The organism is Lichenifustis flavocetrariae (assembly GCF_026130545.1).
GTDB classification, from domain to species: Bacteria; Pseudomonadota; Alphaproteobacteria; order Rhizobiales; family Beijerinckiaceae; genus Lichenihabitans; species Lichenihabitans flavocetrariae.
In genome coordinates this window covers 283058-338921 of the sequence record NZ_JAMOIM010000002.1, presented here as the reverse complement: position 1 = coordinate 338921, position 55864 = coordinate 283058, and the positions used below count along the sequence as shown (strand labels likewise).

62 protein-coding genes and 1 pseudogene (2 of these 63 cut by a window edge) are annotated in these 55864 nt (G+C 62.6%); 31 read left to right on the top strand and 32 right to left on the bottom strand.

From position 1 onward, the window contains the following. Positions 1 to 330, top strand: partial view of a hypothetical protein gene (locus tag M8523_RS05080; RefSeq protein WP_282583739.1) — the 3' portion only. 78 nt of this gene lie to the left of the window's left edge; the window shows 330 of its 408 coding nt (coding positions 79-408); its start codon lies off the left edge, out of view; it ends in the stop codon at positions 328 to 330. A 37-nt stretch (positions 331 to 367) separates the two neighbouring features. Here M8523_RS05080 and M8523_RS05075 read toward each other — a convergent pair whose 3' ends face one another. The 12 genes from M8523_RS05075 to M8523_RS05020 all read right to left on the bottom strand — a co-directional run bounded on the left by M8523_RS05075 (position 368) and on the right by M8523_RS05020 (position 13101). Beyond that, entirely contained in the window at positions 368 to 1585 is a 1218-nt protein-coding gene (locus M8523_RS05075; RefSeq protein WP_282583738.1) for a phosphopentomutase, read from the bottom strand. 163 nt (positions 1586 to 1748) lie between these two features. Beyond that, positions 1749 to 2195 carry a VOC family protein gene (locus M8523_RS05070; RefSeq protein ID WP_282583737.1) on the bottom strand — a complete coding sequence of 149 codons (447 nt, stop codon included), beginning with the start codon at positions 2193 to 2195 and terminating at the stop codon, positions 1749 to 1751. A 28-nt stretch (positions 2196 to 2223) separates the two neighbouring features. Further along, positions 2224 to 3648, bottom strand: coding sequence for an adenylate/guanylate cyclase domain-containing protein (locus tag M8523_RS05065; protein WP_282583736.1), 1425 nt, complete (start codon positions 3646 to 3648; stop codon positions 2224 to 2226). Positions 3649 to 3708: 60 nt separating this feature from the next. Beyond that, positions 3709 to 4095, bottom strand: coding sequence for a VOC family protein (locus tag M8523_RS05060; protein ID WP_282583735.1), 387 nt, complete (start codon positions 4093 to 4095; stop codon positions 3709 to 3711). A 15-nt stretch (positions 4096 to 4110) separates the two neighbouring features. Continuing rightward, positions 4111 to 4329: a hypothetical protein gene (locus M8523_RS05055; RefSeq protein WP_282583734.1), complete on the bottom strand. Its 219-nt coding sequence runs from the start codon at positions 4327 to 4329 to the stop codon at positions 4111 to 4113. A gap of 110 nt (positions 4330 to 4439) precedes the next feature. After that, positions 4440 to 6065 carry an ABC transporter ATP-binding protein gene (locus M8523_RS05050; protein ID WP_282583733.1) on the bottom strand — a complete coding sequence of 542 codons (1626 nt, stop codon included), beginning with the start codon at positions 6063 to 6065 and terminating at the stop codon, positions 4440 to 4442. After that, positions 6062 to 6499, bottom strand: coding sequence for a type II toxin-antitoxin system VapC family toxin (locus M8523_RS05045; protein ID WP_282583831.1), 438 nt, complete (start codon positions 6497 to 6499; stop codon positions 6062 to 6064). Before M8523_RS05045 ends, M8523_RS05050 begins: the two co-directional genes overlap by 4 nt. Before the next feature lie 325 nt (positions 6500 to 6824). Then, positions 6825 to 8009 (bottom strand): ABC transporter permease, encoded by a 1185-nt coding sequence (locus M8523_RS05040; protein WP_282583732.1) that lies wholly within the window; start codon positions 8007 to 8009, stop codon positions 6825 to 6827. Positions 8010 to 8011: 2 nt separating this feature from the next. Next, positions 8012 to 9115: a microcin C ABC transporter permease YejB gene (locus M8523_RS05035; protein ID WP_282583731.1), complete on the bottom strand. Its 1104-nt coding sequence runs from the start codon at positions 9113 to 9115 to the stop codon at positions 8012 to 8014. A 61-nt stretch (positions 9116 to 9176) separates the two neighbouring features. Continuing rightward, complete coding sequence (locus tag M8523_RS05030) at positions 9177 to 10394, bottom strand: glycosyltransferase (protein ID WP_282583730.1); 1218 nt, start codon at positions 10392 to 10394, stop codon at positions 9177 to 9179. Between the two features lie 141 nt (positions 10395 to 10535). Then, positions 10536 to 12425: an extracellular solute-binding protein gene (locus M8523_RS05025; protein WP_282583729.1), complete on the bottom strand. Its 1890-nt coding sequence runs from the start codon at positions 12423 to 12425 to the stop codon at positions 10536 to 10538. 133 nt (positions 12426 to 12558) lie between these two features. After that, positions 12559 to 13101 carry a c-type cytochrome gene (locus tag M8523_RS05020; protein ID WP_345894222.1) on the bottom strand — a complete coding sequence of 181 codons (543 nt, stop codon included), beginning with the start codon at positions 13099 to 13101 and terminating at the stop codon, positions 12559 to 12561. A gap of 170 nt (positions 13102 to 13271) precedes the next feature. Between M8523_RS05020 and M8523_RS05015 the strand changes: the two genes are divergently transcribed. Both M8523_RS05015 and M8523_RS05010 read left to right on the top strand, forming a co-directional pair. Beyond that, positions 13272 to 14009, top strand: a complete 738-nt coding sequence (locus tag M8523_RS05015) for a 3-deoxy-manno-octulosonate cytidylyltransferase (RefSeq protein WP_282583728.1) — start codon at positions 13272 to 13274, stop codon at positions 14007 to 14009. Continuing rightward, entirely contained in the window at positions 14006 to 14860 is an 855-nt protein-coding gene (locus tag M8523_RS05010) for a prephenate dehydratase (protein WP_282583727.1), read from the top strand. Before M8523_RS05015 ends, M8523_RS05010 begins: the two co-directional genes overlap by 4 nt. Before the next feature lie 107 nt (positions 14861 to 14967). Here the strand turns inward: M8523_RS05010 and M8523_RS05005 are convergent, their stop codons facing one another. Further along, positions 14968 to 15504, bottom strand: coding sequence for an SH3 domain-containing protein (locus M8523_RS05005; RefSeq protein WP_428349842.1), 537 nt, complete (start codon positions 15502 to 15504; stop codon positions 14968 to 14970). A gap of 204 nt (positions 15505 to 15708) precedes the next feature. Between M8523_RS05005 and M8523_RS05000 the strand changes: the two genes are divergently transcribed. The 4 genes and pseudogenes from M8523_RS05000 to trhO form a co-directional block, all read left to right on the top strand. Further along, positions 15709 to 16713, top strand: a complete 1005-nt coding sequence (locus M8523_RS05000) for a 2-hydroxyacid dehydrogenase (RefSeq protein WP_282583726.1) — start codon at positions 15709 to 15711, stop codon at positions 16711 to 16713. 160 nt (positions 16714 to 16873) lie between these two features. Continuing rightward, positions 16874 to 17134 (top strand): BQ00720 family protein, encoded by a 261-nt coding sequence (locus M8523_RS04995; protein ID WP_282583725.1) that lies wholly within the window; start codon positions 16874 to 16876, stop codon positions 17132 to 17134. 79 nt (positions 17135 to 17213) lie between these two features. Beyond that, positions 17214 to 18209: an RluA family pseudouridine synthase gene (locus tag M8523_RS04990; RefSeq protein WP_282583724.1), complete on the top strand. Its 996-nt coding sequence runs from the start codon at positions 17214 to 17216 to the stop codon at positions 18207 to 18209. 82 nt (positions 18210 to 18291) lie between these two features. Further along, positions 18292 to 19197, top strand: a pseudogene (trhO, locus tag M8523_RS04985) (oxygen-dependent tRNA uridine(34) hydroxylase TrhO); the annotation flags it as partial. 43 nt (positions 19198 to 19240) lie between these two features. On the opposite strand, the gene M8523_RS04980 reads toward trhO, so the two are convergent. The 3 genes from M8523_RS04980 to M8523_RS04970 are packed head-to-tail and all read right to left on the bottom strand — an operon-like array spanning position 19241 to position 21311. Beyond that, entirely contained in the window at positions 19241 to 19981 is a 741-nt protein-coding gene (locus M8523_RS04980) for a fatty acid desaturase (RefSeq protein WP_282583722.1), read from the bottom strand. After that, positions 19978 to 20475 (bottom strand): sterol desaturase family protein, encoded by a 498-nt coding sequence (locus M8523_RS04975; RefSeq protein WP_282583721.1) that lies wholly within the window; start codon positions 20473 to 20475, stop codon positions 19978 to 19980. The genes M8523_RS04980 and M8523_RS04975 overlap by 4 nt, the downstream gene beginning before the upstream one ends. Continuing rightward, positions 20469 to 21311: a polyprenyl synthetase family protein gene (locus M8523_RS04970; protein ID WP_282583720.1), complete on the bottom strand. Its 843-nt coding sequence runs from the start codon at positions 21309 to 21311 to the stop codon at positions 20469 to 20471. Before M8523_RS04970 ends, M8523_RS04975 begins: the two co-directional genes overlap by 7 nt. A gap of 387 nt (positions 21312 to 21698) precedes the next feature. Between M8523_RS04970 and M8523_RS04965 the strand changes: the two genes are divergently transcribed. Together M8523_RS04965 and M8523_RS04960 are read left to right on the top strand one after the other, a co-directional pair. Continuing rightward, a complete protein-coding gene (locus M8523_RS04965) occupies positions 21699 to 22838 on the top strand; it encodes a glycosyltransferase (protein WP_282583719.1) in 1140 nt (379 codons plus the stop codon). 7 nt (positions 22839 to 22845) lie between these two features. Continuing rightward, entirely contained in the window at positions 22846 to 23853 is a 1008-nt protein-coding gene (locus M8523_RS04960) for a glycosyltransferase family 2 protein (RefSeq protein ID WP_282583718.1), read from the top strand. Between the two features lie 180 nt (positions 23854 to 24033). Here M8523_RS04960 and M8523_RS04955 read toward each other — a convergent pair whose 3' ends face one another. Continuing rightward, positions 24034 to 24765, bottom strand: a complete 732-nt coding sequence (locus tag M8523_RS04955; RefSeq protein WP_282583717.1) for an SDR family NAD(P)-dependent oxidoreductase — start codon at positions 24763 to 24765, stop codon at positions 24034 to 24036. An 82-nt stretch (positions 24766 to 24847) separates the two neighbouring features. Between M8523_RS04955 and M8523_RS04950 the strand changes: the two genes are divergently transcribed. The 3 genes from M8523_RS04950 (at position 24848) to M8523_RS04940 (ending at position 28254) form a co-directional block, all read left to right on the top strand. Beyond that, on the top strand, positions 24848 to 25261 hold the full coding sequence (locus M8523_RS04950; protein ID WP_282583828.1) for a winged helix-turn-helix transcriptional regulator: 414 nt from the start codon (positions 24848 to 24850) through the stop codon (positions 25259 to 25261). 72 nt (positions 25262 to 25333) lie between these two features. Beyond that, on the top strand, positions 25334 to 27199 hold the full coding sequence (locus tag M8523_RS04945; RefSeq protein ID WP_282583716.1) for an aminopeptidase P family protein: 1866 nt from the start codon (positions 25334 to 25336) through the stop codon (positions 27197 to 27199). Positions 27200 to 27270: 71 nt separating this feature from the next. Further along, positions 27271 to 28254: a bile acid:sodium symporter family protein gene (locus tag M8523_RS04940; RefSeq protein WP_282583827.1), complete on the top strand. Its 984-nt coding sequence runs from the start codon at positions 27271 to 27273 to the stop codon at positions 28252 to 28254. A 78-nt stretch (positions 28255 to 28332) separates the two neighbouring features. Here M8523_RS04940 and M8523_RS04935 read toward each other — a convergent pair whose 3' ends face one another. From M8523_RS04935 to flgF, 5 genes are all read right to left on the bottom strand, one after another. Then, positions 28333 to 28755 carry a DUF4174 domain-containing protein gene (locus M8523_RS04935; RefSeq protein WP_282583715.1) on the bottom strand — a complete coding sequence of 141 codons (423 nt, stop codon included), beginning with the start codon at positions 28753 to 28755 and terminating at the stop codon, positions 28333 to 28335. 72 nt (positions 28756 to 28827) lie between these two features. Beyond that, complete coding sequence (locus tag M8523_RS04930; protein WP_282583714.1) at positions 28828 to 29583, bottom strand: response regulator transcription factor; 756 nt, start codon at positions 29581 to 29583, stop codon at positions 28828 to 28830. A 477-nt stretch (positions 29584 to 30060) separates the two neighbouring features. Then, complete coding sequence (locus tag M8523_RS04925) at positions 30061 to 30588, bottom strand: hypothetical protein (protein ID WP_282583713.1); 528 nt, start codon at positions 30586 to 30588, stop codon at positions 30061 to 30063. Positions 30589 to 30596: 8 nt separating this feature from the next. Beyond that, positions 30597 to 31928 carry a flagellar protein export ATPase FliI gene (gene fliI / locus M8523_RS04920; RefSeq protein ID WP_282583712.1) on the bottom strand — a complete coding sequence of 444 codons (1332 nt, stop codon included), beginning with the start codon at positions 31926 to 31928 and terminating at the stop codon, positions 30597 to 30599. Positions 31929 to 31965: 37 nt separating this feature from the next. Continuing rightward, positions 31966 to 32691: a flagellar basal-body rod protein FlgF gene (flgF, locus tag M8523_RS04915; protein ID WP_282583711.1), complete on the bottom strand. Its 726-nt coding sequence runs from the start codon at positions 32689 to 32691 to the stop codon at positions 31966 to 31968. 268 nt (positions 32692 to 32959) lie between these two features. Between flgF and motA the strand changes: the two genes are divergently transcribed. The 7 genes from motA to M8523_RS04880 are packed head-to-tail and all read left to right on the top strand — an operon-like array spanning position 32960 to position 38304. Beyond that, on the top strand, positions 32960 to 33832 hold the full coding sequence (motA, locus tag M8523_RS04910) for a flagellar motor stator protein MotA (protein ID WP_345894221.1): 873 nt from the start codon (positions 32960 to 32962) through the stop codon (positions 33830 to 33832). A gap of 32 nt (positions 33833 to 33864) precedes the next feature. Continuing rightward, the gene (locus M8523_RS04905) at positions 33865 to 34794 is read left to right on the top strand and encodes a FliM/FliN family flagellar motor switch protein (protein WP_282583710.1); all 930 of its coding nucleotides are present in this window, start codon (positions 33865 to 33867) and stop codon (positions 34792 to 34794) included. 27 nt (positions 34795 to 34821) lie between these two features. After that, positions 34822 to 35115, top strand: a complete 294-nt coding sequence (gene fliN / locus M8523_RS04900) for a flagellar motor switch protein FliN (protein ID WP_282583709.1) — start codon at positions 34822 to 34824, stop codon at positions 35113 to 35115. A gap of 48 nt (positions 35116 to 35163) precedes the next feature. Continuing rightward, positions 35164 to 36186, top strand: coding sequence for a FliG C-terminal domain-containing protein (locus M8523_RS04895; protein ID WP_282583825.1), 1023 nt, complete (start codon positions 35164 to 35166; stop codon positions 36184 to 36186). Between the two features lie 30 nt (positions 36187 to 36216). Next, entirely contained in the window at positions 36217 to 37320 is a 1104-nt protein-coding gene (flhB, locus tag M8523_RS04890) for a flagellar biosynthesis protein FlhB (protein WP_282583708.1), read from the top strand. Then, positions 37317 to 37805, top strand: coding sequence for a BspJ family T4SS effector nucleomodulin (locus M8523_RS04885; protein WP_282583707.1), 489 nt, complete (start codon positions 37317 to 37319; stop codon positions 37803 to 37805). Before flhB ends, M8523_RS04885 begins: the two co-directional genes overlap by 4 nt. Before the next feature lie 46 nt (positions 37806 to 37851). Next, positions 37852 to 38304, top strand: coding sequence for a PilZ domain-containing protein (locus tag M8523_RS04880; RefSeq protein ID WP_282583706.1), 453 nt, complete (start codon positions 37852 to 37854; stop codon positions 38302 to 38304). Positions 38305 to 38648: 344 nt separating this feature from the next. On the opposite strand, the gene M8523_RS04875 is transcribed toward M8523_RS04880, so the two are convergent. From M8523_RS04875 to M8523_RS04840, 8 genes are all read right to left on the bottom strand, one after another. Beyond that, positions 38649 to 39161: a hypothetical protein gene (locus M8523_RS04875; protein WP_282583705.1), complete on the bottom strand. Its 513-nt coding sequence runs from the start codon at positions 39159 to 39161 to the stop codon at positions 38649 to 38651. A 70-nt stretch (positions 39162 to 39231) separates the two neighbouring features. Further along, positions 39232 to 39672 carry a hypothetical protein gene (locus M8523_RS04870; protein WP_282583704.1) on the bottom strand — a complete coding sequence of 147 codons (441 nt, stop codon included), beginning with the start codon at positions 39670 to 39672 and terminating at the stop codon, positions 39232 to 39234. Continuing rightward, positions 39669 to 40067: a flagellar protein FlgN gene (locus M8523_RS04865; protein ID WP_282583703.1), complete on the bottom strand. Its 399-nt coding sequence runs from the start codon at positions 40065 to 40067 to the stop codon at positions 39669 to 39671. Before M8523_RS04865 ends, M8523_RS04870 begins: the two co-directional genes overlap by 4 nt. Positions 40068 to 40091: 24 nt before the next feature. Next, positions 40092 to 40613, bottom strand: a complete 522-nt coding sequence (locus M8523_RS04860; protein ID WP_282583702.1) for a rod-binding protein — start codon at positions 40611 to 40613, stop codon at positions 40092 to 40094. Between the two features lie 93 nt (positions 40614 to 40706). After that, complete coding sequence (locus M8523_RS04855; RefSeq protein ID WP_282583701.1) at positions 40707 to 41099, bottom strand: hypothetical protein; 393 nt, start codon at positions 41097 to 41099, stop codon at positions 40707 to 40709. Further along, positions 41096 to 41851 (bottom strand): flagellar biosynthetic protein FliR, encoded by a 756-nt coding sequence (locus tag M8523_RS04850; protein ID WP_282583700.1) that lies wholly within the window; start codon positions 41849 to 41851, stop codon positions 41096 to 41098. Before M8523_RS04850 ends, M8523_RS04855 begins: the two co-directional genes overlap by 4 nt. Then, positions 41848 to 43932: a flagellar biosynthesis protein FlhA gene (flhA, locus tag M8523_RS04845; protein WP_282583699.1), complete on the bottom strand. Its 2085-nt coding sequence runs from the start codon at positions 43930 to 43932 to the stop codon at positions 41848 to 41850. The genes M8523_RS04850 and flhA overlap by 4 nt, the downstream gene beginning before the upstream one ends. Positions 43933 to 44170: 238 nt before the next feature. After that, positions 44171 to 44314: a hypothetical protein gene (locus M8523_RS04840; RefSeq protein WP_282583698.1), complete on the bottom strand. Its 144-nt coding sequence runs from the start codon at positions 44312 to 44314 to the stop codon at positions 44171 to 44173. A gap of 69 nt (positions 44315 to 44383) precedes the next feature. On the opposite strand from M8523_RS04840, the gene ldtR reads away from it, so the two are divergent. From ldtR to M8523_RS04800, 8 genes are all read left to right on the top strand, one after another. Beyond that, positions 44384 to 44896 carry a transcriptional regulator LdtR gene (ldtR, locus tag M8523_RS04835; RefSeq protein ID WP_282583697.1) on the top strand — a complete coding sequence of 171 codons (513 nt, stop codon included), beginning with the start codon at positions 44384 to 44386 and terminating at the stop codon, positions 44894 to 44896. A 135-nt stretch (positions 44897 to 45031) separates the two neighbouring features. After that, the gene (locus M8523_RS04830; RefSeq protein WP_282583696.1) at positions 45032 to 45292 is read left to right on the top strand and encodes a twin-arginine translocase TatA/TatE family subunit; all 261 of its coding nucleotides are present in this window, start codon (positions 45032 to 45034) and stop codon (positions 45290 to 45292) included. A 99-nt stretch (positions 45293 to 45391) separates the two neighbouring features. Then, on the top strand, positions 45392 to 46015 hold the full coding sequence (gene tatB / locus M8523_RS04825) for a Sec-independent protein translocase protein TatB (RefSeq protein WP_282583695.1): 624 nt from the start codon (positions 45392 to 45394) through the stop codon (positions 46013 to 46015). Continuing rightward, a complete protein-coding gene (gene tatC / locus M8523_RS04820) occupies positions 46012 to 46806 on the top strand; it encodes a twin-arginine translocase subunit TatC (protein WP_282583694.1) in 795 nt (264 codons plus the stop codon). The genes tatB and tatC overlap by 4 nt, the downstream gene beginning before the upstream one ends. 25 nt (positions 46807 to 46831) lie before the next feature. Beyond that, entirely contained in the window at positions 46832 to 48115 is a 1284-nt protein-coding gene (gene serS / locus M8523_RS04815) for a serine--tRNA ligase (RefSeq protein WP_282583693.1), read from the top strand. A gap of 31 nt (positions 48116 to 48146) precedes the next feature. Then, positions 48147 to 48911, top strand: coding sequence for a 5'/3'-nucleotidase SurE (gene surE / locus M8523_RS04810; RefSeq protein ID WP_282583692.1), 765 nt, complete (start codon positions 48147 to 48149; stop codon positions 48909 to 48911). Between the two features lie 38 nt (positions 48912 to 48949). Continuing rightward, positions 48950 to 49618, top strand: a complete 669-nt coding sequence (locus tag M8523_RS04805; RefSeq protein ID WP_282583691.1) for a methyltransferase domain-containing protein — start codon at positions 48950 to 48952, stop codon at positions 49616 to 49618. A gap of 300 nt (positions 49619 to 49918) precedes the next feature. Then, positions 49919 to 51235 (top strand): peptidoglycan DD-metalloendopeptidase family protein, encoded by a 1317-nt coding sequence (locus tag M8523_RS04800; protein ID WP_282583690.1) that lies wholly within the window; start codon positions 49919 to 49921, stop codon positions 51233 to 51235. A 913-nt stretch (positions 51236 to 52148) separates the two neighbouring features. On the opposite strand, the gene M8523_RS04795 is transcribed toward M8523_RS04800, so the two are convergent. Both M8523_RS04795 and M8523_RS04790 read right to left on the bottom strand, forming a co-directional pair. After that, on the bottom strand, positions 52149 to 52484 hold the full coding sequence (locus M8523_RS04795; protein WP_282583689.1) for a hypothetical protein: 336 nt from the start codon (positions 52482 to 52484) through the stop codon (positions 52149 to 52151). A 352-nt stretch (positions 52485 to 52836) separates the two neighbouring features. Next, the gene (locus M8523_RS04790) at positions 52837 to 53178 is read right to left on the bottom strand and encodes a hypothetical protein (RefSeq protein WP_282583688.1); all 342 of its coding nucleotides are present in this window, start codon (positions 53176 to 53178) and stop codon (positions 52837 to 52839) included. A 23-nt stretch (positions 53179 to 53201) separates the two neighbouring features. Here M8523_RS04790 and M8523_RS04785 point away from each other — a divergent pair, with 23 nt between their 5' ends. The 4 genes from M8523_RS04785 to M8523_RS04770 all read left to right on the top strand — a co-directional run. Beyond that, on the top strand, positions 53202 to 53774 hold the full coding sequence (locus M8523_RS04785; protein WP_282583687.1) for a response regulator: 573 nt from the start codon (positions 53202 to 53204) through the stop codon (positions 53772 to 53774). Between the two features lie 277 nt (positions 53775 to 54051). After that, a complete protein-coding gene (locus M8523_RS04780; protein WP_282583686.1) occupies positions 54052 to 55059 on the top strand; it encodes an ABC transporter substrate-binding protein in 1008 nt (335 codons plus the stop codon). Positions 55060 to 55068: 9 nt separating this feature from the next. Next, positions 55069 to 55827 carry an ABC transporter permease gene (locus M8523_RS04775; protein WP_282583685.1) on the top strand — a complete coding sequence of 253 codons (759 nt, stop codon included), beginning with the start codon at positions 55069 to 55071 and terminating at the stop codon, positions 55825 to 55827. A gap of 10 nt (positions 55828 to 55837) precedes the next feature. Next, on the top strand, positions 55838 to 55864 hold the start of the coding sequence (locus tag M8523_RS04770) for an ABC transporter ATP-binding protein (RefSeq protein ID WP_282583684.1). 747 nt of this gene lie beyond the right edge of the window; 27 of the gene's 774 nt are visible here — the first part of the coding sequence; the start codon lies at positions 55838 to 55840; the stop codon falls past the right edge of the window.

Here is a 55864-nt window from a genome sequence, read left to right as displayed (position 1 = left end):
GCCGAGGCCCGCAACGGGCAGAACGCCGCTCTCATCATCGGCGCGCTGTTGGGCGCCGCAGCCGGCTCGACGCTGGCCCATTCGGCCGAGTACGACGACAATTACACGGTCGTCGAGCAGGCCCCACGCCCGATCTACCGGCAGCGCTTCGTGGACCCCGGCTATGACGAGGCCGGCTTCGATGAGCCCAGCCGCCCGGTCTATCGCGAGGCGCCGCGCTATCGCGTCGTCCGCGACGGATGGGATCGCGGTGGCTATGACGGCGAGCGCGGTTTTCACCGGCAGCCTTGCCCGGAGCGCGACTGGCGCCGGGCCGGCGACGGCTGGTGAGGTTGTCGATGGCTTGCCGGTCGCCGCGAGCCAAGCGTCAGAACCAGGCCTCTCCGGCAGGCGTCGGCGAGAGGCCGAGGTGGCGCGCGATCGTGGCGCCGACATCGGCCAAGCTCCCGCGCCGTCCGATCCGCATCCCATCGCGCGCAGCGCAGTGCGCGAGGATCGGCACGTGCTCGCGGGTGTGATCGTTGCCGCGAAAGGTCGGATCGTTCCCGTGGTCGGCGACGAGGATCAGGAGATCGTCGGGGCGCAACCGCTCGATGATCTCCGGCACGCGCCGGTCGAAGGCTTCGAGGCAGGCCGCGTAGCCCGCGACATCACGGCGATGGCCGAACTCGGTGTCGAAATCGACCAGATTGGCCACGATCAGCCCGCCGTCGGCGAGGTCCGGCAGGGTTTCGAGCACAAGGTCGAGATTGGCATCGTTGCTGGCGCCCTTCCGTTCCGTGCCTGTGTCGACATGGGCGAAGATGTCGCCGATCTTGCCGATGCTGACGACCGCGCGGCCGGCCTGAGCGGCGCGCGCCAAGAGATGGCCTGACGGTGGCGGCACCGCGAAATCCTTGCGGTTTGCCGTGCGTCGGAAATCCGCATGCGAATGGCCCACGAAGGGGCGCGCGATCACGCGGCCGATATTCAAGGGGTCGCAGAGCCGGCGGGCGATCCGGCAAAGATCGTAGAGCCGGGTCAGCCCAAAACTCTCCTCGTGCGCCGCGATCTGGAACACGGAATCGATCGAGGTGTAGCAGATCGGCTTGCCGGTGCGGAGGTGCTCGTCGCCGAGCTCCTCGATGATGCTGGTGCCGGAGGCGTGGCGGTTGCCCAAGATGCCTGGCAACTTGCCTTCGCTGACGAGCGCGGTGACCAGATCTTGCGGGAAGCAGGGTTCGGACTGCGGGAAATACCCCCAGGCGAACGGGACGGGCGTGCCGGCCAGCTCCCAATGGCCCGAGGGCGTGTCCTTGCCGGCGGAACGCTCGACACCGTAGCCCCAGCCGGTGTCGCGTGGCGCGGCGTGCAGTCCTGGTGGGACCCGTCCGATCGAGGCGAGGCACGCCGAACCGAGCCCCAGCCGATCGAGCCAGGGGAGGACGATCGGACCCGATCGCACTCCCTCCCTGGCCGCGTCGCCTCTCGCGCAAGCCTCGGCGATGTGGCCGAGCGTATCGGCGCCGACATCACCGTAGTCCGCGGCATCCTCCGCCGCGCCGCAGCCGACGGAATCGAGAACGATGAGAATGGCGCGGGGCACGGGATCGATCCTGGTGGAAGGCGTTCTATAGCCGGAGCCGGGCTCGTGTTCGACCCGCGCACGAGCGGCCGGCAAGTTGCTTGCCTTGGGATGTCGACGTTTTCACCCTGTTATTGTCGACCGGCTTTGTCCTCCGCGCTGTGGCGCATCCTTCTTCAGGCCGTCATGGAGCACGCTCCACGACATCTTGGGCGCGGAGGGATTCATCGGACGACGATGACACCGGATCGTGACAGCAGACGCAGAGCTTGTTCCCGTCCGGGTCTCGGAAGTAGGCGCCATAATAATCCGGATGGTACTGCGGCCTGAGCCCAGGGCCCCCTTCATCGGCTGCACCTAAAGCAAGTGCGGCCGCATGACATCGATTGACCGCCCCTCGATCGGGGGCAAGCAGCGCGACCATCTGGCCGTTGCCGGGTTGAGCGGGCCGGCCGTCGAAGGGGACGCCCACCAGGAACAGGGGACGCGGAACACCGGGCTGCATCCAGCCGGCCCATTGCCGCTCCGGGTCTTCAAATTTCAGAGCAAATCCGAGCTCGGCCATAACGGCGGCGTAGAACGCTTTTGCCTGAACGAAATCTGCGATGCCGATGAACACGTGTGACAGCATCGACCGCCCCTCATGAAGATGTTGCGCGTCAGACGTCGCTGGCCGCAAGTTCGAACACCGGTACGCGGTCTCCGATCCCGCGCAGCCCCTGGGTCCAGGGCCTCGAGCCGATGTGTCGGGAGGCCAGGAGATCGGCCGAGGCTGCGTGCAACAGGATCGGCTCCGTCGCGAAGATGCTGTCGCTCGTCGCGAGGTTTTGCACACGTGAAGCGATGTTCACGGTCTGTCCGAAATAATCCTGCCGATCATTGAGGGAGACGGCGAGGCACGGCCCTTCGTGCAGGCCGATCTTGAGCGTCAGATCCTCAGCGCCGCGCTCGGCATTGAGCTGCCGCATGGAATCCTGCATGCGCAGGGCGGCCGAGACGGCTCGATCCGGCGTCGTGAAGGTTGCCATGACGGCGTCGCCGATGGTCTTGACCACAGCGCCCGATTCCGAGGCGACGATCTCGTGCAGAAGGCGAAAATGGGCACGGACAAGATCGTAGGCTACGAGGTCGCCGACACGCTCATAGAGTTCCGTCGACCCTTTCAGGTCCGTGAACAGAAACGTCAGGCTCATGATCTTCAGGCGCTGATCCACGTCGAGCGTGTCGGTGCGATAGATGTCCCGGAACGTCTGGTTGCTCAGCAGGTGCTTGGCGGTCAAGAACGGCCGTCGGCCACCGATCATCTCGTCGAGTTCAGGCCCTGCCCGGTAGACACCGAGGAGCGCCCGCTCCTGCGTTCGATTGTCGAAGGACACGCGGAGCGGGCCTGGCCGGAAGACCGATCGCCCCACATTGGGATGAAGGCTGTCGAACAGGATCGAGAGATCCTGTCGCTCCACCGTTGGCTCACCCTCCACGGCCGCGAGGTGCGCCGTATGCGTGATGGGGTCGAACAGGACGACCGGCGATTCCGGCAGCTGAACGGTCAGGATCATCCGCTCACCGGGTCGTACTTCGAGCGTTTCAAGCATGCAGGATTGGGCCAACGCATCGAAAACGGCCCGTTTCGGAAAGGCTACGCCTGAGCCGAAGAAGACCTGACGATGATAGTCCCAGAAGGTAAGGCCGCCTGGATCGTGAGCACCGATGTGGCGGAGACGCGGGCTCACCGTGAAGCTCACCTCGACCTGATTGTCGAGGTGCAGCTCCTCGGCGGCATCGCAGAAGGCACAGTAATAGTGTGACTCGCGCACCGTTTTCAATGTCGTGGTCGCATTCAGCACCCCGCTGCAATGGGGGCACAGGACGTTCCAGGACATCTCGAAGAGACCAAGGCGCGCGGCATGCAGGAAGGTAGCGATGACGGCATCTTCCGGAAGGCCCGCAGCCGCCGCGACGGAAAGCGGATTGGTGCGGGCAAGCTCTTCGTCAGAGCCGTCGCGAACCAGATCTTGGATGGCGCGAACCGCATCGGCGGAACCTAAATTGCGAAGCGCCGTGAAAAGTGCGTCTGACTCATGCATAGCGGCAGGATAGAACAAAACCGATACAAACGCACGCGGAATGACGAGGATCCGGCAGAATCAGCCTGCTGTATGGCAGACGGCTTCCACATTGTTGCCGTCGGGATCCACAATGAAGGCAGCATAATAATCGGGGTGGTAGTGCGGTCGCAAACCTGGCGCGCCATTGTCTGTTCCCCCGGCCGCGATCGCGGCCCGATGGAAGAGCCGCACGGCCTCGGGTGTCTCGGCCGTGAACGCGACGTGGACGGGACCGCCGGCCGGATGACCATCGCCGAGCCAGAAGAACGGTTTGCCGTTCGCTCCGAAGCCCACATGGGCGCTGCCACCAGTCTGCTCGGCCGTGACATCCATCACGACGCCGATTCCCAGTGGCGCGAGGGCGGCCAGGAAGAACGCTCTTGACCGGGCAAGATCCCTGGCCGGGACGCCCAAATGATCGATCATGCGCACCTCACCTTGCTACTCGCCACCACCCTTGTGGCTGGACCGAAATCGATGGAACAGCGGCAAGAGGACTTTATAGCGCCCCACGTAGTCAAGGCCGCCGACGTGGTGTGAGGCGCGGGCCGCCATAAACAACTCCGTTTGGAGCTCCACCAGGGACTGCCGCTTCGTCTCCCTCGCCGCTTTCGCCGCCGCCGCGAAGGGCCCGAAATGCCAATAAGCGTCGAACGTCATGGCAAAGCGAAAAATACATTCGACGTCAGCGTGCCCGGCAACGTTTCGAGCAGCACCGACGGGTCGACGTCGGGCATGTCAGCCATGGCCTTACCTTCCGGAGCGAAAGCCTATTGCGCGACCGCGGCGCTGGCGACGGCCTCGACCCGAAAGGCGGCAGCGAACAGAGCCTTGGTGTAATCGCTCCTTGGGGCAGCAAAGATTTCGTTTGCCGGCCCCGCCTCGACCACCTTCCCGTGCCGCATCACGATGAGTTCGGCCGCGAGCGCTCGCACGACCTTCAAGTCATGGCTGATGAACAGGTAGGCAAGTCCCCGCTTTGTCTGAAGGTCGCGCAGCAGATCGACGATCTGAGCCTGCACCGACATGTCGAGGGCCGAGGTGGGCTCGTCGAGGACGACGAATTTCGGCTCCAGCGCCATGGCGCGTGCGATGGCAATGCGTTGCCGCTGGCCGCCGGAGAATTCATGCGGATAACGGTCCATCGCAGCGGGGTCGAGGCCCGTATCGGCAAGGGCCCGAGCCACGACCTCGCGTCGCTCCGCGTAGTTGAGGCGCTTGTTCTGAACGCCCAGGCCTTCTTCCACGATGTCGGCGACGGACAGGCGCGGTGAGAGCGAGCCGAACGGGTCCTGGAAGACGATCTGCATGTCGCGCCGGAGAGGCCGCATGGCTTTTGCGTCGAGACCATCGATGCGGCGACCCAGATAGGCGATCGGGCCTTCCGAGCGGATGAGGCGGAGGAGGGCCAGGCCGAGCGTGGTCTTGCCCGAACCCGATTCCCCCACGACACCGACCGTCTCGCCTCGACGCACCGTGACCGAGATGCCGTCGACGGCTTTCACGTGACCCACGGTCTTGCGCAGGAACCCCTTCTTGATCGGAAACCAGACTTTGAGGTCGTCGACGGTCAGCACCGTCTCGGCCGTGAGGTCGACGGGCGGCGGCGCCCCTTTGGGCTCGGCCGCGAGCAGCATCTTCGTATAGGCATGCTGCGGGGCCGCGAAGACCTGGGCGGTCGGTCCTGCCTCGACGATGCGTCCCTTCTGCATCACGGCGACATCGTCGGCGATGCGGCGCACGATGCCGAGGTCATGGGTAATGAACAGGATCGCCATGCCGCGGCGGGCTTGCAGATCCTTCAACAGTTTGAGAATCTGGGCCTGAACCGTGACGTCGAGCGCGGTGGTGGGCTCATCTGCGATCAGCAGGTCGGGTTCGTTGGCGAGCGCCATGGCGATCATCACGCGCTGCCGTTGGCCACCCGAGAGTTGGTGGGGATAGGCGCTGAGACGGCCGGCGGGATCGGGGATGCCGACCTCCTTCAAAAGCGAGATCACGCGCTCGCGGACTTTGGCGTGTCCTCGTGTCCCATGGAGCTCCAGGATTTCGCCCACCTGCTTTTCGATCGGATGAAGCGGATTGAGCGACGTCATGGGTTCCTGGAACACCATGGTGATCGCCTCACCCCGGATTCCCCGCATGGTGCGTTCGTCCGCCTTGAGGAGGTCCTGACCCTTGAACAGGATTTCGCCCGTGGGAAGGGTCGCTCCGGAGGCGAGGAGGCGGGCGATGGAGAGCGCCGTCACGGATTTGCCTGATCCGGACTCGCCGACCAGCGCGAGCGTCTTGCCCTTCGCGAGCGAGAAGGAGATGCGGTCGACAGCAAGGGTGGTGCGGCCGCCTTGGGTGAAGGCGATGGAGAGGTCGCGGACGGCGAGGAGGGGGATGGTCACGGATTGAGGCTGCGAAGAAGGTCGAGCGATGTCGGATCGATTGTCACGAGCGGTATGCCGCCGGGCGTCGCCAATCGGCGATCATTCGTCAGAATGGCAAAACAGCCGGCATGTTGCGCCGTTGCGAGGTGAATGGCGTCGGGCAACTTGATCGACATCCGTCCCGCGCGGATCCGAGCCGCTTCTGAGAGGATCTCAAGTCCAGTTGGAACGGCGTCGAAGACGTTGTGGTCGGAGAAAAGGTGCTTGTAGAGTGAGATCAATTCGGTTTCACCGTCGACGATGAGCTTCAGGAGCAGTTCGGCGAGTGTGATCTCGCTTGTGACGCCACGCAGGTCTCCAGTCTCGATCGCTTTTAAAACCGACCAGACATGTGACTGGGTCGTTCCAACGTGCTCGAAAGCGGCAATGAAGGCGTTCGTGTCAAGGTAGATCGTGCGAGTGATCGACCTGAGTCGATCAATCGATCACGCTCATCCCACTCGTCACGAATGGCGCGCACCTGCGAGACGATCTCCTCCATCGACTTGTATCGAGGTTTCGCCAGATGACGAAAGCGTGAGAACTGACCCCATCCATAGGGCGGTTCTGGTCCTTCACGATCATCCTTGTCAGGCGCCCTGGTCTCCACCGTCAATGTGACCTCATCCTGCCCCGGGAACTCTTTTTGTAGCTCTTCCGGCAGCTTCGATACGGGGTCGCGCTCGCGAACGATCCTGTTCATGGCCTGAACTCCTCGCCTGCCACTCTACACACCTCTCACCGGAAGGTCTTGCGTGGATCGAAGGCATCGCGCACCGCTTCCCCGATGAAGACCAGCAGCGACAGCATGATCGCGATGGTGAAGAAGCCCGTGAGACCCAGCCAGGGCGCCTGCAGGTTCGACTTGCCCTGCAGCAGCATCTCTCCCAGCGAAGGCGAGCCGGGCGGCAGGCCAAAGCCCAAAAAGTCGAGCGAGGTCAGCGTGGTGATCGAACCGTTCAACACAAAGGGCAGGAACGTCAAGGTCGCCACCATGGCATTGGGCAGCAGGTGCCTCCACATGATCTTGGCGTTCGACAGGCCGAGCGCGCGCGCCGCATTGACGTATTCGAAGTTGCGCGCCCGCAGGAACTCGGCCCGCACCACATGGACGAGGTTCACCCAGGAAAACAGCAGGAGGATGCCGAGCAGCACGAAGAAGCTCGGCGTGATGATGGCCGACAGGATGATCAGCAGATAGAGGTGCGGCAGCGACGACCAGATCTCGATCACGCGTTGCGAGATCAGATCCGTCCAGCCGCCGAAATAGCCCTGAATGGCACCGGTCGCGATTCCCACGGCCGACGAGATCCCGGCCAGGATCAGGCCGAACAGGATCGAGATGCGGAACCCGTAGATCAGCCGCGCCACGACATCCCGGCCCTGGTCGTCGGTGCCGAGCCAGTTCCACTCGATGGCGTTGCAGGGCTTCGTCGCTGGCGGCGTTCCGTGGTGTCGCTCGATCGACGCGCGGCACTGGGCGTCGCTCAGCATCCAGGTCGGCGGTGAGGGGGCTGGGACCGGCAGATCAAGGTTGTGGGTATTGTAGGAATAGCGGATCGGCGGCCAGATCATCCAGCCGTTGTCGTTGATTTCCTTGCTGATCACAGGATCGCGATAGTCGGTCGTGGCCAGAAAGCCGCCGAACTTGTCTTCCGGATAATCGTGCGCGAAGGGGAAGAGGATTTCGCCTTTGTAGGAGGCGACGATCGGCCTGTCGTTCGACACGAATTCGGCGAAGAGCGAGACAACAAACAATAACGTGAAGACGACCAAAGACCAATATCCGCGCCGGTTCCGCTTGAAATTGTCCAAGCGCCGACGGTTGATCGGCGAGAGGCCGAGCCAGCCCCGCCGTGGCAGGGGTGGCGCGAGCGGGGACGAGGCCGGTAGCGCCGCGCGTTCGAGGACGGCGTCGGTCACGCTTAGACCTCCCGAGTCTCGAAATCGATGCGTGGATCAATCCACGTATAGGTCAGGTCCGACAGCAGGTTCACGACGAGCCCGAGCAGGGCGAAGATGTAGAGGTTGGCAAAAACCACCGGGTAGTCGCGGTTGAGGATGGATTCGTAGGACAAGAGCCCCAGGCCATCGAGCGAGAAGATGCTTTCGATCAGCAGGGCCCCGGTGAAGAAGGCGCTGATGAAGGCTCCCGGAAAGCCCGCGACCACGATCATCATGGCGTTGCGGAACACATGGCCGTAGAGCACCTGCCGCTCGCTGAGACCCTTCATGCGTGCCGTCTGCACGTATTGTTTCTTGATTTCGTCCAGAAACGAATTCTTGGTGAGAAACGTCGCGGTCGCGAATGCGCCGACCGACATGGCGATCACGGGCAGGGTGATGTGCCACAGGTAATCGGTCACCTTATGCCACGGATCGAGTTCACTCCAATTGTCGGATGTGAGTCCGCGTAGCGGAAAGACCTGCCAGAATGACCCGCCGGCGAACAGAATGATCAGCAGGATTGCGAACAGGAAGCTCGGAATGGCGTAGCCGAGGATCACCACTCCGGACGTCCAGACATCGAAGCGCGAGCCGTCCCGCACCGCCTTGGCGATGCCGAGCGGGATCGAAATCGCGTAGGACAGCACCGTCATCCAGAGGCCGAGCGAGATCGACACGGGCAACTTCTCGCCGATCAGCTTCAGCACGGGCGTGTCACGGAAGTAGCTCTTGCCGAAGTCGAAGACCGCATAGTTGCGGATCATCAGCCAGAAGCGCTCATAGGCCGGCTTGTCGAAACCGAATTGCTTTTCGAGGTCCTTGACGAATTTCGGGTCGAGCCCCTGGGCGCCTCGATATTTGGACGACAGGTCACCGCCTCCACCAGCCTGGCTGATCGCGGCCGAGCCGATGTCCGGGCCGCCCCCTCCGAGCCTGTTGCCGCCATCGAGCCCCTGCAACTGAGCGATGATTCGCTCGACCGGGCCGCCGGGCGCGAATTGGATGATGATGAAAGAGACCAGCATGATGCCGAAGATCGTCGGGATCATCAGCAGGAGGCGGCGGGCGATATAGGCAAGCATCGCGGGCGACTCTAAGGGCAAGCCGCCGCGACGCAAAACGGAATTCGGGAGGGCGCACCGCTTAGCCTGCGCGCGTGCTTTCTCGCTGCGGTTGACCGTTCGTCGGCACCCGTGCCCGTATCGCCGCGATCACGCCCGCGGCCTCGCCGGACTCGTTGAGGACAGCCCGGTAGCGCAGAGCCGCGCGGCTGGCTTCCTGACGACGCGGCTCATCGTCGAGCAGAGCCGTGACATGGGCTTCGTCCATGTCGAACACGGCCTCCTCAAAGCCGGATGGCAATCCGTCGCGCGATTGCCGTGACGCGAAAACCGGGAGGCCCGCCGCAAGGGCGGCGAGAAGCTTCATCTTCGTGCCGGTGCCATCGACTGTCGAGAGAGCGGCTCGGCTACGGCGGTAGACATCCTCGACATGATCGACGAAGCCGAGCAGTTCCACATTGGGGAAGGGCACGGCGGCGCTTCGCACTGCCGCGACCCCGCAGACGCGGCCACAGACGGCGATTCGATATCGCGAGAGCCAGGAGCCATGCGCCGCAAGCAGGTCGCACAGGCCGCGCACGTTCATGATATAGTCCGATCCGACGAAGACGAGATCGTAATCCGGCGTCCGACCGACCGGCGAGCGGAGGGGCACCGGTTTTGCCCAGGTCGGGACATAGACGATCCTCGGGGCGTGGAGCATCATCCGGAAGAAGGAGTATTCCACGGGCGAGATGGCCAGGACGGTTCCCGCTGTTTCCAGCAGTGCCATTTCGCTGCGGAATTTTCGCAGTGCGGGGAGCGACATCGGGCTCCTCTGGTGGATCTTGGACCATTTGACGAAATTGACGTCATGGGTCTCGACGAGGCACTGCGCGGCGTCGATGCCGTTTACCTGGGTGAGTGCCTCTGTATAGCTGAGGATGACGACACCGCTGCGCCGTAAAACCGCGTCGAACAGAGGCGTCGACCCTGGAATCCGCGTGGCGATCAGCCCAGCCGCCTTCTTTGGCGCGAGTGCGATGGCGATGTTCTTGGCACGCGTGACCCAGCGCAACACACCGCCGTAGCGCTCCAGCACCAGCTCGATGCCGGGCCAACGCGCCCTGAAGGCCGCGTCGGTCTCCAGGTTCCAGGGCGCATGTGGATGGTCTGTGTAGCAGTAGAGAATGAGCCGCTCGAACTCGTCCTGTAGACGATCGAGCAGCTCGACCAGCCTCGTATTGCCGCCGTTAGCTACAGGAAGAAATGAGCCGTAGTAGAAAACCGTAACATAATCTTGCGGGTTTGTAATCGTCATCGGTAAGTATATGCAAAATGAGGGTCATATTCGACGCGATCGAAGATGGCCGTGATTTCCACAAGTTGCAATTTTAAAACGTTATTAAAAACAGGATGCGTTTCTATGAGGCTGGTGCCGAACCGATACTCTGACGCGGCACTAGCCGCCCAGCTTTAGGGCCTTGGCCTTGGCTTCATCCACCCACCATGTCGACAGAACGCCTGGGTCATATTTCGGCGGTGTTTGCGGGCGTGCGAACATATCCCAGTAGGCAAGCCAATGGTCTGGGTTGTTCCACATGAGCACTCCATAGAAGCCGGCCCGGAGCACGCGATCGAGGCTGCGGCAGATCGTGGTGAGTTCGGCACGGCTCTGCGCCACGAGGGCCTTCTCGATGAGGGCATCCACCACGGGGTCGGCAATGCCCGTGAGGTTCTGCGAGCCGGGCGTCTTGGCGGCTTCCGAACCATAGGCGACGCGCAGATCCTCGCCGGGCGTGAAACTCGCCCCATAGCGCTGTGTCACGATATCGTAGTCGAAGTCCTGCACCCGCGACTGGTACTGAGCCGCATCGACGACGCGGAACGTTGCGTCGATACCGAGCAGGCGGAGATTCTTGATGAACGGCGCGGTGTGGCGCTCGAGGGAACCGCCGAAATCCAGGAACTCGATCGTGAACGGTTCCCCCGATGGAAGCTTCAGGACGTTGCCGTCGCGCTTGCAACCAGCGCCCGCGAGGAGTTTGAAAGCTTGCCCAAGCAACTTTCTGTCCTGTCCGGAGCCGTCCGATACCGGCGGCATGATGGCCTCGCCGAACACCGTCTCGACCACCTTGCCGCGGAATGGTTCGAGCAACTTCAATTCGTCCGGACCGGGCGTTCCGGTCGCGGCCATGTCGGAATTCTGAAAATAGGACCATGTGCGCTGATACAGCCCGAACATGATGTTCTGGTTGGTCCATTCGAAATCGAACGCATACCGCAGGGCTTCACGGATGCGCGGATCCCGGAACTTCGCGCGCCTCGTGTTGAACCACCAGGCCTGAACGCCGCGCGGTGCCTGATCGGCGATCGTTTCCTTCTTGACGCGGCCGTCCTTCACTGCCGGGAAGTCATAGCCCTGGGCCCAGTTGATCGAGGTGAAGTCCTCCTGGAACGTGATCACGGCCGACTTGAACCCCTCGAAGCCGACCTGCCGCTCACGGAAGTACTCGTATCGGATTACGTCGAAATTGCCTTGCCCGACATTGATCGGCAGGTCTTTGGCCCAATAGTCCTTCACGCGCTGGAAGCTGATGAAACGTCCCTGTTCGAACGGACCGACCTTGTAGACGCTCGATCCCAGAGGGGCTTCGAGCGTCGTCTCGTCGAACGGATGAGTCTCGTAATAGGCTTTCGAGAAGATCGGTTGCCCGGCGATGATGAGCGCGAGATCCCGGCTACGGGACGGGTTCAACTTGACCACCACGGTGCCATCGTCAGCCGCGACAGCCGAATCGAGATGCCGCAACGTCGTGCGAATGACGGGATGCCCCTTTTCTTTGAGGATATTGAGCGAAAAGGCCACATCCGCCGCCGTGAGCTTCGAGCCATCATGGAAGCGCGCCTCGGGGCGCAGCAGGAACGTGTAGGTGAGTTTGTCGGATGACCAGCGCACGGCCCTGGCCACAAGTCCGTAGAGCGCGCTCGGCTCGTCGAGCGAGCCCGTCATCAGGGTGTCCGAGATCAGCCCCATGCCGGCGGCGCCATTGCCCTTGAGAATGTAGATGTTCAGCGTGTCGAACGTTGTGAAATTCTGGTTGCCGCCGGTCGTGCTCGACTGCAAGGCGATCTGCCCGCCTTTGGGGGCATCCGGGTTCACATAGGGCAGATGCTTGAAATCGGGCGGCAGCGCCAATTCGCCGAACACGGAGAGGCCATGGCTTTCCGTTTCGCCTTCGGCTGCGAGACTGGACGATCCGAACAGGCCTGAGAGCGTGCTAGGCCAGGCTGTCGCGGCCACCAATGTGCCGCTTGCCAGCAGCGCGGCGCGGCGCGTGAGGTCAGGCATGGACAGAACTCCGTCGGTGATCCGGACCGGGCAGGGCGCCCGTGGGACGATGCCGTCGGAGATGACGCGTTGGCTGGTCAACAAAAAGGCAGGGCGCTGCCCTGCCTGATGAATTCTCCGAAGAAGCCGGAAATCAGGGCTTCGGCATGGGGACCGGGTTGTCCGACAGCGTGTGGAGATAATCGATGATGTCGGCGCGCTTCTCAGGGCTCTGCTCGCCCGCGAAGCCCATCTTCGTCCCGGCGACGTCGGCTTTCGGATTGGTGATGAACTTGTTGATCTCGTCCATGGTCCAGGTCCCACCCTTCGCCTTCAGGGCGTCCGAATAGGAGAACCCGTCCATCGAGGCCACCTTGCGGCCAACCACGCCATAGAGCGGCGGTCCAACCTTGGGGCCAGCGCCCTTCTCGAAATTATGGCAGGCACCGCAGGCCTTGGCGAGGGCCTGGCCCTTCGCCGGATCGGCCTTGGCCAGCAGGACCGGAAGAGGCTCAGCGGGCGCCTCCGGCGCATTCGTCGCAGTTTCCTGCGCGGGTGCCGAAGGCAACTCATAGCCAGGCTTCGCGGGAATGTGGGGCCCAAACACCATGCCCGAGAAAATGCCGAGCAACATGGTCATCATCAGCGTCGCCAGGACACCGCCCGCGATCTTGTTGAATTCGAATGAATCCATCATCCTGGGTGCCGCTCCCTTACGTCCACCGGCCTTGGCTCTGCCTGGCTCCGTTTGCGCTTGATTACGCACTTTGACCCGTGCTTGGCAACACGTATAAGCCGCATCCCGCGCACCTTTTGTCCCGCGGCCTTCGATCTTCCGCAGGCCGTGGCGTTTTGGTTTCGACCCGGATGCCCAAGCCCATTGTCCTCGTTCCCGCCCGCATGGCATCCACCCGCCTGCCCGACAAACCGCTCGCCATGATTCACGGCGTTCCGATGATCGTCCATGTCTGGCGGCGGGCCATGGAGGCCGATATCGGCCCGGTTGTGGTGGCGGTCGATGATGATCGAGTCGCCTCGGTGATCACCGCGGCCGGCGGTCGCGCCATCATGACCCGATCGGACCATCCGTCGGGCACTGATCGCATCTTCGAGGCCGTGGAGCGCGTCGATCCCGACCGCAGCCATGACGTTGTGGTGAACCTCCAGGGAGATCTGCCCACCGTCGAAGCGGCTGCCGTGCGGGCGGCGTTGGACCCGCTCGCCGACCCTGCCGTCGATCTGGCGACCCTCGCCGCGACCATCCTTCGTCCTGCCGAGCGAACCGATCCCAACATCGTCAAGGTCGTCGGCACCGAGGTCGGGCCGGGACGGCTGCGGGCACTCTACTTCTCCCGTAGTGCTGTACCGTGGGGCGACGGACCGTTGCTGCACCACATCGGCCTTTATGCCTATCGCCGCGACTGCCTGCGGCGCTTTGTAGCCCTGCCGCCGTCCCGGCTCGAATTGCGCGAGCGGCTCGAACAATTGCGCGCGCTTGAAGCCGGCATGCGCATCGACGTGGAATGTGTCTCGGCCGTGCCGTTCGGCGTCGACACGCCGGACGATCTCGAACGCGCGACCGAACTTCTGAGACCTCGACCATGACCAAGACCATCGCCTACCAGGGTGAACCCGGCGCGAATTCCCACATCGCCTGTACGGACGTCTATCCGGACTGGACCCCCATGCCCTGCGCGACCTTCGAAGACGCCTTCGCGGCCGTGACCGGCGGAACGGCCGACCTCGCCATGATCCCGATCGAGAATTCGATCGCGGGCCGCGTGGCCGACATCCACATCCTCATGCCGAATGCGCAACTGCACATCGTGAGCGAGTATTTTCTGCCGATCCGGTTCCAACTCATGGCCGTCCCGGGCACCACGCTCGACCGGCTGAAAAGCGTGCACAGCCACATCCATGCGCTGGGCCAGTGCCGGAAGATCATTCGCCAGCTGGGTCTCACGCCTCAGGTGGCCGGCGACACAGCGGGTTCGGCGCGCGAGGTGGCGCAGTGGGGCGACCCGACCAGGGCCTCGCTCGCACCACGCCTCGCAGCTTCGATCTACGGCCTCGAGATTTTGGCCGAGAACGTCGAAGATGCGGCGCACAACACCACGCGCTTCGTGGTCCTTTCGCGCGACCCCGTGTCGCCGCCGCCCCACAACGGCCCGGTGGTCACCACCTTCGTGTTTCGTGTGCGCAACGTTCCGGCGGCGCTTTACAAGGCGCTGGGCGGATTCGCGACGAATGCGGTCAATATGACGAAGCTTGAAAGCTACATGGTGGAAGGTGAGTTCACCGCGACTCAGTTTCTGGCCGATGTCGATGGCCATCCGGAGGAGCCGGCGCTTGCCCGTGCCCTCGAAGAGCTCGCGTTCTTTTCACGCGAAGTGCGCATTCTCGGTGTCTATCCGGCGAACCCGTTTCGCCTGGAAACTGCCGCTTCGGTCGATTGAACGGGTCTGATCTGAGAATCCGTCGACCCTGCGATCGGGCTATCAAGGCGCCTTGATGACGGAGCCGGTTGCACCGGCGGAATGTCGGCACGGCCTTGTGGTGGTGCCTAATCGATATGCTCGTCGGGATAGACGCCCCAGAGGTTGGTCTGCAGCATGTAGCCGTCGAAATTGTCACCAAACACCCGGCACCACGAGCCGTCGCAGCGCTTCACATTGACCAGGACCCCCGCCTGCAGGTTGGCGGCAAGGCCGGCTCCATCGGCGGCGGACGAGCGCAGCGGCAGTAGCGCTTCCTTTTTCCAAGGGGCCACAAGCGCGGTCCGACGACCGGACAGAAGCGAATGGAGGACCCAGCCCTCCGTTCCTTCCGAATCACGGATCTTGCGCCAGGTTTCGAACTCGGCGGTGATTTCCACCGGCAAGCCGGCCCGCTGGTAGATCCACAGCGTCCGATGCTCCTTGGAAGGGCCTTCCCGCAGGTTGACGTGATCGGATTTCAGACTGACGTAGCGCGGCACCGGGAGACCGGATGCAGTCCCGACCTGCTGGGCCCGCGCCGGCAAAGCGGTTCCAAACAGGCAACCGACCAGCAACGCCGCGCGCGCCAGGACCTGACGACGGTGCGGGCGGCTTGCCATCATGCGGCTTTGTCGATGGTGCGTCATCGGATCCCATGCAAAATTGGGAAGCCTGTCGGCCGAAGGCCGTCGGGCGGGTTACGGATTTAGATGCTTGTGAGATGGTTAAAGCTCGCTTAGCGCTGAGAGCCGGGGCAGCTTTATGGCGGAACTTCGTGAGCGTCGCGCGGTCTTGTATCGGGCAGGCCTGCGGTCGGGGGTTGGGCAATGGAGGCGAACGTAAAGGCAGGGCCGCGGGTGTTCGTGACGCGAAAGCTGCACGACCAAACGGAAGCGCGGATGCGCGAGCTCTTCGATGTTCGGTTTAACGATACCGATGCGCCGATGAGTCCGCCGGCCTTACGTGAGGCCATGCAGGACATCGACGTCATGGTACCCACGGTGACGGATCGTCTGCCAGCGGCGCTGATCGCGGAAGCCGGACCCCGCCTGAAGCTGATCGCGCAATTCGGCACCGGGATCGACAATATCGACGTTGGTGCGGCGCTCGACCGTGGCATCACGGTGACGAACACACCCGGCGTACTGACCGACGACACGGCCGACATGACGATGGGGCTCATCCTGTCTGTGGCGCGCCGGATCGTCGAAGGGGCCAGTCTCGTCCCGGCAGGCACGTGGTCCGGGTGGTCGCCGACCTTCATGCTGGGCCATCGGATCACCGGCAAACGGTTGGGGATCGTCGGCATGGGCCGCATCGGGCAAGCCCTGGCTCAACGCGCCAGGGCATTCGGGCTCTCGATCCACTATCACAACCGCAATCGCGTGCCGGCCGCTGTCGAAGCGAAGCTCGAGGCGACCTATTGGGATTCGCTCGACCAGATGTTGGCCCGCATGGATATCGTATCCATCAACTGCCCCCATACGCCGGCGACCTATCATCTTCTCTCAGCGCGGCGCCTGAAACTCCTCCGCCCGGACGCCATCGTGATCAACACCGCGCGTGGCGAGGTGATCGACGAGGCGGCCCTGACCCGTATGTTGGAGGCCGGCGAGCTCGCCGGGGCGGGACTCGACGTCTTCGAGCAGGAGCCGGCCGTCTCGCCAAAGCTGGTCCGCCTCGCCAAGGCCGGGCGTGTAACACTGCTGCCCCATATGGGTTCCGCCACGATCGAAGGACGGATCGAAATGGGTGAGAGAGTGATCGTCAACATCCGGTCCTTTGTGGATGGCCATCGTCCGCCGGACCGCATTCTTCGCAGCATGGTCTGAGACGTGTCCGATCCTCCACACCAGCCGGGCAAATCGCCGCTCTTGAATCGATAGGCTTCGGCAACCAAATCTAGAAACGAACGATAAGACATCCCGTGCGAGACTGCATGTGCGCAAGGGGAGTGCGGGGCCTTCGGGACCGCCATGTAAGGAGTTGACCATGAACATCCAAGACACCCATCAGGCGCCGCTGTCTCCGGACGATTTTGCCCATCTGGGGCAGGGTGCGATCGCCTACGTGAAGGCGATCAAATCGGACGACGTTTCGAGGCTTTTCCCGCAGGTCTCGAATATCCAGCCCGGCCTGGACCTCTTTCTGCTGCTTGGGGCTGACGGCGTGCCGATCATGCTGACGGATTCAAAGGATGCGGCCGTGGCCAACGCCTGGGAACACCAGCTGCAAACCGTGAGCCTCCACTGAGATTGCCTTTCCTTCACGCGGTTTCGAAGGCTCGGTCACGTCTGAGCCTTCGGCCGATCGAACCAGTCGTAGGGCCGGTGTGAGCACCGGCCTTTTTCACGTCTCGATCGACCAAGGTCGGGAAGGACAGCGGCTCGACCGCATTCTTGCCGATGCCGCCGAGGCGGCCGGCTTGAACCTATCGCGAACGCGGTTGCAACGGCTGATCGCTGATGGGCACGTGCGGGTCGGTGACGTCGTGGCCCGCTCCGGTAGCGAGAAGCCGCCGCTCGGCACCATCTTGTCCTTGAATGTCCCCGAACCCACTCCCGCCCTTCCGCAGGCGCAGGTGATCCCTTTCGACGTCGTGTTCGAGGACGGGCACCTCTTGGTGCTCGACAAACCGGCGGGTCTCGTCGTGCACCCTTCTGCCGGCCACGCGGACGGAACTCTCGTGAACGCCCTCATCGCCCATTGCGGCGACACCCTGTCGGGGATCGGAGGGGTCAAGCGGCCGGGAATTGTGCATCGCCTCGACAAGGATACGTCGGGGCTCTTGGTCGTGGCGAAGAGCGATGCGGCGCATGCGGGACTGGCGGCTCTCTTCGCCGACCATGGCCGATCGGGCTCTCTGGTGCGCGAATATCAGGCTTTCATCTGGGGTGTGCCCGACCGGACCAATGGCATGATCGACTTGCCGCTTGGGCGCGATCCGCACAACCGTCTCAAGGTTGCGGTTGTGCCGGAAGATCGGGGTCGTCACGCTGTCACGCATTGGCGGCGCGAGGCGCGCTTCGGGGATCTGGCTTGCCGAATTCAGTGCCGTCTCGAAACCGGCCGGACGCATCAAATCCGTGTCCATTTCGCTGCGATCGGCCATCCGCTCGTCGGCGACGCGGTCTACGGCGCTGGCTTTCGGACCAAGGCGGAGCGGCTCTGTTCCCCGGGTCGGGACACCGTCCTGGCATTCCGGCGCCAGGCCCTCCATGCCTCGACCCTGGGTTTCACGCATCCGGTGACCGAGGAAGAATTGATGTTCCGTTCGGACATGCCGACGGATCTCGAAGCCCTCGCGACTGCCTTTCGAGGCGCCTGAAGGTTAGCACGCGCCGTCAAGAGAGAGTTTGCGGAAGCGTTCGACAGGCTGTAAGCGCGATCTGTTCACATTAGCTTGCCCCATGCCAACCTTTGCCGTCTCGACTTTCTACCGTTTCATACCGCTGCCTGAATGCGCCGCCCTGAGGGCGCCGCTGCAGCACATCTGCGACCGCCACGGCATCAAAGGGATTCTGCTTTTGGCCCCTGAGGGCCTCAATGCGACGCTCGCGGGTGTGCCAGAGAGGCTTGAAACCGCAGTCGAGGAGATTCGCCGGCACGTGGGTTGTCCCGAGTTCAACGTGCGAACCTCCTTCTGTGACGCGCTGCCCTTCCTCCGCATGAAAGTGCGTCTGAAGGCGGAGATCGTGACCCTGGGTGTGCCGGGGACCGATCCGAATGCCCGGACCGGAACGCTCGTCGAAGCCGAAGACTGGAATGTCCTGCTCCGCGATCCTGCGATCCCGGTCATCGATGTTCGCAATGGATTCGAGCATGCGATCGGCACGTTCGCGGGCGCCATCGATCCCGGGACCGCATCGTTCGGCGACTTCCCGACCTTCGTCGAGGAGGCACTCGACCCCAAGCGTCACATGGCCGTCGCCATGTTCTGCACGGGCGGCATTCGGTGCGAGAAGGCCAGCGCCTACTTGCTCGATCAGGGATTCGAAACCGTCTACCAGCTGAAAGGCGGCATCCTGTCCTACCTCGAACGTGTCGCGCTCCAGGAGAGCCTTTGGCAGGGTGACTGCTTCGTGTTCGACGGTCGGGTCGCGGTCGGGGCCGGCCTGAAAACGGCCGACGTCGCGCTCTGCTATGGTTGCCGCTGGCCCCTGACGCCGGCCGATCGTGCCTCGCCTCACTATGTCGAAGGCGTGAGTTGTGCTCGCTGCGCCGATCTGCGCTCACCCGAACAGCAGGCTGGCGCAAGAGAGCGGCATCGACAGGTCGGCTTGGCGGACAGGCGCGGCCTGCGCCACCTCGGCACCGTTGCGCAGCCGACACCTAACCTCGAACGGCCGGCGCCGACGCTCACCGAAGTGGGGTGTGAGGCAATTGCCACCAGGGGACATGCGGCGCCGCATGGTGCTCGTGGTGGTGGCCGAAATGAAAGCAGGTGAGGAGTGAGAGCAGCCAAGGATAGCCGCTGCTTCGCGCATTGTGGCCGTCCACGAACCCGTCCTCCTCACGTCGGTGTGGCAGATAGGTTCCAAAATAGAAGAGCTGCACCGAGGAGAGAATTGCCGGCACAGCCCATAGGAGAAGGATGTTGGCGAGATTGGCGCCGAACAAGCCCCAATACAACCAAGTGACGACATTGATCGTCAGGAACGGCTGCCAACCGAAGTACCGGCGAAAGAACGCGACATACCATCCCCAGAAATGCTCGGGGTCTTCCGCGTTGTAGTCGGGATCGAGTGCTGTTCCAGGGTGTCGGTGGTGATCGAAATGCTTGGTGATCAATCGATCGTAGGAGAAGCCAGCATAGAGGATCAGACAGAGACGACCGATCGTCCGGTTGACCAAAGGATGGAAGGGGACAAGCGACCCATGCATCGCATCATGGGCGACGATGAAAAGCCCCACGCTCAGCCAGCATTGCAGCGCCATCACGAAGGGCGCCGCGATGATCCCGGCGGGCGTCCAGCGATGAAAGAACACGGCATAGACGTGACCACAAAGCCAAGCCGACACGATCGCGGCCGCAAGCGTCAGGCCGATCGCGCTTTGGCCGATGCGACCGCGAGATCGCGTTTGCGCTTGGGTCGTCATTCCGCCGCCTCGCCGCGGAGGCCCGCGGGATTGAGTTCGGTCAGCCTGCGCTTCAGACGTCGAACCGGCGGCGCATACAGGAAGCCGAAGCTCACGCAATGGTCCCGTCCGTCGACGGCATGGTGCAGCTTATGGGCCTGCACGAGGCGCTTCAAATAGCGGTTCCGGGGCCTGTGGCGAAAGGGCCAGCGCTGATGGACAAGCCCGTCGTGCACCACGAAATAGGCCAGTCCATAAGCCGTGATACCAAGCGCGATCCAGTAGAACGTGGGCCAGCGAGGTGCCAGCAACACGAAGCCCGCGACTGCCACCACGCCAAATGCCACGGCATAGAGATCGTTGACCTCGAACCATCCCTCATGGGGCTCGTGGTGGGAGCGATGCCATGCCCATCCCATGCCGTGCATGAGGTATTTGTGCGCGGCCCAAGCGACAACTTCCATGGTCAGGAAGGCCGCCAATGCGACACCGCCGCTGAAGAGCGCGCTCAGCACGCGGCCTCCGGCGACAGCGACGCGCTCTCGAAAATGGAGCGCAGGAACCCTGCAAGCGGGCCCGCCGGATGAAGGCCGTTGAGAGCGCCGTCCATATGGCCCCTCAGTCGACGGCGAGCGGCCTCCTGACCCAGGATTGCCAGGAACGTCGCCTTGCCATGATCCTCAGGCCGGCCGGGAGACGAAAACGTACTGCTATCCACGAAGTCGTCAATCAGCTGAAAGGCCTGGCCGAGTTCAGTCGCGCAACCGCGTAAGATTGAAGCCATATCGTCGTTCATCCGCCGGATCACGGCCGCCATCTCGACGGCGGCGACAAACAGCGTGCCGGTTTTCAGATGCGTGGTGCGCGCGATGGCGTTTTCCCGACGTTCGACGGGGCGCAGATCGGAATATTGTCCCCCCGCCAGCCCTTGCAGTCCGACCGCTCGGGTCAGGATGGTGATCAGCGCACAGCGCGTCGACGCATCGACCGTCTCCATGCCGGCGATCGTCGCATAGGCTTGATTGAGCAGCGCGATCGCGCTCAGCATCGCCACATCCTCGCCGAAGCGCACATGGGTGGCAGCCTGTCCCCGCCGCTCCGGCGCGTCATCCATCGCCGGCATATCGTCAAGAATGAGAGAGGCGGCATGCACCATCTCCAGCGCGCAGCCGGCATCGAGCGCTGAGAGATCCCGCGGTCCGACTTCCCAGGCGGCCATGATGGTCAGCATAGGCCTGATCCGCTTGCCCGGCGCGAGAAGACTGTAGCGGAGCGCCGAGCCGAGACTGTCCGGTTCGTGGGAACCTGGCAGCAGCTCCGCCAGCCTGTCGTCGATTGTTGCCCTGAGCACCCGCGGCTCGGATCGTGAGGTTCGTTCGCCTGAAGGGTGCACGCCGGCTATCATGGTTGACATTGTGGGCATCCCGGCATCCTGCGTCCAGCCGAATTGCACACGCGTCCCGCGACCCTTTTGCCCACTCGCGGATTCGCGCGCTTACCCTGTCCCAAAACGAGGCGAATGGCCGCGTGTATCACCCGGCATGACACATAATCTGCAAGCAAAGAGACCGCGGCGTCCGCCGTATTTCATCGGTATCGCGGCTTTCTCGCCTGCAATTTTACCAAACCACAAGACTTCTGGGCGCGCCTAGCAGAGGCGGTACGGCCGTTGCTCCACCGCAGCTCAACGGAGAACCGAACCACGGCTCTTTGGACCGCGTGAGATGCTTCGACCAAGATGACCAAGAGTTTGCGGCTTGTCCTCTACATTCATGCCCTGGCCGGCGGTGGCGCCGAGCGCGTGTGGAGCGTCCTCGCATCCAGCCTCGCGAAGAGGGGCCATGAGGTCATCCTGGCTGTCGACTACGAGGCGGAGGAGAATCGAACCTACCTGCAGCCGAACGTCCGGCTCGTGGTTCTCGGCGGTTCGCATGCGCAGACGATTGGGCGTCTCGCGCGGCTTCTCGCGACCGAGAAGCCCGATGTGGCTCTGTCCGCCTTGTCGGCTTCGAATGTGAAGCTGACGCTCGCCGCGCTTTTGGCTGGGTGCCTGGGCCGGACGGTGCTGACCTATCATGGCTATGCCGGGAGCGAACCGCAGCGTCTCAGCCAGCTTGGCTTCGGATTGGCCGCTCTTCTCACGCGGTTGACCGCACGAACCATCTGCGTGTCGGACGGACTGTTGCGCTATCTTCGCGACAGCTGCTGGGCGTCGCCCTCCCGCAGCCTGCGGATCTACAATCCTGTTCTGGCAGAAGGCGCCGAACGACCGGTGGACCACACAGCGCTCCGCTCCCGAGCGCCCGTGGTGCTGGCGGCGGGTCGGTTCGCGGATTACAAGAATTTCGCCGGCCTTCTCCGCGCTTTCGCGGCCATGAACGACGCTGAAGCGCGGCTCGTGCTGATCGGCGACGGCCCGGAGCGCCGCAACCTTCTCGTGGAGGTCGATCGGCTTGGCTTGCGGGGCCGCGTCGAGATGCCGGGCTATGTGACTCAGCCCTGGCGCTATTTCGAGCAGGCGAAGTGCTTCGTCCTGCCGTCCCGCAGCGAGTCGTTCGGTCTCGTTCTGGTTGAAGCCATGGCGCATGGCCTTCCCGTGGTTGCGACCGATTGCGACGGGCCGCGCGAAATCCTCTCGCACGGGACCTATGGAACCCTGGTTCCGCACGACGATCCGGCGGCCCTGGCGGCCGCGATCTCCAGGGCTCTTGAAGAGCCGGGCGATCCGGCGTCCCGCATCGCCCGCGCGCGACACTTCGATGTCGATGTCGCCGCCTCGCAATATGAAGCGCTTTTCCGATCTGTGGTGGCCGGCGCCTCAAAGTCTCCCTCTCTGGCGCGCCTCACGGCGGCGCTCTTCCCCCCGACCCCCCGGTGAATTGGCCATGGCGGCGCCGCTGACCATCTCGATCATCATCACGAACTATAATTATGCGGCCTATCTGGGCCAGTGTCTGGATTCGATCGTGACGCAGACCTACGCCCAGGTCGAATGCATCGTGGTGGACGATGGGTCGACGGATGCCAGCCGGGACATCATCGCCCGCTACCCGACCGTCAAGTCCGTGTTCCAGGTCAATGCGGGCCAAGCCGCCGCGACGCGAACCGGTTTCGCACTCGCGACAGGCGACGTGGTCGTGTTCCTCGACGCCGACGATTTCCTGCTGCCGGACGCCTGTGCCGAGATTGCGCGCGTCTGGACGCCGGACCTCGTCGCCTTCCACTACCGCTTGCAGATCTTTCGCAACGGTGAATTCGAGCATCGCTACTGGCCCGACGACGTCTTCTGCCAGGAGGGGCAGCAGCTCGAAAGCCTGTTTGAACGCGGCTACGTGCCGGCCGCGCCCAATTCGGGCAATGCCTACGCGCGATCCTATGTCGAGACCGTCTTCCGCGAGGCCACGAGCCTCGGCTATCACTCGATCGACGCGTGCCTCGCTTATTCGGCCCCGGTCGTCGGTCGAACGCGCCATTCGGAACGGGCGCTTGGGGCCTATCGGGTGCACGACAGCAATCTGACCATCTACAATGCCCGCAAGCCCGTGAGCCGGGCCCGGATGCACCTCTATTATTCCTATCATGCCCAGGCGACCGCCCGAAAACTCGCGGCGGCGCGCGACATGGTTCTGCCGCGATGGGCTTACCTTGACGGCGCCTATGAGCTGAAACTCTACCTCACGCTGCGTGGCAGTGCGATCACGTCGCTCGGTCTTCCCGAGGCGCCGGCCCTGGCCTGCGCCACCCGCGCGGCTCGCACGTTCCTGAGTATGCCCCGGCTTTCGCTCAAGCGGCGGCTCGCCAACGTCGCCATCGTGTTCGGGTTGGTGGCCGCCCCCCCATGGGTGCGGCGCAAGATCGGGGAGAGGTTCTACAATCTCGACTTTGCGCTTTGAGGGGGATGTCGACCGTTGATTGTGGCGCCTTTAGGCGCAGCTTAAATAGGCCTGATTGAAGTCCTGCGCCTTGGAGGAGAGTTCGGCGCGCGACTGCGGCTCAGGCTTGTCGGCGGCCTACCGCTGCCGGACAGATGCGCGGCGGCGGAGACGCATCGAACTCAGCCCGGCGCGGTGGGTTCAAACTTGACGCATGCCGCCGTCGACGCACAACTCGGCTCCGGCAATGAAACTCGCCTCGTCGCTGAGCAGGAAGAATGTGGCCGCTGCCACCTCGGCCGGGCGCGCCATGCGGCCAAGCGGGATCGGCGCGATGAGCGCGGCGCGTCCTTCGTCGGACACCCTCGCCATCATGTCCGTGTCGGTCGGGCCGGGAGCTACGACGTTCACGCGAATGCCGCGCGGCGCCAATTCCACGGTCCATGTACGCGCATACGAGCGCAGCGCCGCCTTTGTGGCCGCATAGGTTCCGTAGGGGGAGATGCCGGCCGCATCTGCGATCGAACCAACCAGCACGACCGAACCGCCACTGCCCATCGCGCTCAACGCCGCCTGCAACGCGAAGACGGGGCCTCGGACGTTGACTGTGAAATGGCGGTCGAAATGCTCGGGCCTCTCGTCGATCAGGGTCGCGGGTTCCGACATGCCGGCATTGAGGACCAGGGCGTCAATCCGGGCTTGCCCCTCCCGCACCGTCGCAACGACACGCTCCATATCCTCCGGTACGCTTGCGTCTGCGACTAGGCCCCGTGCGCCTCGGCCGATGCTCGCCGCCGCCTTTTCGACCTCGTCGGCGCGACGTCCGGTCAGGAAGACCTTCGCGCCTTCCGCAGCCAGCCGGTCCGCGATTGCAAGGCCGATGCCCTTCGCTCCGCCCACGACCAACGCCACCTTGTTCGTCATTCCTGCCATCGTCATATCCCTTCTTGAACGATGACTTGGAAGATATACCCACTATATCTGCTATCAAGAACGCACCGTGAGTAGCCTAGATATGGCGGACGATACCGACCCCGAACTCCTATCCCAGCAGGCCCTCTCAGATATGGCGCGCCTGCGCCCCGTGCTGGATAAGATCGCCGACAAGTGGACCATCATGATCTTGACGGTGCTTTGTCCGAAGCCGTCGCGCTTCAACGCGATCAAGAGGCGGCTCGACGGCATCACCCACAAGGCGCTGGCGGACGCGCTGAAGCGACTGGAACGCAACGGCTTGGTCACGCGAACCGTTCTCCCGACAGCGCCGATCGGTGTGGAATATGCGATCACACCATTAGGCCATTCGCTGCGCCAGCCCTTCGAGGCTCTTTGCGCCTGGGCGTTCGCCTATGGCGACGCCATTGAAAAAGCGAGCGCCGCTCATGATCGTGCGAGTTCACGCGGAGTTGCCCATCCCCCGAATGCGTAGCTTTCCGAGCCAACAACACCGCCCGGCTCAACGTGCGTTGCAGGCAGGCGGGGCGCGCAGTAGTGTCGCTGCATGTTCGAAAGTGTGTTTCAAACCTTCACGGAAGTCGCGGACCCCTCGTTGGGACCGGCCCGCCTCGCCACGCTGCGTCAAGAACTCGAACGGCGAGGCCTCGACGGCTTCCTGGTGCCGCGAGCCGACGAGCACCAGAATGAATATGTGCCGAAAGGCGCCGAGCGCCTCGCGTGGCTGACTGGCTTCACCGGGTCGGCCGGGGTCGTGATCGTCCTCGCCAGGCAGGCCGCCATCTTCGTCGACGGCCGCTACACGGTCCAGGTGCGCGAGCAGGTCGACACGAGCGCCTTCACGCCCGAGTCGCTGATCGACACACCGCCCGAACGCTGGCTGGAAGAGAACCTGAAGGCTGGCCAGAAGCTCGGTTACGATCCCTGGCTGCATACGCCCGGTCAGGTCGACAGAATGGCGCAGGCCTGCAAGGCAGCCGAGGCTGAACTCGTGGCGGTCGACGACAATCCGATCGACGCCATATGGCCCGACCGGCCGGCCGCGCCGCTCGGCGCCGTGTCGCTGCACCGCAAGCGATTGGCCGGCCAGAAGACCGAGGCCAAACTCGCCGCCATCCGCAAAGCCCTGAAAGGCTGCCACGGCCTCGTGGTCACAGACCCGCATGCAATCGCTTGGCTGTTCAACATCCGCGGCTCGGACGTGCCCCATACGCCGCTACCGCTCGGCTACGCGATCGTGCCGCGCGAAGGGCGCCCCACGCTCTACCTCGATGGGCGCAAGCTTTCGAACAGCGTGCGGAACAAGCTCGAAGACGTGGTCACGATCGAAGAGCCCGGCCAACTCGCCAAGGATCTCGCGACCTTTGGTACGCATGGCGCGACCCTGCGGTTCGATGCTGCGACCGCTCCCGCGAAGCTGAAGATGGTGCTCACCGAGGCCGGCGGGAAGCCCGACGTCGGTCTCGATCCGATCGCCTTGCTGAAGGCGGCCAAGAACGAGACCGAGCGCGAGGGCTCGCGCGCCGCGCATCTGCGGGACGCGGTCGCCATGGTGCGGTTCCTGCACTGGTTCGACAAGATGGCGCCGACCGGCAAGCTGACCGAGATCTCGACCGTCGAAGCGCTCGAATCGTTCCGGCGCGAGACTCTGGCCCTCAAGGACGTGTCGTTTCCGACGATCGCGGGCTTCGGCCGCCATGCGGCGATTCCGCACTATCGCGTGACGACCGAATCGAACCTGGCGATCGGCAAGGGCATCTTCCTCATCGACAGCGGCGCGCAATACGAGGACGGCACGACCGACATCACCCGGACGGTCGTGGTGGGCCGGCCGACAGCCGAGATGAAGGACCGTTTCACGCGCGTTCTGAAGGGCCATATCGCCATCGCCCGCGCCGTGTTCCCGGTGGGTGTGTCAGGCGCACAACTCGACAGTTTCGCGCGCCAGTTCCTCTGGGCGGCCGGGCTTGATTTCGACCATGGCACCGGCCATGGCATTGGCTCCTACCTCTCGGTGCACGAGGGGCCGCAACGGATCGCCAAGACCGGGACCACGCCGCTCGTGGAAGGCATGATCCTTTCGAACGAGCCGGGGTACTACAAGGCGGGCGCCTGGGGCATCCGGATCGAAAATCTGCTCATCGTCGAAAAGCGCGAGATCAAAGGCGCTGAGCGCCCGATGCTCGGTTTCGAAACCGTGTCCTTCGCACCGATCGACCTCAACCTTGTCGAGCCCGCCTTGATGACGGCTGAGGAGATCGCCTGGCTTGACAGCTACCATGCCGTGGTACGCCGAATCGTGTCGCCGCTCGTCGAACCTATCGTGCGGCGTTGGCTGGCCCAGGCGACCCGCAAGCTTGTGCCACCGCCTCCCGCCGGTAACCCGAAAGACTCGATGCCGGCACCAGCTTAGGCGTAATCGACAGGCCGTCGCGCGCCGCTTTTCATTCCATGAGCAGCATGACAAAAACTCGTTTTCACCGGATGCGCCTGATGCTTCCGGACAGCTTTACGCTGCTGCTGGTCGGCACCGTCGGCCTCGCCACGATCCTTCCCGCCCGGGGTGAGGCCGCCGTTGGCGTCGGCCTCTTCACGAACGTCATGATCGCGCTCTTGTTTTTCATGTACGGGACGCGCCTGTCCCGGGAGGCGATCCTCGGCGGCATCCGCAACTGGCGCCTGCACCTCCTGGTTCTCAGCATCACCTTCGGGTTGTTCCCCCTTCTGGGTCTTGCGGTGGTGCAGGCCCTGGGATCACATCTCGACCCGATCCTCGGCACGGGCCTCATGTTTCTCGCCGTGCTTCCATCGACGGTGCAGTCCTCGATCGCCTTCACGTCGATCGCGGGTGGCAATGTCGCCGCAGCCATCTGCAGCGCTTCGCTGTCGAATGTGATCGGGGTGGTGGCGACGCCGGCTCTGGTGGCCCTGCTGCTGCATTTGAAGGGGGGTGTTTCGCTCGATGCCATGGGCCAGATCTTCCTGCAGATCCTTTTGCCTTTTGTCGTCGGCCACCTCCTGCGCCGCTGGACCAGCGCCTTCGTCACCCGCCATCGCCACCTTTTCGCACCGCTCGATCGGGGTTCGATCCTTCTCGTGGTCTATTCGGCGTTCAGCGAGGCTGTAAAAAACGGCATTTGGACGAAGCTCTCCGTCGATGATTTTCTTTTTATCGTGGCGGTCGATCTCGCCATTCTCGCGGTCATCATGGTGGCGGCGACCCTGCTCGGGCGGTTGTTCCGCTTCGACCGGGCGGACGAGATCGCCATTCTGTTCTGCGGCTCCAAGAAAAGCCTTGCGAGCGGCGTGCCCATGGCGAGCGTCCTGCTGCCGGCGGCTTCCGTCGGCATCGCCATCCTGCCGCTGATGATCTTCCATCAGGTGCAGTTGATTGCCTGTGCGTTTATCGCCCGGCGTATCGCTGCGCGGCAGGTGGCTGTGGAGTCTGGAACCCCCGCGGAAGCCTGACCGTTTTCAGGTCCGCTCGAATTGTCTGAGGAGGTGACGGAGAATGTCCCTCGAAGGCTTTAGACAATTTGGCGCCGGTTAGGATCTTCCACCGCGCATCTCCTCTTGCCGCATCGGCATGGTGTCGATCAGCGGGAAGAGCGTGTCGGCGTCAAGAGGCACGTCGGAGGTCAGCTTGTTGCCTCCGTCCTTGCCGACCAGAATGGCATGGAACGCAAGGCCGTCGATATCGAAACGGCGACGGAGTTCGGCCGCTCTCGGCGTGTCGCCGACGACCTCGACGAGCCGGAGGTCGCGTTCGCGAGCCCCCGCTCCCATGGTGCGAAAGATTTGGCGCTGCCGCATAAGCTTCGGATCGCCCGGCTGCACGGCCATGACCAGAAGCACACGTTGCTTCCATCTCGATGCCGAGAGGGGATCCCCATCTGACGCGCTGGCCGATACCGGGAGCGCCAGGAGCGACGCGGCCATGAAACCGCAAACGCCAAGCAATCTCGTCATGTCAATCCTGTCGCTCTGACCTCGTATCTCAACGCGGCCGGGCCGACACGGTTCAACCGGGAAGGATGAGCGTCACGCCGCCGTGGCCGCAAGTGCACGCACGAGGATCGGCGCCGGGAGGGCCATGGGTTGCGTCGGGGCAAGTTCGACGGCCGGGCTGCGTTCCTCGAGGCAGTAGCCGAGATAGCGCTTCGACTCGATGAGATCGTAACCCAGACGCTCCCGCAGTTTCTTGCGGAGCTTGCTGATGTGGCTCTCGACCACATTCTCTTCGACCTCTTCGTCGAAGATGCCGTAGATGGCGTTGAAGATTTGCGTCTTGGTTACGCGGCGGCCGCGGTTCTTGACGAGGTATTCGAGGATGCGCCGCTCGCGGCGCGGAAGGGACAGGGCCTCGCCCCGAATTTCCGGGTCGCGGCCGTCGAAGAACACGCGGATGTCGCCGAACTGCACGTCGTCTTTCTTGGCCTGGGCGCGACGGCGAATGGCGTCGATCCGAGCCATCAATTCGCGGACATGGATCGGTTTCCGAACGACGTCATCGAACCCGGCATTGAAGAGATCGAGGGTCTGTTCGAGCGAATGGGTCTCGTTGATGGCGATGATGGGTGCGCTCGATCGCTCCCGGATATGGCGTGGAAAGGCTTGACGGTCGCTGCAGGCGCCGATCAGAAAGGCTTCGATAGCGGCCAGATCCGTTTCGGACACACTTGCGATCCAGTCGCGGAAGTCGGTCGGGCTCAACCCGGTGCTGGACACGCCTTCATTGCGAAATCCGCCCACATATCCGACGGACACGATTTCTCGATCGTCGATGAGAACCAACATGAAATCTGCCTTGACAACTGCCGAAGACCTTAGAGATCCGAGGTCTGCTGCACATGAATCATGGCAATGATTAAACGATGTTATGCTTAATAAAGCATTGCCTGAGCGGGGACCTCAACGTGCCGATCCGAAACGGAGGGGTAACGTCAGCCTCGCATATACTGGCCATAGGCGACGAGCCTTGTTTTCCGAACGATGCTGTTGAGGGGTCAGTCGCCGATTTTTATCAAGCATCTAGGGCTTGGGGCCGCGCCCGAGAAGTGCGTCAGGAGTCCGCCCATCCGCCTTGACGGAGGCGCTGTGCTCGCCTGCCGGCGTCACTGTTTTTTTAACACGAAGGCGATGCGGCCGAGTTTTGCTTAACCAGAACCGCGCGTGACCAGCAGCGAAGCCGCACTTCAGATCGTCCCGAGGCAGGACATCCCGGCGGCATCACGTTTGACGTCTTTGAATGGCGTGAGACCGAGGTGCCGGATCTTAACGCCGCTGCAGGATCGTGCCGACCGATGTCGTCACTGTCCAGGAATTGCCCGTGCGGCTTATCGCAAGGACTTCGCCGGCACCTTCGAGGACGGTGCCGGTGCGAACCACCTGCAACGTGCCATGCGCCTCGACCAGAGCGGTTCCGTCGAAGGCGTCTCGGACCGCATAGTCGGACAGGATCGTCGCAGGTGACCTCGCCTCCATATTGGGGCGACGTCCCAATTCGCCCGCTGGATCCAGGATCGTGCCAGTCGGCGTGAAGTCGACACCGGCGGGATTTCTGGTGAGCGGGCCATGGGACGGAGCGCCAGCCATGGACAGTCGTGGATGGTCGGGCGCGGCCGTCGAGTCGATGGCCGGCATCGGGCTGGACGATGTCCCGTCGCCGGGGCCGATCACAAGCATGTAACCGGCGAATGAGGCGGAGACGACAGCCGCCGAGACGCCGAGACTGCTCAGAACCGTATCGAGGCGGTTCTGCTGAAAATGTTCTTCGAGGACGGCGTTCGAGTTCGACAGCATAAGCGGGCTCATTTGGCTTTCTGCAGCATGGTGGCGAGGTCGCGAAAAGCGTCGTCGCTGAGGCCGGAGGCGGGCGACTGGACGAGCGCGGCGTAGATGCGCGGTACCAGTGCCACGGCCTGATCCAGTTCCGCATCGCTGCCGGCCTGATAGCCGCCCATCGCGCGGAGATCGCGCGTGTCTTCGAAGCGCCCGATCATTTCTCTGAGACGGATCACGAGGGTCGTCTGTTCCGGGCTCCATACCTGATGGGCGAGGCGAGACAGCGACGCGAGGACATCGATCGCAGGATACCGGCCCTGGATCGCGATCTTGCGGTCGAGAACGATATGGCCATCGAGCGTGCCGCGAATCGTGTCCGCAACCGGATCATTGTGGTCGTCGCCGTCGACCAGGACCGAGAAGATACCCGTGATCGTGCCGCTTCCCTCAAGGCCGGGACCGGCCCGTTCGAGCAATTGCGGGAGCTCGCTGAAGACGCTTGGAGCATAGCCTCGGGCCACCGCCGGTTCGCCGGCCGCAAGCGCCACGTCGCGGGCCGCATGCGCGTAGCGTGTCACCGAATCGACGATCAGCAGCACCGACTCGCCCCGGTCTCGGAAATTTTCCGCCACCGCCATCGCGGTCTTCGGGGCCATGCGACGCATCATCGGGCTTTCGTCGCCCGTGGCCACGACCGTGACGGCTCGGGCGCGGTTCGCCCCCAATGATTCCTCGACGAACTCGCGAACCTCACGGCCGCGCTCGCCCACGAGAGCGATCACGACGCTGTCGAAGCCCGCCGCGCCAGCGAACATTGCCAACAGGGTCGATTTGCCGACACCGGAGCCGGCGAAGATGCCGATGCGCTGCCCGGCACAGATCGGGCAGAAGATGTCCATCGCCCGGATGCCGGTCTTGATCCGGCTTTTCACCCGGGCGCGGTGCAGGGCATTCGGGGGCTCCGCTATGGTGCTTGTGGGCGCTCCAGTGCCAGGCAACAAAGGGCCGCCATCGTCGATCGGCTCGCCGAGTGCGTTGATGACCCGGCCTTTCCAACTTGGGTCGGGCCGGAACGTGAACAGGCCGCGTCGGCTGACCGGCATGCCGAGCCTGGCCGTGAGGCTGTTGCCGAATGGCTTGACGGTCGCGAGGGCGCGATCGATTCGAACGATCTCTCCCAGTTGCCCTCCCCCGTCTGCATTCAGGGCGACAGTGTCGCCGAGGCGGAGGAAGGGCGACAGCCCGCTCACCCTGTAGGAACCCGGGGCCACATCGACGACCTCGCCGGTGATTTCGAGAAGCGGGATCGAACTTTCTGCGTCTCGCACCGCTTGGCCCAAACGAACCAAAGCGTTCATCTGCGAGACCCTTTCCGGGTCTTTGAGCCGCTCGCGGTCATGTGTTTGAACCGAGCGTCTTTATGGCCTCTTGGAGCGAGGAATCGCTCTCCTGGTTCATGCTCGTAACACTGTCGAGCGAATGCTGGATCTGGATCAGCTTGGAGAGTTCCAGCACGGGATTGACGTTCGAGCCTTCGATGAAGCCCTGCGCCATGCCGGCATCGGTGAAGTCGAGAATGGGGGTCGCGGCCTTGTCGGGAATGACGGCTGAGTTCGGCGCGCGGGTCAGCTTGGTATTCGGATCGATGCTGAACAGGCCGATGGCGCCGATCTGACGACCCTGCTGAGTCAGCATGCCGTCCTGCGCGATCACCGGCGGCCCGGCACTCGGATCGACGATCATCGAGGAGCCACCGGCATCGAGTATGGGATAATTGTTGATCGTCGTGATTTCGCCGCCGGCCCCGATCTTGAGCCGGCCATCATGCGTATAGGCGACACCCGACGGCGTCTTGATACCGAACCATGCGTCGCCTTGCACCGCGACGTCGAGCGGATTGTCGGTCTTCGTCAATTCACCGGACATTCGGGAGATGTAGGTCTGGCCCTCCGTGGAGAATGCCACCGGGGTCTCACCCGTGTTCGACATCACGGTTTCGAAGGTCACGCCGTCGGCGCGATAGCCGGCCGTGTTCATGTTCGCGACGTTGCTGGCGACGGTCTGCAGGCGTCTTTCGATCGCGAGTTGCCCGGACATGCCGACGTAGAAGTTGGATTGCACGAGGTGAGGCTCCCGCCTGAAGCGGTTGTTGCGCGGAGATTCGGGGACCTCAGACCCTCCGCTGCGCACGCCGCCGAAGCGGGGTCGCGGATGCAGCAAGGATCTGCGCCATTCATCCGACAATCGCGCTTCGGCCTTGCCTCAACCTGACCTTGAACGATCTGGCTCTCGCGGTCCTCGAACCAGCTTCACGCAAGGCTATCCTGTTGGATTACTGCGGCGGCACGATGTCTGGAAGCAAGACCGCAGCACGAGCGGAGCGACAGCTTTGAATTTCGGTATCGGTATGATCATCGCGATCGGCTGCGTGCTGGGCGGCTTTCTGGCTGGCGGCGGTCACCTCGGCGTGCTCTGGCAGCCCTACGAATTGATTGTGATCTGCGGGTCGGCCCTCGGTACGTTCGTGGTGGCCAACCCGATGAACACCATCAAGGACACCGGCAAGGCCACCGTGGAGGCCATCAAGGGTTCATCTCCCAAAGCGCGCGATTACCTCGATATTCTGGGGATCCTCTATACGCTGATGCGCGAGTTGCGCGGCAACGCCCGCAACGAGCTCGAAGGCCATATCGACAACCCCAAGGAATCCGAGCTCTTCAAGAAGTATCCCAAGGTGTTGGCCGACAAAGAGATGACGACCTTCATCTGCGACTATTGCCGTCTCATCATGATCGGAAATGCCCGCACCCATGAGATCGAGGCCCTGATGGAGGAGGAAATCCACACCATCATGCGCGACAAGCTGAAGCCCTCCCATGCGATGCAATCGGTCGCCGACAGCTTGCCGGCCCTCGGCATCGTGGCGGCGGTGCTCGGCGTCATCCACGCCATGGGCTCCCTCGATCAACCGCCTGAAGTGCTCGGCGAACTCATCGGCGCCGCTCTCGTGGGAACCATGGCGGGCATCTTCCTGTCCTACGGGATATCGGCGCCGCTCGCCCACTCGATCAAGGTCACACGTGAAAAGCGCGTCCGCCTCTACACCATCATCAAGCAGTCGCTGATCGCCTTCATGAACGGCGCCGTGCCGCTGGTGGCGCTCGAACATGGCCGAAAGACCATCTCGGCCTATGCCCGACCAACCATCGACGCGGTCGAGAATGAGACGATGGGCGGCGGTGAAGCCGCGAAGGCAGCCTGACCATGGCTGATACCGGGTCGGCGGAACCACACATGCCGTCCTCCGCATCATCGCGCTGGTTCGAGAAGTCCGGAGGCTCGGCCGCCGACAAGATCCCGGCCTTTCGGGACGCCATGGCCGATGTCGCAAAGGCCTGGCAGGACCGCTTCGCGGCACTCGCTTCCGTCGAGGGGGAGATCGCCGTCGAGGACGTCACGGTGTGCAAAGTCGACGAAATCCTGGATCGGCGCGGCACGGGCTCCGTTCTGGCCGTGCTGCAGGCGCCAGGATGGAACACGCGGATCGGGATCAACTTCGACCGCATCTTCGTCACGACGATGGTGGAGGCCTGGTTCGGCGGCGGCGGCGAGGACGTTGCGGACAGCGCCGACCTGCCTTTGTCCCCGGTCGACTTGCAGATCGTCGATGTCGTCATTCGTCAGCTGTCCGACTCGCTCACAGCCGGCTTTGCCAAGCGCCTGCCATCCAGCTTCCGGAGCGAGGGCATGCAGGCGAAGTTCGATCCGAGCTTCCTCGGTAAGCCCGTCAGTACGGTCGTCGTCGGCACGCTTGCGCTTGCAACGCTCGGCGGCCGGGTGCATGTCGACGTTCTGGTGCCGCTCGCGGCGATGTTGGTGTTCGCCGAGGAACTCGCCGAACCCGAAGACGACGAACGGGTCTACGGTGATCCTCGCTGGACCCAGCGATTGGAGACCGAGGTCAGTCGCGCCTCGATGTATCTGACCGCCTATCTCGATCTTCACCCGATGACGCTTGGGTTCATTGCCGCGCTGCAGGAGGGACAGTTGATAGAGCTGCCCAAGGGCGCCGGTCAGCGGATCAGGCTGCAATGCGGCGACGACGACCTGTTTCTCTGCGACCTTGGCCAGTCCGAGGGTTTCTACACGCTGCGGGTCGATGAAGTGCTGGGCGTCGTCGAACCTGTCCCCGAACCCGAACCCGTTCCGGAGCTCGAATTATGATCCACAAGACATTCCCGGGAGGTGGCGATGATCGCGTCTGAAGCCGCCGCCGGAACGCCAAATCTCGACGCCATCCTGAAAATCCCCGTGTCGGTGCAGATCGTCCTCGGCGGAACCACCATGCCGCTGTCGAATCTGATGAAACTTGGCCGCGGTGCGGTTGTGCCTCTCGACCATAAGGTCGGTGAGGCAGTCGATATCGTGGTGAACGGACGCATTATCGCCCGAGGTGAAATGGTCGTGATCGCGGAAGACAGCACGCGCCTTGGCGTGTCGCTGACCGAGGTGGTCGGACAGGATATGCCGGCGCGTCGGGACTGATCGCCGACTGCTTCGAGTATTGAACACCATGGAGCGACTGCCTTGACCATGACAATGTCGACTCCCAGCGCCCTGGGCCGTCGCGACTTGAGCGGGCCCGAAAAGGTGGCCGCGCTTCTTCTCGGAATGGGCAAGCCGTTGGCTACCCGGCTCCTCAAGCATTTCGACCCCACTGAGCTCAAGATGGTGACGCGCGCCGCCGCGACGCTTGGAGCCGTCTCGATCGAAACCCTCGAGGATCTCGTTGAGGAACTGGCCGGGGAATTTACGAAGGAGCTCGACCTGCAAGGCACGGCCAGCGAGATCGAGCATCTTCTGGGCACGGTCCTGCCGTCCGATCAGGTCGCCGAGATCATGGCCGACGTCCTCGGCAATTCCAACTCTTCGATCTGGGTTCGCCTATCCGGCCTGCCAGAGAAAGATATGGCCGCCTATGTCACAAAGGAGCATCCGCAGACGGGCGCCCTCATCCTCTCACGTCTCACGCCGGAGGCCGCCGCCAAAACCCTGGCTGTCCTTCCGCGCGACCTGCGCAACACATTGACACGCCGCATGCTGACCCAGCGCGCAGTGAACGAGCCGACGATCCGCATTCTCGAAAACAAGCTGCGTGACGATCTCCTGATCAACGTGTCGCGTGACAAGGAGGGCAGCACACAGACCCGCGTGGCCGATATCCTGAACCGGATGGATCCTGAACAGGCTGAGGATATGCTGACCTCGATCGCCGAAACCAAGCCCGCCGACGCCGCGGTCATCCGCTCCAAGATGTTCTCCTTTGGCGATCTCGTGGCTCTGTCGGCCAAGGCACGCAGTGTGCTGCTCGAAAAGGTTCCGGCCGAGCAGATCACCATGGCGCTCAGGGAAGCCGACGAAGCCCTCAAGGAAGCGGTTCTGTCCGCGATGGGCGCGCGTTCCCGGCGCCTCGTCGAGAACGAACTCAAGACCGGCAGCGCGCCGCCTAAGGAAATCGCGGCGGCCCGCAAGGTCATCTGTGCGACCGTCCTCGACCTCATCGCGCTCGGCGAGATCGAGCCGCCGGATCTGTCCGCTGCCGATGGTCAGGGTTGATCTTCACCGCGTTGCTGAAGGCTGTCCGCAATGAGCGATCAATCCAACGAGCAGGACGACAAGACAGAAGAGCCGACAGAGAAGAAGCTTCGCGACGCGGCCGAACGTGGTGATCTCCCTCACTCGCGTGAGGCGCCGCTTTTCGCGGGCCTCCTGGCTTGTCTCGTCGTCTCTTCGCTCATGATCCGCTCCAGTGCGTCGCGGATCGCGGACGCGCTCGCCCATCTGATGGATAGCCCGGCGCAATGGAAGATCAACAATGGGGCCGATGCCGCTGAACTGATTGGCCTTGTCGGGCTTCCGGTCGCCGGGTTCCTGATTCCGATTTTTGTCGTCTTCATCGTGGCCGGCCTGGCCATGTCTTTCGCTCAATCCATGCCGAGTGTGGTGCTCGACCGCATCCAGCCGAAATTGTCCAAGATCTCCCTCGCGGCCGGGCTCGGGCGCATGTTCAGCTCGCACGGCCTCATCGAATCCGGCAAGGGCATCGCGAAACTAATCATCATCGGGTTCGTGGTCTACCTGCTGCTGCGGTCGGAAGTGCATTCTGTGGTCGACGCGCTCTACATGGAGCCAGCCGCGGTGCCGGATCTCCTGTTGAGCATCGTGTCGCGCCTATTGGCCGGGGTCGCGACCGCCTTCGTGGTGATCGCTGTCCTCGACTTCTTATGGACGAAGGCCAGTTGGCGGAAACGCCAGCGGATGAGTCGCCGCGACATCAAGGACGAGATGAAGCAGGCCGAGGGCGACCCCATCGTCAAATCGAAGCGGCGCTCACTCCAGCTCGATCGTTCGCGGCGCCGGATGATGGCCGATGTGCCCCGCGCGACCGTCGTGATCGCCAACCCGACGCACTATTCGATCGCGTTGCGCTATGTGCGGTCGGAGGGGGGCGCCCCGATCGTCGTTGCCAAGGGCAAGGACCTCATCGCGCTGAAAATTCGTGAAATTGCAACGGAATGCGGGATTACCATCATTGAAAACAAGCCTCTCGCAAGGTCTATGTATGACCATGTCGAGGTCTCACAGGCCATCCCACCGCAATTCTACAAGGCGGTGGCAGAAATCATCCATTACATTCAGTCTCGTTCTGGCGGACGCTCCTCTCCAAGACTTCAGGCGATAATGCGTTGACATTCCTAGTTGAAAACGATCACGATGCCTATGCCCGCATCCTTGTGGACGGGTTGCAGGACGTCTTACAGGAACTTCATGCGATCGATCTGCTCGATCTCGTGAGCTTCATTCGATTCAGCCAATACACGGCAATCGAAGACCTTCTGCAATCTTCGACCGAGCTGTTCTTCAAGGAAGGGACGCTGACCTTTGCCTGGAATGCGTCGGTCGAGATGGATTGGGGCGACGTACCCACCGTCACGCTCGCGATGGAATTCAGTCATCTGACCGTCTCGGTCTTCTTCGATCTGTCGCTGAGAGCCATGGATCAGGTCGTCCGGGTTGAAGGGATCCTCTTTGATCCCGATTGCCGCGACCCCCTCGAAAAGCTGAAGCGACTGTCACGAGCTGTTTCGGATGCTCACCTGCCGCGACAGCGCGTCCGCCCGAGCCTAGGACTGTATCTGCCGAAGGGACCGGGCAACTCGGACCCGCGCGCGTGAGGCGGCCTCCACTGCTTTCGACGGCGCTCCGGCCGCTGGTCCGCGCGTGACTGTCCGTCAACCGCCCCGAGGCGGCTCGCCGTCCGTCATCAATGCAATCCGGGTCGACGGCAAAGCGGCCGCCGACCCGGATGGATTCACCTATACGATCCTGATCGATCCCAAACCCGTCCGCGAACCCGACGACCGCCGCGACGCTCCCCGCCGTCGCACGCGTCTCCGGTCGGGCAAGGTGGTGGATTCGACGGGGACCTTCGTCACCGAATGCGTGGTCCACGACCTCTCATCCACCGGTGTGCGTTTGCGGTTGCCGCCGGACGTGGCCCTGCCGGCCGCATTTCAGGTCTACGATGACCAGTCCGGCCTGTTGCAGAATGCCGAGGTTTCCTGGCGCCGCGACGGCGAGGCCGGCGTGCGATTCACCTTGACGGAGGAGACGCCGCGCAGCCGGATCATCGCCGCCGACATGCGGCGAAGGTTTTATAAGATGCCGCGGTAGGGCCGCTTTAGATCGAGCCTGGGCGCAAGCGACCAGCGAATTTAAAGAGATCCCTGTTCATGAAGTCGCTGCCCGTGAGCGCATGAGGATCGGCGATCATCCTGTTTACCTTCACCTATCTCGCCTTCTTGGGGCCTTGAAACGGGTAAGGTCTTCGATTTTCCTTCTGCTACCGAAGATCGATATCTGCATTAACAAAAAACTGCAGGACGATGTGTAATCGCCTTCTCTGTGAAACCGTCAGTCCGACCGCTGCGTCCGGATCTCGCTCATGAAGCGGGCTTAGCCGTGACAGATCTGAGATGTGGCGAAGTCGCTTTCCAAGCTCCCCTCGAAGACTTGATCTACCGGATAAAGTCCTTCGCCTCACTCAGATTGGCGAAGATCCGGGTGCCGAACATGGTTTCCACTTCGACGGACCCGTCCGACAGGATCACGTAATTCTTGTCGCGAGACGCGGCCGGTTTGCTGCGTTCGGGCGTGACCACTTTGGGGGTGATCGTGATCGTGTGAGCGGCTCGGGCTGTCGTGGGCGTTGGCTCCAGTTCGGGTTCGAGGGGCTCGGGTTCGAGCGTCGTCGACTCCTTGGAACGGGGCGCGCTGGAGCGCTGCAGTACCGCATCGAAAAAACGCGTGAAAGCACCGAACCCCGACCGCAACGTGCCGACGATGGCAAGGCCGAAGCCGCTCAGGATCATCGTCTGCGCGATGGTGAGGATGTCGCCCCGCAGCGCCAATATGGCGACCAGATTGCCGTCTTTGAGGGTCGTGTCGCTGACCACCATGTCGGCGATCAGCAAGGCCCAGCCGATGAGAGCCAAGCCAAAGCCCGCCCACGTCAATCGATTGATCTTCACCGTAAGGCCCCCCCGGGATCTACGCCTCGACGCGTAATCATCAGTTTATCAGCAGCCTCTTGACGCGTCGTTAATTGTTCTGAACGTCCTTCGGCGTGTAGTTGAACGATTCGATCAGAACCTCCTTGATCAGCGGTGCGCCGAGGTGAGCATTCGTCTCATCCGCTAGCTTTTTCGTGAAGGCGTGGAGGTCCATGCGATCGAGATGATTGAAGTCGGTCGTCTTATCCATGTAGACGTCGTTGAAAGCCGCATCCATGAGATAGGCTTCCGGCGGCACGGCGAGAGATTTCAAAACCACGGCATCGATCACATAGGTGAACTGCATGCCGACATAGCCTTGCAGCGCCCCATCGGCGATGATCGGAACATTCATGTTGCGCGTCTTCTCATGCGCAAGCGCCGTTTCGGCATGGGCTTCCGCGTGGGGGCTGGCCGCCATCATGGCCGCGCCGTAAGTTGCCCCGAGAGCGACGATCGTGAGCCAGAGGCCGATCAGAAAGATCTTCACGGCCGGCCGGTCATGAACGAGTAGGTGCCGTCCGACTCGGCTTCACGCATGCTGCTTGCGATAATGTCGGATATTTCCCGGACGGCCCGCAATTGGACATCGATGGCCTGCCGGTTGTATTCGAGCTTGACCGAGAGCGTGCCGAGACGGCTCCGTGCGCCTTCACGTTCTTCCGATGTGGCCAAGCGAGGCAGAAAGCGGCTGAGTTCCAGTAGGCTCTGCCGCTTGCGCTGACAGATCTCGTTCATGTCACACGGACGGTTCTTCTTGAGGGCATCGGTTTCCGTGTCCAGCACGGCTTCAAGGCGTTCGGCGACAGCCTCGAAGGCAGCGAAGCTGAAGATCGATGTCGGCAGACGGGCGCCGGCCTCGGCAGGGGCGGGGAGGGCGGTCATCGGAGGAAAGCCTTTCCTGATAGATTAGGACGTTGTTTTCAGCCGCGGCGTGATTGCCGCAAGAGCATTGTTGACCGTCAGTCCGGCAGGAGCAGCGCCGGCATGCTGCGGATGCAGGAGATTTTCCTTGGCCTCGATCGCGTGGGCGATGCCGAGGCGACCTGTCTTCGCGACCTGGGTCGCCAATTGCTCGGCCAGCATGGAGCGGTAGGCGTCGGCCGAAAAAGCGTCGCCGAACAATTCGGAATCCTTTGGCAGGATCGACTGCAAGAAATTCTGAAGCACCACGGCCTCGAATTTCTGGTAGGGCGACGACCGCTTCGTTTCGATTTGGTGGCCTCGACCATAGTCCAACGGATGCGCGGCAGGGCTCGTCTGCGGCGGCGCGATCGGTGCCGAACGCGATTGAAGCACGGCCGTGAAGTCGATGTCGCCCGTTGTCCCTGCCGCGAGGCTCGCGAGCTTGGCGGCCGCGGCCTGGACCCGCGAAGGGTCCGCGGCCTGGGCCACGTCGAGGACAATGTCTGAGGGAGGTGCAATTGACACGGCGGGCAGCATCCGGGCGGCGGAGGCCGATCCCGGTCGACCCCTTGACCAGCATGCACGCGCAAGCTTTCGGCAGGCTGGTGGACCGGTGCCTCAGTCGCGCGGCGCACCACGGGCCATGAGGCCCTCCACCAGTTGTTCGAGCAGTCGCCGCTCCTCGGCGGCGCGCTCCTCCGTCGCCAGTGTCTCGGTCACGCGCTCGGAGAGCCTGTGCCGCCGTTCGGCCGCCTGCACCGCATCGATCTGACGAGAGCGGTCCTGCTCGCTGGCCGCCTCCCGTTGCGCCAGACGGCGCGCCTGCTTGATCGCGATAGTGCCCAGGGGACCGGCGAGATTAGCGCCTTCCACGAAGCTGTCGAGGTCGCGTCGCGCCGCTTCGATCGCGGCCTTGCGCCGCTCGGTCGCGGCCAATTCCCATTCGGCAAGCCGCTTGGCTTGAGCCTGGACAGCCATGATGCGCCGCATCGCCTTCAATCGGTCACTCATCCGGACACCAGGAAGCGGCTGAAGGCATCGGTGAACAGACGCAGAAGGGGGCTCGACGTCAAGTAGAGGAGGATGAGCCCCACCATCAGCACGATTGGAGACGCCAGAAAGAAGATCTGCACCGCGGGCACGAGGCGATTGGCGAGGCCGATGGCAAAGTTGAGGGCCAGTGACAGGATCAGGAAGGGACTGCCGAGCCGCAAAGCCAGGTTGAAAGCCAACGCCGCCTTATTGCCGAGTTGGACCATCGCGAATTGAGTCGAAAACCCCTCGCTGACCGGCAGACTTCCATAGCTCGACGTAATCGCCCGAAGCACCTCCAAGTGCTGATCGGTGACAAAAATCAGCAGAGTGGCCGACAGGCTGATGAGGGTCGAGATGGCCGGCATCGGTTCGTCTTCATTGATCGGGGCGCCCAGGTTCGAGGTGATCCCGATCCACATGGCGACCGCCATGCCGATCGTATCCAGCGCGATGAAGAAAAAGCGTCCCATCAGGCCGATCGTGATGCCGATGAGCAGTTCCGATCCCATGGTCTTGAGAAGACTTAACGGGGCCGCGCCGGCGACGGACGGACGCAGTTCGTCGAAGCTGAGCGGCGCGAGCGTCAAGGCCAGCGACACGGCGACGAACAGGCGGACTTGCACGGGGATGCGGGCGGATGAATATCCTGGCATCAGCAGCAGGCAGGCCCCGACCCGGCAGAAGATCACAAAGGCGACGAGAACCACATCGGAGGCTGGCCCCGTCACGAAATGCTTCCCAGTGCCTTCATCTCGACGCCGCGTGCGATCTCCAAATGCGACAGGACCGGGAGCGTCGCGAACATGCGCTCCACGATCATCCGGACATAGGTGCGTACTTCCGGTGCGGCGATCAGCACAAAGCTGTGGCCTTGATCCATCCGGTCCCGGATCGCGTTCGAGGCTTCGGCGCCGAATTGCTCCACCATGCGAGGATCGAGTTCGAATTCGACGATGTCTCCCTTCCCGTCCCGCTTGAGGCTTTGGTGGAAGGCGAGGTCCCAGCGGTTGCCGAGGCGCAGCACCTTGAGGGAGCCGTTGTCGGACAGGTCGCCGCAGATCTGTTGGGCGATGCGCATGCGCACATGCTCGACGACCTGCTCGGAGCGCCGTGCATGGGGAACGATCTCGGCGATGGCTTCGAGGATGAGATGCAGGTTGCGGATCGAGACGCGCTCGGCCAGCAGCAGCTTCAACACAGCCTGCAGGCCCGAATAGGAGATCTGCGAGGGGCAGATGTCGTCGACGAGCTTCTTGTATTCGGGTTCGAGCCGATCGATGAGCGCCCGCATGTCTTTGTAGGAGAGCAATTGGCTGAGGTTGTTGCGGATCACTTCGCTGACATGCGTGAGCACGACTGACAATGTGTCCACGGCCTGCAGGTTCTGCCGCCGGAGTTCGCCCGCGAAGGCCTCCGCCACCCACACGGCCTTCATGCCGAAGGCGGGTTCGCGCGCCTCGGTGCACGGAACGTCCGGCTTGTTGCGGTCGCCAGTGATCACCAGAACCTCGCCGATGCGCATCTCGTAGGACGTCACCACCGTGCCGTGGATCCTGATCTGATAGGCCTTCGGCGGGACATCGAGGCTCTCCGACACCTTGATGTCGGGCACGACGAAGCCGTATTGGCGGGCGAACTTGCGCCGCATCTTGACGACACGGCCGCCCAACTCGTCGCGCGAGACAAGCATCCGGGCCGCCAGCTGCTTGCCGAGGCAAAGCTCGATCTCGGCGGTCTTCAGAATGTCTTTGACCGAATCCTTGGCCTCGACGCTGGCCGTACGGGCCAGTTCGGCCGCTTTCGCGGCTTCGACCGCCTTCAGGGCGCTCAGCCGCTTGGGGATCGTGTAAGCGACGAACAGCATCGTGCCGCCGAGCAGTGCGAAGGGGAAGAAAGGCAGTCCTGGAACGAAAGCGAGCAGAAGCAGAAGTAGCGCCGCCACGAACAGGGCGCGCGGGAAGTTGCTCAGCTGGTCGAGCACGGCCTTGTCGGCCGAGCCGCGTGTGCCGCCCTTGGAAACGAGCAGCGCCGCGCCAAGCGAGACGATCAGGGCGGGGATCTGCGAAACGAGACCGTCGCCGACCGATAGCTTGGCGAACACATCGGCGGCTTTGCTCAGTTCGAGCCCGTGCCGGGTCACGCCGATAATGATGCCGCCGAACACGTTGACGGCCAGGATGATGAGGCCCGCGACGGCATCGCCGCGCACGAATTTGGAGGCACCGTCCATCGAGCCGAAGAACGAACTTTCCTCTTCGAGTTCCCGGCGGCGTCGCTGCGCTTCCTTGTCGTTGATCAAGCCGGACGAGAGATCCGCGTCGATGGCCATCTGCTTGCCCGGGATGGCGTCCAGGGTGAAGCGGGCGCCGACCTCGGCGATACGGGTCGCGCCCTTGGTGATGACGACGAAGTTGATGGTCAGCAGGATCGCGAAGACGATCAAGCCGATCACGAAATCTCCGCTCATCACCAGCCGCGAGAAGCCGCCGATGATGTAGCCGGCGGCGGTCTCACCCTCCGCGCCATGCGCCAGGATCACGCGCGTCGTCGCGATGTTCAGCGCCAGCCGCAGCAGGGTTGCCACGAGGAGCACCGTGGGGAAGGCTGAAAAGTCGAGCGGCTTCTCGATCCACAGGGCCACCATGAGAATGAGGACGGACAGGGCGATCGAGAAGGCGAGCCCGAGATCGATCAAAAATGCCGGGATGGGCAGGAAGAAGATCGACAGAATGATGATGATGCCAAGCGCAAAGCCGATGTCGCGCGAGCTTTGGCGCTCCTTCCGGGCCGGCTTCGGGATGGCGGTCATTGACGGGTCCGTTCCATTTCGGACGCCGGTCAAGCGACGCCCGATTCGGACCCGACTGTCGCGCCTGAAGCTTGCGTCAGCGTGATCCAGCCTGGAGCCGTCCAATCCAGAAGGCGCGGTCCATTTCTCCAGCCGGCAAAGACGTGACAACAGGGATGGCCGGCATTTGAAATGAGCTGATGCTCTTCAGAAACCAACGCAACGAACAAATGGGAAAAAAGGTCGCGGAGACTGAAACTCACAAGTATTTGATCAGTGGAGCAGCGGTTAGGCTTACGCGTGCCGCAATGCGCCAGCGATAGTCCGGCATCACTTTATTCACCATTGCCGCGAGACGATTGGTAAAGCGGATTTTCATTCTGTTTTTTAGAATGCCGTTCATGGGAGGACGTTAGCGTGCAGCCATGGTCAGGCGTCGCATGAAGCAGGCGCTCAGAATCGAAGGCACGACATGAACACCGCAGCCAAGATCGCTCCCGCACCTACCCGCAGTGGCCGCCTTGCCGATGTACGCCCCGCCTATCTTGAATCGTTGACCCTCGTCGAACGTCTCCATCGCCGGCTTCTTGATGTGATCAAGGACGAGTTCGACCGCAAAAGCCGAAGCGACATCAATTCGGTTCAGGCGCTCCTCCTCTACAATATCGGCGACAAGGAACTTACCGCAGGCGAATTGCGGACCCGGGGCTACTACCTGGGTTCCAACGTGTCCTACAACGTCAAGAAGCTCGTCGAGATGGGCTTCCTGCATCATGCCCGCTCACGCGTCGACCGGCGCTCGGTCCGCATCAGCCTGACCGAAAAAGGCAAGGAGGTTCACGAGATCGTGGCAGCTCTCTATGAGAAGCATGTCATGACCGTGGAGCAGATCGGCGGCATCTCGGCCGAAGAATTCGCCCAGCTCAACATCTGCCTCGCCCGTCTGGAGCGCTTCTGGACCGACCAGATTAAGTATCGGCTCTAAAGCCCTGCCGGTCACACAGGCAAAACCATCCCCGATCGGCGCGGCGACCTTGTTTTCGTCGAGGTTGCCGCATAGGGTCCGCCTTATCACGGCGTCGAGAGCAGGCGCCAAGCCCGGCGGGATGGAGTATCGGTCATGGGCGGCATGAGCATGTGGCACTGGATCATCGTGGGCGGCATTCTGCTGCTTCTGTTCGGTGGCAAGGGCAAGGTCTCCGACCTCATGGGAGATTTCGCCAAGGGGATTAAGTCGTTCAAGAAGGGCATGGCCGACGATGACGTAGCGGAAACACCGCGTCCGCCCGTTGAGACTGCTCGCCCGGCCGATCCGCTTCGGACAATCGATCATCGCGGAGCACCGGTCGACGCATCGGCCGATCCACGCCGGGTGGGTTAGCCTTCTCGAAAGACGGTTCCCGCGAAGCCGGTTCGGCACGATGATGCCGAAGCCGGCTTTTATTGGTCTTTTTGACGCTTTGCCGTCGCGCCGGATTCCATGTTCGATATCGACACTGGCAAGATTCTGATCGTCGCCGCGCTGGCGTTGATCGTCATTGGACCGAAAGATCTCCCGCGTGTCCTGCGCCAAGTGGGGCAGACCGTCGGCAAGCTGCGGCGCATGGCCTCGGAGTTCCAGGGCCAGTTCATGGACGCGATCAAGGACGCCGAGATCGAGGATATCCGCAAGGAGCTCAAGGACCTCGAGACGAAGGCGGACCTGAAATACAACTTTGACCCTGTCCACGACATTCGCACGGAGGTCACGGGGGCGCTGAACGCCGTTTCATCCGAAGCAACAGTCGCCTCGCCAGCGGCTGGGTTCAGCCTCCCCGATATTCCTCAGACTGACGACATCGCCGCTGTGAGCCTTGCCGAGGGCGTAGCTCCTGTTGTCGAGTCGGGAGAGACGGCGACAATTGAAGCCCCTCACGAGACCACGCACGTTCGAACCCTGGACGCGGATCCGGTCAAACGGAAGCTGTTCGTTAAGCCGCATCACAGCCGCTTTTCCCGGTTGAACAGCGACCGCACGGCTCAACTGATCGGCCAGGCCATTTCGGTGCGTCAACGAACTGTTCGCGCGCGCAAAACCACCTCGCACGATGTGCTCAGCTCATGACGTCAACTCAGGCCGACATCGACTCCATCGAGGCCAGCAAGGCGCCGCTCCTTGAGCATTTGGTCGAACTGCGGTCGCGACTGATCAAAGCGATGATCGCCTTCCTGGTGGCTTTCGTCGTCTGTTTTTATTTTTCGCGTCATATCTACAATATTCTGATCTATCCCTTTGTGGATGTGGTCGGCGCCGCCAACGCCAAATTGATCGCCACGCATTTCCTGGAGCAGTTCTTTACAAACATGAAGCTGTCGATGTTCGGAGCGGTTGTCATCGCCTTCCCGATCATCGCCACCCAGATCTACATGTTCGTGGCGCCGGGTCTTTACCGGCACGAAAAGAAGGCCTTCGTGCCTTATCTCGTTGCGACTCCCGTGTTTTTCGTCATGGGCGGTCTTCTCGTCTATTTCGTCGTCCTGCCCATGCTCATCCGCTTTTCCGTGTCGATGCAGCAGGTGAATGTTCCCGGTGAAGCCACGATCGAGTTGCTTCCGAAAGTCAGTGAATATCTGGCTTTGATCCAGACCCTCATTCTCGCCTTTGGCATCGCTTTCCAGCTGCCGGTCATTCTGACGTTACTGGGCCAAATCGGCGTGATTGACGCGGCCTTCCTGCGAGCGAAGCGCCGCTTCGCCATCGTGATCGTAGCTGTGATTGCGGCGGTTCTCACGCCGCCGGACGCCATTTCGATGCTGGCGCTTGCGCTGCCCATGCTGCTTCTCTACGAAGGCGCCGTCGTGGCGGTCGCCATGATCGAAAAAAGACGCGCGCGTCAGGCAGCTTCGTCCGCCTGAGCGCAACCGCAAAGGCTCGTTTTCGATGTATGATATCCGGTGGATCCGCGAGCAAGCCGCGGCGTTCGACGCCGGCCGAGCTTCGCGCGGACTGCCGCCGCTCAGCGACGTGCTGATCGCGCTCGACGATCGTCGAAAGAGCGCCATTGCCAAGCTTCAAATGGCGCAGGAGCGGCGCAATGCGGCCGCCAAGGCCATCGGCCAAGCCATGGGTCGGAAGGATTTCGAGGAGGCTGAGCGGCTGAAAGCCGAGGTGGCTGACCTCAAGGCGTCGGTCCCGCTGCTGGAAGCTGAGGAACGCGAGAGCGTCGCGGCCCTCCAGACCGCCTTGTCGGAGATACCAAATACGCCGTCGCCGGACGTGCCGGTGGGTGCGGACGAGCATGCGAATGTGGAACTCCGCCGCATCGGAACGCCGCGGGAGTTCGCCAGCTTTGCGCCGCAGGAGCATTTCACGATCGGTGAGGCGCTCGGCCTCATGGATTTCGAATCCGCCGCCAAGCTTTCGGGAGCCCGATTCGTTGTGCTCAAGGGGGCACTCGCACGCCTGGAGCGGGCCATTGGGCAGTTCATGCTCGACCTGCAGGTCGACAAGCACGGATATCTCGAGGTCAATCCGCCCTTGATGGTGCGCGATGCCGCAGTGTTCGGCACGAACCAACTGCCGAAATTCAAGGACGACCTTTTCCGTGCCGGCGATGAGTTCTGGCTCATCCCGACCGCAGAGGTGCCGCTCACAAACCTGGTGCGCGAATCCGTCGTCGAAGAGAAGGACCTGCCGCTGCGATACACGGCGCTGACCCCCTGTTTCCGGGCGGAGGCAGGATCAGCGGGCCGCGACACGCGCGGCATGATCCGGCAGCATCAATTCTCCAAGGTGGAGATGGTCTCGATCACGACCCCCGAGACATCCGCCGGCGAGCACGAGCGCATGACGGGCTGCGCCGAAGCCGTTCTCCAACAGTTCGGGCTTCCTTACCGCGTGATGCTGCTGTGTACCGGCGACATCGGATTTGGCGCGCAGAAGACCTTCGACCTTGAAGTCTGGCTTCCGGGGCAGGGTCGCTATCGCGAAATCTCGTCCTGTTCGGTCTGCGGCGATTTCCAGGCTCGCCGCATGGACGCGAAATATCGCCCGACCGAGGGGAAGACGGCCCGGTTTGTTCACACACTGAACGGATCGGGGCTCGCGGTCGGTCGCACTCTCGTGGCTGTGCTGGAGAACTACCAGAATCAGGACGGTTCTGTCACAATTCCCGAGATCCTCCGGCCCTACATGGGTGGACAGGACACCATCAGGCGCCCCTGAACCGTTCAGGCTCCCCCCGGCAAAGGTGACCATGCGCATTCTCATCACCAACGACGACGGCATCCACGCTGAAGGACTCGCGGTTCTCGATCGGATCGCTCGCACATTGACCGACGACGTGGTGATCGTGGCCCCCGAAACCGATCAGTCGGGTGTTGCTCACTCGTTGTCCCTCAGCGATCCCTTGCGTCTCCGGCAGATCGGCGCCCACCACTTTGCCGTGAAGGGGACACCGACCGATTGTGTGATCATGGGCGTGCGTTCGATCATGGTCGATCGTCCTCCGGACCTGATCCTATCCGGCGTCAACCGAGGCCAGAATGCAGCCGAGGATGTGACCTATTCGGGCACGATCGCGGCTGCCATGGAGGGGACCCTCCTCGGCGTGCCGTCGATCGCGCTGAGCCAGGCCTATGGACCTGAGTCCGGCCGCAAGAACATTCACTGGGCCTGTGCCGAAACCCATGCGACCGAGGTGATCCGGAAGATCCTGGGCCGCGGCATCCCGCGTGACATCCTGATCAACGTCAATTTTCCCGATTGTCCACCAGAGGACGTGAAGGGGCTGCGTGTCACCTGCCAGGGCAAGCGCGACGCGGGACTGATGCGAATCGACGAGCGTGAGGACGGGCGCGGCAATCCCTATTTCTGGGTGTCTTTTGCAAGGGGCAAATACACGCCGGCCGACGGCACCGACCTTCATGCGTTGTCCCAGGGAAACATTTCCGTAACACCGTTGCGGCTCGATCTGACCGACGAGGCAACGCGCCGGGATTTCGCTGAGGCCTTCGCCTGATCGACCAGTCGGCGGACCAGGAAGGGGCCGCGACGCCCTTGTCGTCGGAGGGGCATCCCTCAGAGGCCCGCGCGGCTTTTCTGCTGCGTTTGCGCGAGAGCGGCATCCGTGACCTTGGCGTTTTGCGTGCCATGGAAGCTGTGCCGCGCTCTCAATTTGTCTTTCCCCAGCACGCGGACTTGGCAAACCGGGAGATCGACTTGCCCACCGAGTGCGGCCAGACGGTGCCGTCGCCCTTGTTCCTGGCCCGCTTGCTGATCGGGAGCCGTCTTTCACTGGACATGCGGGTTCTTTTGATCGGGCTCGCTTCCGGCTATGCGGCGGCCCTCCTCGGTCAGCTTGTTCGGGACGTCGTGGCCGTTGACCGGCATCGCACACAAGTTGCCGCGGCAGCAGAACGCTTTGCGGCGTTCGGTCTCAACAACGTCGAGACCGTCTGGTCGGATGTCCTTTCTTTGCCCCTTCGCGAGCCTTTCGATCGCGTGCTGATTCTGGCACGTCTCGATGTCCTCCCGGCCGCCATTTGGAAGCAGGTCCGCACCGGCGGCGCCATCATCCATGGCCGCGCGGCGGCCGATGGCCGCGACGGACCCGGCACGCAAGTGCTCGTGCGTGTGGAACAGCAGGTCGACGGCATCGGCAAGCAGGCGGTCATCTGTCCGTCTCGCCTCCCCGCTTGGCGGGGCGGCGTTGCTGGCACGCTCTGAACGACGGCCCTCTCACCGCGGATCTGCAAGGCTTACCACACGGCCTTGAGGGAAATGGTTAAGAACTTGCTGCTACCGCAACCCCGCGCGCCAGTGTTGGACGAATGTTTACGTTTCCCGCGGTGCTTCACGAGAGTTGAAGAAAACGATTCATCTTAAACCGTCCCTTAACCGGCCTCCTGTTTAGTTCAGTCCATGCAAGAGGTTCTGTCGGGTGCCGTCAAGATGAGTAAGCTTTTGTTGATCGGTCAACACCGTTTCGCACTGCAAGTCTGCGTTGCCGGAGCTATGGCCGCTCTCATGAGCGGCTGCTCTTCGGACGTGACGCGCTTCGGCGATCCTTTCGGAAATCCATTTTCGACGGCCTCCGCCGATCAGCCCAAGGCGCGGCGTCACGTGGCCTCCAGCGACGTGATCCCCGCTGGGCGGACGCCGCCGGTGTCCAGTGCGGCGCTTGCGCCACGTGCGGTCTCGGTGGCTTCACTTGCGCCTTCACGCCCAGCTCTGGCATCGTCGGCTCGCGAGCCGGTCTCGACCGAGACCACCGGCTCTATCGATCGCGGCCCCACCCATGTTGCCTCAGGTGCCTCCTTCGGCGGCTGGTCCTCCGCGGGCGGTACGCCGATCCAGGTCGCCGACGGCGAAACAGCCGAGATTCTGGCCAAGCGCTATGGCGTGCCGGAGAACGCCTTCCTTCAGGTGAATGGATTGCACAGCGCGGCCGAAGTGCGGCCAGGGTCGAGGGTCACGATTCCGATCTATTCCGCCTCCGGTCAAAGCACCGCTTCGCCTCGTGTGGCGGAAGCCGTGCCGAGGGCAGAACCAGAGCCCGTTCATACGCCCCGTGCCTCGCAAACGAAGACGGCTTCGCTTGTCCACCAGGTGAAAAAGCCAGTCGCATTGGCGGCCAAGCCTGCCAAGGTCGTCAGCACGAAACGGGTGGCCGAACAGGCGAGGATCCACACCGAAAAGACACCTGTGGCGACGGCTTCGATGAAGCCGCAGACCCTCGGAAAGCTGCCGGCGTCCACTGTTGCCACCACCAAGTCGACTGGCTCCAAACTGCCTGCAACCAATGTGGTGGCCAAAAGCCAGATAGTGCCTGCCGCTCAGACCGCGGCTGTCAAACCCTCGAAGACGGCGGCGGCTCCTATGCCTGCTGCGACCACGGTCGTGGCGCAAGCCCCGGCTCTGGCGCCATCGGCTCCCGCTCAAGCTCCAGCTTCCGCCGTGGCCGACAACAATCCGGAGTTCCGCTGGCCTGCCCGCGGTCGCATCATCCAAGGATTCAAGGGTGGAACGGGCGGCAACGACGGCATCAATATCGCGGTTCCGGAAGGAACAGCCGTGAAAGCCGCGGAGGGGGGCGTCGTGGCCTATGCGGGGAGCGAGCTCAAGGGGTACGGCAATCTCGTCCTGATCCGTCACCCCAACGGCTTCGTTTCGGCTTATGCCAACAACGGCGAAATCGACGTCAAACGTGGTGAAACCGTCAAGCGCGGACAGATGATCGCGAAGTCCGGCCAGTCCGGCAACGTGTCGTCACCCCAGTTGCACTTCGAATTGCGCAAGGGATCGACGCCTGTTGATCCGACGCAATATCTCGCCGGCCTGTAGGGAACTTCTTCGGAACTTATCGCCAAGCTGCGGAGAACCGGGAAGGCGATCATCCCCCGGCGAAGAATCGCTCGATCGATCCGCGAGACACGTTTCGATCGAGTGCAGGCGGCGGGTCCAAAGAAAGGCCCGCCGCCTTTCTGTGCAATCACAGGTTGCAAGCAACGGGCCGAAATGGAAGGATGTCCCAACTGGGGTTGGGTCATGCGCTATTCCTGTTCGGTGTGTGGAATGAATCATTCAAGGCCGTGCGACGCCGGCCTTGCCTGCGGGATCATGCAGGGCATCCCCATGACACCAAAATCGCGGTCGTTCCGGCCCTCAGGTCTGCTTCGCGGGATGCTGCAATATCTCCGCCGAAAACCTTCGCACCGGCTCAGACCAAATAGCCATGCGGGACGCCTTCAGGGCCCCCGGTCGTAGATCGCAGCATCCTGGCCAGCGCTGACGCCGAGGTCAGACCCATATCCCCCAATCCCGTCAAACCCGTAGGGAAACTGCTGTCCGCTTGATACGTAAGGTACGGGGTTGAAGCTGTGGATATCTCCGTACCGAATTGGGCCGTCTACGAGTATGTTGTCAGCACTATCCTGGTCGTCCGGCAGCTCCTCCGGACGGCGATTGACTGTCAGACCACGGTACACGATCCGAGGTGAGTCCGAGGCGCGGCGCTCATACGAAGTCTCGCTCGGGCGGCCTGTATGATGCGTTGCACCGCGTATCCTATGCGCGGGCGCTGGCTCCTGAGCTTTGGCGCCCGTCGCCAATGCGGAGAAAGTGAAAAGCGCGACCGCGACGAAGCGGACATTCGATAGACGAGCCCGGACCGACATGATGCCCCTCGTGGAATAGTGACTGGGTAACGTTCGTCGCCCCATCCGGTTCGATATTCAACATCCAGATGGCATTGCGCTTACGAGTTCAATCCGGGTCCGAGGCTGACGAGTGCCACCGCCACGATCGCCAGGACGATGCCGACGCCCTGGGGCAGATTGACCCGTTCGCCGTAGAACAAAAGCGCGACCAAGTTGACGGCGACCAGTTGCAACACCGCCGACACGCTGAACGCTGTGGCCATGCCGAGGAGCCGGATGAGCCGCATCATCAAGATGTTGCCGCCGGAGTAGAGCAGGAGAGTGAAAATCGCTTTGGCGAGGCTCGGGGCCACAGCCCAGGCTTTGGCCATGCTGGCAGCAGCGATAAACGTGATGGTCGCGGCCCCCAGTTGGATCAAGGCAACGCCGCTCATTTACGTTTGCTTCCCCGTACAATTACGTCGGACCTGGTCCATCTTCGCCCGAAAGCGCCCGAGACCATCAAGAAGTCAAGCGCATCAGAAGCGAACGCGGTCTCGTCCACACGCCGAAGCGGCCACGCTTCGAGTCAGCTATGCAAAAAACGCAATTGATATTTCGTAGCTGAAGCTCGATAAGGAGGTCGTAGCGCTTCGGCGCTGCATGCCCTTCTTGGGCGTTTCCTCCCTAGACTTGGGCCGCCTTCGGGCGGCCTTTTTTTTGCGGCTTAGCAAACTGTCCGCAACGGTTGTTCTCGGTCATTCAGCCCGCTTTGCCTCGGAATGCCAGGGTCCGCAGCGGCGATGTCTATCTGTTCGCGATCCGCTCCTTGACCGCGGTCACGACGCGATTTCCGGCATTCGTCAATTGTGGCTGGAAGATCAGCAAGCCAGCCAGGACGATGAGCCACAGGAGCCCGAACGTCACAAAAAATGATCTCGATGGCGCGCGTGCATATTGATGCGTGAGGACAACCAAGTTGTCCCGGATCTCACAATAATCTTTGCGCACGGTGATAAGGTCGCGCTTGATCATGTCGAGATCTCGCCGAGTCAAGACGCCATCGTTGGCGAGGACCGGTAAAGCAGCCTTGACTGGCTCGACCTGTTCTTGCGTGTCCGGGTCCGCCACGATCTTCAGGTCACTCATCACATCTTCCTTTAGGGAAATAGATGGTCAAAGCCGAACGATACGTCGCTTCCTTCAATGCTGACAAGCGGCGATTAGGCAGAATCATCCAATGCAGTGAACGCGCCGCCAAGACGACGAGCGTTGCACCATCCGTTGGGAAGTGGAACGATTCCATAATCCCGCCCGTTGCCCCTATTAAGTCGCTAGAGAGGCAAGTTATGAAACGACGCATTGTCATGGTCGTAGAAGACGAACCGATGAACCGGCTGATGGCTGTCGACGCATTCGAACGCGCCGGGTTCGACGTCATGGATTTTGGACGGACAGATGAGGTCCTGTCCTGCGCTGAGCGCATGCCGGACGAGATCGCTGCCTTGTTCACAGATATCAATGTTCCGGGTGACGATGACGGGATGGATCTGGCGCGGCGCTTTGCGGACCGTTGGCCAGAGACGCCGGTTCTTGTGACATCTGGGTGTTTCGGAGAGGATGCGCCGGCCGATCTACCCTCCTCGGCTGGCTTTATTCCCAAACCCTGGACTGTGAAAGCGCTCATGGCCCGTCTGCAAGACGATGTGGTGCAGCGGCAATCCGATGGCGCGAAGAAATCGTAAATGCCGCTCGCGGAATGATCCAGGCGATATGGAACCTGCTTGCTGTCGGGAAGGCACCCTTCCCGGCATTCTGTTCAAGTCGTTGTGTTTTGAGATCGAATCCGCCGCCTGAAACGGTGAGTTCGTCCCGGCTTCTACTCGGAACCTCGGCGTTTCTCTGGGCGGCATCCGACTGCCTTTGCAATCGGGTCGACCTATCACGACCCTTTTGGCCCTTCTGGTGGCTGGCCATCAAGCCATGCTAGGGACGGTCACGATCTCAAAAGATGGCTCCTTGATGTTCCGCCTGATGATTGGCTTGCTGGCTTGCCTTTACGCAGCCATTGCGCCTGCGACTGCCGAGACTGTTCCGGTTCGGATCGGTTACATCCCGGTACTTGGAACCGCCCAGGTGTTCGTCGCCAACCGGGAGGGCTGGTTGAAGGACGCAGGGCTGGACGTCCGTTTCATCCCCTTCGACTCCGGCCCCAACATGATCCAAGGTTTGGCGTCGGGAAAGCTGGAGATTTACGTCGCAGGCGTCGCGCCGCTCGCTGTCGCGCGGTCCAAAGGGGTGGACGTCAAGGTCGTGGCCGCGACGGCCATTGAGGAAATGACAACGGTAGCGGGGCCTCGCTTGGCGGCGTTCTTCAAGCCCGGTGTGTCGCCGGCCGATGCCTTCAAGGCCTTCGCGCAGGCGAACGGTCGCCCAGCCTCAATGGCGACACAGCCTCCAGGGTCGGTGCCGCATACCACGCTCAATCACTGGCTGTTCGAAACCAGCAAAGTGGCCACGAGCGACGTTCGGATCATCACGATGGGGATCGACGCCACGCAACAGGCGGTGCTGGCTGGAGCGGTCGATGGCGCGACATTGCGCGAACCCGCCGTGACGATCGTCCGCGAGCGCGATCCTCACATCAAGATCGTGGCTCTGGGTGGCGACATGTTCCCGAGCCAGCCCGGTACCGTGATCGCCATCCAGGGCGCCTTCCTCAAAGCCCATCCGGTGGAGGTCGAGAAACTCGTTGCGGCGATCATCCGCGCCAATGACCAGATCCAGGCCGATCCTGCCAGCGTGGTCCCTGCCATCGAGGCGTCACTCGGCAAGGGGCTTGTGTCGAACGACCTGATCTTGGCGGCGCTTCGATCTCCGGCGTCGAAGTTCACCGTCGATCCCGATCTGATCGTCGCGTCCACGAAGGCCATGCAGGCCTACCAGGTCAAGCTCGGCACCTTGGATAAGGAATACCCGCTCGATGATCTGTTCGACGACAGCTTCTACAAGCGGGCCATGTCGAAGTAGGACTGCCGCATGCCCCGGAACAGGGCAGCGCCCTTTATCCTCGGAGCTGGCGGCCTCGCGGCATTCCTGGCGGTTTGGCAGGTCGCGCCAAGCGTCGGTCTCGTCTCGTCCACCTTGCTGCCGAAGCCCAGCGACATTCCCGCCGCCTTTGCGGCCGAGGTGCGAAACGGATTGTGGCTTGAGGCCGTCGGGCTAAGTCTCGGTCATTATTTGCTGGGGCTGCTTTGCGGCGGCACGGCGGGCGTTGCCCTGGGCATCGCGTCGGGCATGTCGGTCCGGTTCGAACTGAGCCTCGCCTGGATCGTCCGGGTCCTGCGGCCGATCCCGGGGCTGGCCTGGGTGCCGTTCGCCATCCTGTGGTTCGGCGTGGAGCAATCGGCCGCCGTATTCATCATCGCGATCGGCGTCTTCTGGATCGTCTTCTTCGCCAGCCAAGGCGCGATCCGAGGCGTCGATCGCGAGTTGATCGAGGTCGCTGACGCCTTCGGGTTTACGGGTGCCTTCGCCAAGCTCCGTAAGGTGATGCTGCCAGCGGCACTGCCGGGCATTCTGGTGGGACTGCGCACGGCACTGGGCCAAGCCTGGATGTCGGTCGTCGCGGCGGAACTGTTCGGCGTTGCCGGCTTGGGCCAGCGCATGACACAGGCCTCGAGCCTTCTCGCGACCGATATCGTTGTCGTCTACATGCTGACGATCGCGGCTCTCTACGGTGCGATGGACACGCTGTTCGTCTTCGTTCAGGGCCGTCTTCTGGCCTATCGTCCGTGAAGGATCACCCGTGAGTGACGCGATCGTCTCCATTCGC

Coding starts and splice junctions, on each gene's coding strand:
- M8523_RS05070 (WP_282583737.1), bottom strand. CDS start 2,195: ATGCTGTCACACGTGTTCATCGGCATCGCAGATTTCGTTCAGGCAAAA.
- M8523_RS05065 (WP_282583736.1), bottom strand. CDS start 3,648: ATGCATGAGTCAGACGCACTTTTCACGGCGCTTCGCAATTTAGGTTCC.
- M8523_RS05060 (WP_282583735.1), bottom strand. CDS start 4,095: ATGATCGATCATTTGGGCGTCCCGGCCAGGGATCTTGCCCGGTCAAGA.
- M8523_RS05055 (WP_282583734.1), bottom strand. CDS start 4,329: ATGACGTTCGACGCTTATTGGCATTTCGGGCCCTTCGCGGCGGCGGCG.
- M8523_RS05035 (WP_282583731.1), bottom strand. CDS start 9,115: ATGCTTGCCTATATCGCCCGCCGCCTCCTGCTGATGATCCCGACGATC.
- M8523_RS05030 (WP_282583730.1), bottom strand. CDS start 10,394: ATGACGATTACAAACCCGCAAGATTATGTTACGGTTTTCTACTACGGC.
- M8523_RS05025 (WP_282583729.1), bottom strand. CDS start 12,425: ATGCCTGACCTCACGCGCCGCGCCGCGCTGCTGGCAAGCGGCACATTG.
- M8523_RS05020 (WP_345894222.1), bottom strand. CDS start 13,101: ATGATGGATTCATTCGAATTCAACAAGATCGCGGGCGGTGTCCTGGCG.
- M8523_RS05015 (WP_282583728.1), top strand. CDS start 13,272: ATGCCCAAGCCCATTGTCCTCGTTCCCGCCCGCATGGCATCCACCCGC.
- M8523_RS05010 (WP_282583727.1), top strand. CDS start 14,006: ATGACCAAGACCATCGCCTACCAGGGTGAACCCGGCGCGAATTCCCAC.
- M8523_RS05005 (WP_428349842.1), bottom strand. CDS start 15,504: ATGATGGCAAGCCGCCCGCACCGTCGTCAGGTCCTGGCGCGCGCGGCG.
- M8523_RS05000 (WP_282583726.1), top strand. CDS start 15,709: ATGGAGGCGAACGTAAAGGCAGGGCCGCGGGTGTTCGTGACGCGAAAG.
- M8523_RS04995 (WP_282583725.1), top strand. CDS start 16,874: ATGAACATCCAAGACACCCATCAGGCGCCGCTGTCTCCGGACGATTTT.
- M8523_RS04980 (WP_282583722.1), bottom strand. CDS start 19,981: ATGACGACCCAAGCGCAAACGCGATCTCGCGGTCGCATCGGCCAAAGC.
- M8523_RS04965 (WP_282583719.1), top strand. CDS start 21,699: ATGACCAAGAGTTTGCGGCTTGTCCTCTACATTCATGCCCTGGCCGGC.
- M8523_RS04960 (WP_282583718.1), top strand. CDS start 22,846: ATGGCGGCGCCGCTGACCATCTCGATCATCATCACGAACTATAATTAT.
- M8523_RS04955 (WP_282583717.1), bottom strand. CDS start 24,765: ATGGCAGGAATGACGAACAAGGTGGCGTTGGTCGTGGGCGGAGCGAAG.
- M8523_RS04950 (WP_282583828.1), top strand. CDS start 24,848: ATGGCGGACGATACCGACCCCGAACTCCTATCCCAGCAGGCCCTCTCA.
- M8523_RS04945 (WP_282583716.1), top strand. CDS start 25,334: ATGTTCGAAAGTGTGTTTCAAACCTTCACGGAAGTCGCGGACCCCTCG.
- M8523_RS04940 (WP_282583827.1), top strand. CDS start 27,271: ATGCGCCTGATGCTTCCGGACAGCTTTACGCTGCTGCTGGTCGGCACC.
- M8523_RS04935 (WP_282583715.1), bottom strand. CDS start 28,755: ATGACGAGATTGCTTGGCGTTTGCGGTTTCATGGCCGCGTCGCTCCTG.
- M8523_RS04930 (WP_282583714.1), bottom strand. CDS start 29,583: ATGTTGGTTCTCATCGACGATCGAGAAATCGTGTCCGTCGGATATGTG.
- M8523_RS04925 (WP_282583713.1), bottom strand. CDS start 30,588: ATGCTGTCGAACTCGAACGCCGTCCTCGAAGAACATTTTCAGCAGAAC.
- fliI (WP_282583712.1), bottom strand. CDS start 31,928: ATGAACGCTTTGGTTCGTTTGGGCCAAGCGGTGCGAGACGCAGAAAGT.
- M8523_RS04905 (WP_282583710.1), top strand. CDS start 33,865: ATGCCGTCCTCCGCATCATCGCGCTGGTTCGAGAAGTCCGGAGGCTCG.
- fliN (WP_282583709.1), top strand. CDS start 34,822: ATGATCGCGTCTGAAGCCGCCGCCGGAACGCCAAATCTCGACGCCATC.
- M8523_RS04895 (WP_282583825.1), top strand. CDS start 35,164: ATGACAATGTCGACTCCCAGCGCCCTGGGCCGTCGCGACTTGAGCGGG.
- flhB (WP_282583708.1), top strand. CDS start 36,217: ATGAGCGATCAATCCAACGAGCAGGACGACAAGACAGAAGAGCCGACA.
- M8523_RS04865 (WP_282583703.1), bottom strand. CDS start 40,067: ATGACCGCCCTCCCCGCCCCTGCCGAGGCCGGCGCCCGTCTGCCGACA.
- M8523_RS04855 (WP_282583701.1), bottom strand. CDS start 41,099: ATGAGTGACCGATTGAAGGCGATGCGGCGCATCATGGCTGTCCAGGCT.
- flhA (WP_282583699.1), bottom strand. CDS start 43,932: ATGACCGCCATCCCGAAGCCGGCCCGGAAGGAGCGCCAAAGCTCGCGC.
- M8523_RS04840 (WP_282583698.1), bottom strand. CDS start 44,314: ATGAACGGCATTCTAAAAAACAGAATGAAAATCCGCTTTACCAATCGT.
- ldtR (WP_282583697.1), top strand. CDS start 44,384: ATGAACACCGCAGCCAAGATCGCTCCCGCACCTACCCGCAGTGGCCGC.
- M8523_RS04830 (WP_282583696.1), top strand. CDS start 45,032: ATGGGCGGCATGAGCATGTGGCACTGGATCATCGTGGGCGGCATTCTG.
- tatB (WP_282583695.1), top strand. CDS start 45,392: ATGTTCGATATCGACACTGGCAAGATTCTGATCGTCGCCGCGCTGGCG.
- tatC (WP_282583694.1), top strand. CDS start 46,012: ATGACGTCAACTCAGGCCGACATCGACTCCATCGAGGCCAGCAAGGCG.
- serS (WP_282583693.1), top strand. CDS start 46,832: ATGTATGATATCCGGTGGATCCGCGAGCAAGCCGCGGCGTTCGACGCC.
- surE (WP_282583692.1), top strand. CDS start 48,147: ATGCGCATTCTCATCACCAACGACGACGGCATCCACGCTGAAGGACTC.
- M8523_RS04800 (WP_282583690.1), top strand. CDS start 49,919: ATGAGCGGCTGCTCTTCGGACGTGACGCGCTTCGGCGATCCTTTCGGA.
- M8523_RS04795 (WP_282583689.1), bottom strand. CDS start 52,484: ATGAGCGGCGTTGCCTTGATCCAACTGGGGGCCGCGACCATCACGTTT.
- M8523_RS04790 (WP_282583688.1), bottom strand. CDS start 53,178: ATGAGTGACCTGAAGATCGTGGCGGACCCGGACACGCAAGAACAGGTC.
- M8523_RS04785 (WP_282583687.1), top strand. CDS start 53,202: ATGGTCAAAGCCGAACGATACGTCGCTTCCTTCAATGCTGACAAGCGG.
- M8523_RS04780 (WP_282583686.1), top strand. CDS start 54,052: ATGTTCCGCCTGATGATTGGCTTGCTGGCTTGCCTTTACGCAGCCATT.
- M8523_RS04775 (WP_282583685.1), top strand. CDS start 55,069: ATGCCCCGGAACAGGGCAGCGCCCTTTATCCTCGGAGCTGGCGGCCTC.